General features: G+C 66.1%; 50 protein-coding genes, 1 pseudogene and 2 riboswitches (2 of these 53 cut by a window edge). Of the genes and pseudogenes, 11 read left to right on the top strand and 40 right to left on the bottom strand.

What is annotated here, in order from left to right; translation table 11 throughout:
* The 8 genes in view from MRBLMU1_RS01805 to MRBLMU1_RS01840 are tightly spaced (at most 28 nt apart) and all read right to left on the bottom strand, a layout consistent with a single transcriptional unit that may run on beyond the window.
* Positions 1-1,034 carry the 5' portion of an FAD-dependent oxidoreductase gene (locus tag MRBLMU1_RS01805; RefSeq protein WP_363496105.1) on the bottom strand. The gene continues 94 nt to the left of window position 1, outside the view, so the window shows 1,034 of its 1,128 coding nt (coding positions 1-1,034); the start codon lies at positions 1,032-1,034; its stop codon lies beyond the left edge, outside the window.
* A gap of 17 nt (positions 1,035-1,051) precedes the next feature.
* Positions 1,052-1,381, bottom strand: a complete 330-nt coding sequence (locus MRBLMU1_RS01810) for a Rieske (2Fe-2S) protein (RefSeq protein ID WP_363496108.1) — start codon at positions 1,379-1,381, stop codon at positions 1,052-1,054.
* Positions 1,378-2,301, bottom strand: a complete 924-nt coding sequence (locus MRBLMU1_RS01815) for a VOC family protein (RefSeq protein WP_363496111.1) — start codon at positions 2,299-2,301, stop codon at positions 1,378-1,380. The genes MRBLMU1_RS01810 and MRBLMU1_RS01815 overlap by 4 nt, the downstream gene beginning before the upstream one ends.
* Before the next feature lie 13 nt (positions 2,302-2,314).
* A complete protein-coding gene (locus tag MRBLMU1_RS01820) occupies positions 2,315-3,481 on the bottom strand; it encodes an alpha/beta hydrolase family protein (protein ID WP_363496114.1) in 1,167 nt (388 codons plus the stop codon).
* A gap of 11 nt (positions 3,482-3,492) precedes the next feature.
* Entirely contained in the window at positions 3,493-5,931 is a 2,439-nt protein-coding gene (locus MRBLMU1_RS01825) for an efflux RND transporter permease subunit (RefSeq protein WP_363496117.1), read from the bottom strand.
* Positions 5,928-7,049 (bottom strand): WD40/YVTN/BNR-like repeat-containing protein, encoded by a 1,122-nt coding sequence (locus tag MRBLMU1_RS01830; RefSeq protein ID WP_363496120.1) that lies wholly within the window; start codon positions 7,047-7,049, stop codon positions 5,928-5,930. Before MRBLMU1_RS01830 ends, MRBLMU1_RS01825 begins: the two co-directional genes overlap by 4 nt.
* The gene (locus MRBLMU1_RS01835; protein ID WP_363496123.1) at positions 7,046-8,404 is read right to left on the bottom strand and encodes a DUF1329 domain-containing protein; all 1,359 of its coding nucleotides are present in this window, start codon (positions 8,402-8,404) and stop codon (positions 7,046-7,048) included. The genes MRBLMU1_RS01830 and MRBLMU1_RS01835 overlap by 4 nt, the downstream gene beginning before the upstream one ends.
* Positions 8,405-8,432: 28 nt before the next feature.
* Positions 8,433-10,097, bottom strand: a complete 1,665-nt coding sequence (locus MRBLMU1_RS01840; RefSeq protein ID WP_363496126.1) for a DUF1302 domain-containing protein — start codon at positions 10,095-10,097, stop codon at positions 8,433-8,435.
* Positions 10,098-10,268: 171 nt separating this feature from the next.
* Here MRBLMU1_RS01840 and MRBLMU1_RS01845 point away from each other — a divergent pair, with 171 nt between their 5' ends.
* Positions 10,269-11,213: a LysR family transcriptional regulator gene (locus MRBLMU1_RS01845; protein ID WP_363496128.1), complete on the top strand. Its 945-nt coding sequence runs from the start codon at positions 10,269-10,271 to the stop codon at positions 11,211-11,213.
* A 15-nt stretch (positions 11,214-11,228) separates the two neighbouring features.
* Here MRBLMU1_RS01845 and MRBLMU1_RS01850 read toward each other — a convergent pair whose 3' ends face one another.
* From MRBLMU1_RS01850 to MRBLMU1_RS01880, 7 genes and pseudogenes are all read right to left on the bottom strand, one after another.
* Positions 11,229-12,146: a purine-nucleoside phosphorylase gene (locus tag MRBLMU1_RS01850; RefSeq protein WP_363496464.1), complete on the bottom strand. Its 918-nt coding sequence runs from the start codon at positions 12,144-12,146 to the stop codon at positions 11,229-11,231.
* A 33-nt stretch (positions 12,147-12,179) separates the two neighbouring features.
* Positions 12,180-13,220, bottom strand: a pseudogene (locus MRBLMU1_RS01855) (purine-nucleoside phosphorylase); the annotation flags it as partial.
* A 163-nt stretch (positions 13,221-13,383) separates the two neighbouring features.
* Entirely contained in the window at positions 13,384-14,739 is a 1,356-nt protein-coding gene (locus tag MRBLMU1_RS01860) for an MFS transporter (RefSeq protein WP_363496131.1), read from the bottom strand.
* Positions 14,740-14,775: 36 nt separating this feature from the next.
* Positions 14,776-15,903: a porin gene (locus MRBLMU1_RS01865; protein ID WP_363496134.1), complete on the bottom strand. Its 1,128-nt coding sequence runs from the start codon at positions 15,901-15,903 to the stop codon at positions 14,776-14,778.
* A 69-nt stretch (positions 15,904-15,972) separates the two neighbouring features.
* A complete protein-coding gene (locus MRBLMU1_RS01870; protein ID WP_363496137.1) occupies positions 15,973-16,860 on the bottom strand; it encodes a sugar phosphate isomerase/epimerase family protein in 888 nt (295 codons plus the stop codon).
* Positions 16,857-17,702: a shikimate dehydrogenase family protein gene (locus MRBLMU1_RS01875; protein ID WP_363496140.1), complete on the bottom strand. Its 846-nt coding sequence runs from the start codon at positions 17,700-17,702 to the stop codon at positions 16,857-16,859. The genes MRBLMU1_RS01870 and MRBLMU1_RS01875 overlap by 4 nt, the downstream gene beginning before the upstream one ends.
* Complete coding sequence (locus tag MRBLMU1_RS01880) at positions 17,695-18,579, bottom strand: 4-hydroxyphenylpyruvate dioxygenase (RefSeq protein WP_363496143.1); 885 nt, start codon at positions 18,577-18,579, stop codon at positions 17,695-17,697. The genes MRBLMU1_RS01875 and MRBLMU1_RS01880 overlap by 8 nt, the downstream gene beginning before the upstream one ends.
* Positions 18,580-18,704: 125 nt before the next feature.
* Here MRBLMU1_RS01880 and MRBLMU1_RS01885 point away from each other — a divergent pair, with 125 nt between their 5' ends.
* The 3 genes from MRBLMU1_RS01885 (at position 18,705) to MRBLMU1_RS01895 (ending at position 21,441) form a co-directional block, all read left to right on the top strand.
* Positions 18,705-19,487 carry an IclR family transcriptional regulator domain-containing protein gene (locus tag MRBLMU1_RS01885; protein ID WP_363496146.1) on the top strand — a complete coding sequence of 261 codons (783 nt, stop codon included), beginning with the start codon at positions 18,705-18,707 and terminating at the stop codon, positions 19,485-19,487.
* A 137-nt stretch (positions 19,488-19,624) separates the two neighbouring features.
* Complete coding sequence (locus tag MRBLMU1_RS01890; protein WP_363496149.1) at positions 19,625-20,914, top strand: hypothetical protein; 1,290 nt, start codon at positions 19,625-19,627, stop codon at positions 20,912-20,914.
* Positions 20,915-20,970: 56 nt separating this feature from the next.
* Complete coding sequence (locus MRBLMU1_RS01895) at positions 20,971-21,441, top strand: DUF1801 domain-containing protein (protein WP_363496152.1); 471 nt, start codon at positions 20,971-20,973, stop codon at positions 21,439-21,441.
* Between the two features lie 15 nt (positions 21,442-21,456).
* Here the strand turns inward: MRBLMU1_RS01895 and MRBLMU1_RS01900 are convergent, their stop codons facing one another.
* The 8 genes from MRBLMU1_RS01900 to MRBLMU1_RS01935 all read right to left on the bottom strand — a co-directional run bounded on the left by MRBLMU1_RS01900 (position 21,457) and on the right by MRBLMU1_RS01935 (position 29,097).
* Positions 21,457-22,845, bottom strand: coding sequence for a sensor histidine kinase (locus MRBLMU1_RS01900; protein ID WP_363496155.1), 1,389 nt, complete (start codon positions 22,843-22,845; stop codon positions 21,457-21,459).
* The gene (locus tag MRBLMU1_RS01905) at positions 22,842-23,507 is read right to left on the bottom strand and encodes a response regulator transcription factor (RefSeq protein WP_363496158.1); all 666 of its coding nucleotides are present in this window, start codon (positions 23,505-23,507) and stop codon (positions 22,842-22,844) included. Before MRBLMU1_RS01905 ends, MRBLMU1_RS01900 begins: the two co-directional genes overlap by 4 nt.
* A gap of 22 nt (positions 23,508-23,529) precedes the next feature.
* Positions 23,530-24,192 (bottom strand): tetratricopeptide repeat protein, encoded by a 663-nt coding sequence (locus MRBLMU1_RS01910; protein ID WP_363496161.1) that lies wholly within the window; start codon positions 24,190-24,192, stop codon positions 23,530-23,532.
* Between the two features lie 12 nt (positions 24,193-24,204).
* Positions 24,205-24,999, bottom strand: a complete 795-nt coding sequence (locus tag MRBLMU1_RS01915; RefSeq protein WP_363496164.1) for an SDR family oxidoreductase — start codon at positions 24,997-24,999, stop codon at positions 24,205-24,207.
* A gap of 1 nt (position 25,000) precedes the next feature.
* Complete coding sequence (locus MRBLMU1_RS01920) at positions 25,001-25,675, bottom strand: TenA family transcriptional regulator (protein ID WP_363496167.1); 675 nt, start codon at positions 25,673-25,675, stop codon at positions 25,001-25,003.
* Complete coding sequence (locus MRBLMU1_RS01925; protein ID WP_363496170.1) at positions 25,672-27,186, bottom strand: AMP-binding protein; 1,515 nt, start codon at positions 27,184-27,186, stop codon at positions 25,672-25,674. The genes MRBLMU1_RS01920 and MRBLMU1_RS01925 overlap by 4 nt, the downstream gene beginning before the upstream one ends.
* Positions 27,170-27,802: a thermostable hemolysin gene (locus tag MRBLMU1_RS01930; protein ID WP_363496173.1), complete on the bottom strand. Its 633-nt coding sequence runs from the start codon at positions 27,800-27,802 to the stop codon at positions 27,170-27,172. Before MRBLMU1_RS01930 ends, MRBLMU1_RS01925 begins: the two co-directional genes overlap by 17 nt.
* Positions 27,803-27,876: 74 nt before the next feature.
* Positions 27,877-29,097, bottom strand: coding sequence for a D-amino acid dehydrogenase (locus tag MRBLMU1_RS01935; protein WP_363496176.1), 1,221 nt, complete (start codon positions 29,095-29,097; stop codon positions 27,877-27,879).
* Positions 29,098-29,146: 49 nt separating this feature from the next.
* A riboswitch (glycine riboswitch) is annotated at positions 29,147-29,259 on the bottom strand.
* Positions 29,260-29,359: riboswitch (glycine riboswitch) on the bottom strand.
* 210 nt (positions 29,360-29,569) lie between these two features.
* Between MRBLMU1_RS01935 and MRBLMU1_RS01940 the strand changes: the two genes are divergently transcribed.
* Positions 29,570-30,097 (top strand): flavodoxin family protein, encoded by a 528-nt coding sequence (locus MRBLMU1_RS01940; RefSeq protein WP_363496179.1) that lies wholly within the window; start codon positions 29,570-29,572, stop codon positions 30,095-30,097.
* A 34-nt stretch (positions 30,098-30,131) separates the two neighbouring features.
* Here the strand turns inward: MRBLMU1_RS01940 and MRBLMU1_RS01945 are convergent, their stop codons facing one another.
* Complete coding sequence (locus MRBLMU1_RS01945) at positions 30,132-30,986, bottom strand: lipid-binding SYLF domain-containing protein (protein ID WP_363496182.1); 855 nt, start codon at positions 30,984-30,986, stop codon at positions 30,132-30,134.
* Positions 30,987-31,247: 261 nt separating this feature from the next.
* On the opposite strand from MRBLMU1_RS01945, the gene MRBLMU1_RS01950 reads away from it, so the two are divergent.
* A complete protein-coding gene (locus tag MRBLMU1_RS01950) occupies positions 31,248-31,781 on the top strand; it encodes an ankyrin repeat domain-containing protein (RefSeq protein WP_363496185.1) in 534 nt (177 codons plus the stop codon).
* A gap of 28 nt (positions 31,782-31,809) precedes the next feature.
* Here the strand turns inward: MRBLMU1_RS01950 and MRBLMU1_RS01955 are convergent, their stop codons facing one another.
* Both MRBLMU1_RS01955 and MRBLMU1_RS01960 read right to left on the bottom strand, forming a co-directional pair.
* On the bottom strand, positions 31,810-33,165 hold the full coding sequence (locus tag MRBLMU1_RS01955) for a 3-oxoacyl-ACP reductase (RefSeq protein WP_363496188.1): 1,356 nt from the start codon (positions 33,163-33,165) through the stop codon (positions 31,810-31,812).
* 59 nt (positions 33,166-33,224) lie between these two features.
* Positions 33,225-34,433, bottom strand: a complete 1,209-nt coding sequence (locus MRBLMU1_RS01960; RefSeq protein WP_363496191.1) for an NnrS family protein — start codon at positions 34,431-34,433, stop codon at positions 33,225-33,227.
* 197 nt (positions 34,434-34,630) lie between these two features.
* Between MRBLMU1_RS01960 and MRBLMU1_RS01965 the strand changes: the two genes are divergently transcribed.
* On the top strand, positions 34,631-34,903 hold the full coding sequence (locus MRBLMU1_RS01965) for a heavy-metal-associated domain-containing protein (RefSeq protein ID WP_363496194.1): 273 nt from the start codon (positions 34,631-34,633) through the stop codon (positions 34,901-34,903).
* A 22-nt stretch (positions 34,904-34,925) separates the two neighbouring features.
* On the opposite strand, the gene MRBLMU1_RS01970 is transcribed toward MRBLMU1_RS01965, so the two are convergent.
* The 9 genes from MRBLMU1_RS01970 to MRBLMU1_RS02010 form a co-directional block, all read right to left on the bottom strand.
* Positions 34,926-35,597 carry a response regulator gene (locus MRBLMU1_RS01970; RefSeq protein ID WP_363496197.1) on the bottom strand — a complete coding sequence of 224 codons (672 nt, stop codon included), beginning with the start codon at positions 35,595-35,597 and terminating at the stop codon, positions 34,926-34,928.
* Between the two features lie 22 nt (positions 35,598-35,619).
* Positions 35,620-37,569, bottom strand: coding sequence for a type IV pili methyl-accepting chemotaxis transducer N-terminal domain-containing protein (locus MRBLMU1_RS01975; protein WP_363496200.1), 1,950 nt, complete (start codon positions 37,567-37,569; stop codon positions 35,620-35,622).
* Between the two features lie 92 nt (positions 37,570-37,661).
* On the bottom strand, positions 37,662-38,636 hold the full coding sequence (moaA, locus tag MRBLMU1_RS01980; protein ID WP_363496203.1) for a GTP 3',8-cyclase MoaA: 975 nt from the start codon (positions 38,634-38,636) through the stop codon (positions 37,662-37,664).
* A 110-nt stretch (positions 38,637-38,746) separates the two neighbouring features.
* Positions 38,747-39,493 carry a peptidylprolyl isomerase gene (locus tag MRBLMU1_RS01985; RefSeq protein WP_363496206.1) on the bottom strand — a complete coding sequence of 249 codons (747 nt, stop codon included), beginning with the start codon at positions 39,491-39,493 and terminating at the stop codon, positions 38,747-38,749.
* Positions 39,494-39,504: 11 nt separating this feature from the next.
* Positions 39,505-40,188, bottom strand: a complete 684-nt coding sequence (narI, locus tag MRBLMU1_RS01990; RefSeq protein WP_363496209.1) for a respiratory nitrate reductase subunit gamma — start codon at positions 40,186-40,188, stop codon at positions 39,505-39,507.
* Positions 40,189-40,199: 11 nt separating this feature from the next.
* Positions 40,200-40,883 carry a nitrate reductase molybdenum cofactor assembly chaperone gene (gene narJ, locus MRBLMU1_RS01995; protein WP_363496212.1) on the bottom strand — a complete coding sequence of 228 codons (684 nt, stop codon included), beginning with the start codon at positions 40,881-40,883 and terminating at the stop codon, positions 40,200-40,202.
* Positions 40,876-42,432, bottom strand: a complete 1,557-nt coding sequence (narH, locus tag MRBLMU1_RS02000) for a nitrate reductase subunit beta (RefSeq protein ID WP_363496215.1) — start codon at positions 42,430-42,432, stop codon at positions 40,876-40,878. The genes narJ and narH overlap by 8 nt, the downstream gene beginning before the upstream one ends.
* Positions 42,429-46,136: a nitrate reductase subunit alpha gene (locus tag MRBLMU1_RS02005; protein WP_363496218.1), complete on the bottom strand. Its 3,708-nt coding sequence runs from the start codon at positions 46,134-46,136 to the stop codon at positions 42,429-42,431. The genes narH and MRBLMU1_RS02005 overlap by 4 nt, the downstream gene beginning before the upstream one ends.
* Before the next feature lie 261 nt (positions 46,137-46,397).
* Complete coding sequence (locus MRBLMU1_RS02010; RefSeq protein WP_363496221.1) at positions 46,398-46,775, bottom strand: hypothetical protein; 378 nt, start codon at positions 46,773-46,775, stop codon at positions 46,398-46,400.
* A gap of 303 nt (positions 46,776-47,078) precedes the next feature.
* On the opposite strand from MRBLMU1_RS02010, the gene MRBLMU1_RS02015 reads away from it, so the two are divergent.
* The gene (locus tag MRBLMU1_RS02015) at positions 47,079-47,456 is read left to right on the top strand and encodes a hypothetical protein (protein ID WP_363496224.1); all 378 of its coding nucleotides are present in this window, start codon (positions 47,079-47,081) and stop codon (positions 47,454-47,456) included.
* Between the two features lie 10 nt (positions 47,457-47,466).
* The gene (locus MRBLMU1_RS02020; protein WP_363496227.1) at positions 47,467-47,676 is read left to right on the top strand and encodes a DUF3079 domain-containing protein; all 210 of its coding nucleotides are present in this window, start codon (positions 47,467-47,469) and stop codon (positions 47,674-47,676) included.
* Positions 47,677-47,783: 107 nt separating this feature from the next.
* Here MRBLMU1_RS02020 and MRBLMU1_RS02025 read toward each other — a convergent pair whose 3' ends face one another.
* From MRBLMU1_RS02025 to MRBLMU1_RS02045, 5 genes are all read right to left on the bottom strand, one after another.
* Complete coding sequence (locus tag MRBLMU1_RS02025; RefSeq protein WP_363496230.1) at positions 47,784-48,455, bottom strand: carbonic anhydrase; 672 nt, start codon at positions 48,453-48,455, stop codon at positions 47,784-47,786.
* Positions 48,456-48,464: 9 nt separating this feature from the next.
* Positions 48,465-49,145 carry a Crp/Fnr family transcriptional regulator gene (locus tag MRBLMU1_RS02030; protein WP_363496233.1) on the bottom strand — a complete coding sequence of 227 codons (681 nt, stop codon included), beginning with the start codon at positions 49,143-49,145 and terminating at the stop codon, positions 48,465-48,467.
* Positions 49,146-49,154: 9 nt separating this feature from the next.
* On the bottom strand, positions 49,155-50,609 hold the full coding sequence (gene hemN, locus MRBLMU1_RS02035) for an oxygen-independent coproporphyrinogen III oxidase (RefSeq protein ID WP_363496235.1): 1,455 nt from the start codon (positions 50,607-50,609) through the stop codon (positions 49,155-49,157).
* Positions 50,610-50,622: 13 nt separating this feature from the next.
* Positions 50,623-52,008 (bottom strand): NarK family nitrate/nitrite MFS transporter, encoded by a 1,386-nt coding sequence (locus tag MRBLMU1_RS02040; protein WP_363496238.1) that lies wholly within the window; start codon positions 52,006-52,008, stop codon positions 50,623-50,625.
* A gap of 171 nt (positions 52,009-52,179) precedes the next feature.
* The gene (locus MRBLMU1_RS02045) at positions 52,180-53,430 is read right to left on the bottom strand and encodes an MFS transporter (RefSeq protein WP_363496241.1); all 1,251 of its coding nucleotides are present in this window, start codon (positions 53,428-53,430) and stop codon (positions 52,180-52,182) included.
* 262 nt (positions 53,431-53,692) lie between these two features.
* Between MRBLMU1_RS02045 and MRBLMU1_RS02050 the strand changes: the two genes are divergently transcribed.
* Together MRBLMU1_RS02050 and nirK are read left to right on the top strand one after the other, a co-directional pair.
* Positions 53,693-55,957: a nitric-oxide reductase large subunit gene (locus MRBLMU1_RS02050; protein ID WP_363496244.1), complete on the top strand. Its 2,265-nt coding sequence runs from the start codon at positions 53,693-53,695 to the stop codon at positions 55,955-55,957.
* Positions 55,958-56,069: 112 nt separating this feature from the next.
* Positions 56,070-56,240, top strand: the start of a protein-coding gene (gene nirK / locus MRBLMU1_RS02055) for a copper-containing nitrite reductase (RefSeq protein WP_363496247.1). 1,305 nt of this gene lie beyond the right edge of the window; the window shows 171 of its 1,476 coding nt (coding positions 1-171); its start codon is at positions 56,070-56,072; its stop codon lies off the right edge, out of view.

Raw genomic sequence — 56,240 nt, forward strand, 5'->3', positions numbered from 1 at the left:
TCGGAATTGTCGACCACCATGCGGCACCGCTCATAACGGCGCTCCTGGAAGCGGCGCAGGGCCTCGTCGACGCTGGCGGCCCGGCCCAGTTCCTCTGCCACCACCAGTCCATCCTCGATACCGATGCAGGCGCCGGAAGCCAGGTGCGGGGTGGTGGCGTGCACCGCATCGCCGATCAGCACCACGCGGCCGCGATACCATGGATGCGGCAACAGAAGGCTCTCCAGCGGACGGTAGATCACCTGCGAATGTGGGCCTATCTGATCGCGAAGCTGCTGCATCAGCGGCGCCGGGAATGGCGCCAGCAGCGCGCGCAGCATCTCCGGCTGCTGATCAAGCGGGATGTGGCAATTGGTTTCGCGGTCCTCGGTGACGAACAGATACAGCTCGGTCTCGGACACCGGATTGACACCGGTCTTGATTTTTGGTCCCAGCCACATCGCCGGCCGCACCAGATCGGCGGGACGCGGCAGCACCGCGCGCCACACGCCCTGCCCCGAATAGCGTGGCTTCGGCGCCTCCGGGAACAGCAGTGCGCGCATTCTGGAATACAGGCCGTCGGCCCCGATCACCACGTCGTAGCGGTGCTTGCCGCCATCGGTCAGTTCGACATCGACACCGTCGTCGTCCTGTGTCAGCGATGTGAAGCTGCAGCCCAGGCGCACATTCACGCCCGCCTCCAGCGTCGCCTCCGCCATCAGCTTGGCCAGCACCGGCCGCATGATGGCGGCGCCGCCGGGGACCTTGTCCCCGGCGATGCGCGGCGTCGGCAGTTGCGCAAGGTGTGCTCCATGCGGCGCGTACAGGTCGACGCCATCGGCGGCGTAACCGCGTTGCAGGAAGCGCTCCAGGATGCCCAGCACGCCGAAAGCCCGCAAGGTCGCTCCGCCCAGGCTGATGCCGGCGCCGTAGGAACGCCACTGCGGATCGATCTCGACCAGGTCCACTTCGACGCCGCGCTTGCGCAGTTCGATCGCCGCCGCCATGCCGGAAAATCCGCCCCCGACGATCAGGGCCTTGTTCAATGCACTCATGTTTTTATCTCCTAGTTTTATGTATGTTCCAACCACAGGTCGCCGTTGGGCGCGACCGTCACCGGCGCCGGCGTCAAACCCTGTCCCAGGCACGGTCCCAGCGTGCACAAACCGGTCGATGGCTCGAATTGGGCGCCGTGCGCGGCGCACACGATGCGGGTGCCATCGGCGTTCAGGTAGGCGTCGCTGCGCCACGCCAGCGGCGTGTCGCCGTAGTGCGGACAGGCGTCGCGGTACGCATGCACGCCGCCCTGCACGCGCAACACGAACACGCCCCAGCGCGCGAAACCTTTGCTCGCGCCGTCCGGCAATTCGTCGGCGCGGCACAGCAGCGTGCGGGCGGTCATGCCTTCGGCGGCGGGCCGCTCGGCGCCCACTTCTCGCGGTGCTGGAACAGGAACAGCTGCGAGGCGTCGGCACCCATCGGCGCCACGCGCGCGGTCCACTCATCGTCGTGCAGGTCCATGTCGGCGTCGTACTCCACGTGGCAGCCCAATGGGCTGTTGAAGTACCAGAACCAGTTGGAGCCGAACAGGTGGCGCCCCGGTCCCCAGAACGACTGGTAACCCTTCTCGACGAAGCGCGTCCCGGCCAGCATCACTTCGGTCGGCCCGCCCATGTGGAAGGTGAAGTGCTCGCAGCCCTTCATGAATGGCGGGGTCTGGATCATGAACAGCGTATGGTGGTCTTCGCTGCCGCCGGGACGCAGGAACGGTCCGACGCCGGTGAAGCGGTCGGTGCAGACGAAGCCCAGTCGGGTATAGAAAGCCTCCGCCGCGTCGGCGTCCGGCACGAAATACACCACATGCGAGAGAGAACGCGGACGCGGCTGGGCGGTGATATCGAAGGCGATTCGGTTGGCGCCGCGCTGCGCCGGCGCGCCGGGCGCGTTGACGGTTTCCGCCGCCAGCGCGATGGGACGGCGCACTGTGATCTGGAAGCCCAGTGTGAAGCCGGCGTCGTCCTCTGTCTCCAGCGAGCCATCGGCGAGCTTGCGCACTTCGCGGTCGCGGCCCACCTCCTGGGCGATTTGATCCAGTGTGGCCTGGTCGGCGACGCCGTAGATGGTCTTGCGCAGCATGGTCGCGGTGGGCATTGGCGCCGGCAGGCCGGGGTCGTCCTTGTGGGCCAGCACCACCGCGGTGCCGTCCAGCGCCTCGAAGCGGTTGCCTCCGACCGGCTCCAGGCCATAGTCGGTCAGGTATTGCGTACATGCGGCCATGTCGTCGACGCCGAACAACAGCGCATCGGGTCCGATGATCTTCATCGTGGTTTCCTTGTTAGTTGGTTGGGGCGGTGCGGCCGCCCAGTGTTTCGGCCACCCAGTCGGCGATGTACGCGCCGGCGTTGGCGGAGTTGTCAAAGCTGGAGTGCTGCACGCCGCCTTCGCGGTCGGTGAAGATCTTCAGTTCCCGGCGCGGGCTGTTGACCAGCTGCTCATAGGTGCGCTCGGCCCAATGCAGCGGAATCTGGCTGTCCTTCTCGCCGTGCGTGACCAGGAACGGCACCTTGATGCGGTCAAGGATGCCGTCCAGATGCACGTCCTCGGCGATCCGCATGAATTCGTCGTTGTCCCTGGCGCCCCACACCCAGCGCACGTGCGCCCAGTAGTGCGGCACCGGCAGGTTGCCCTCTTTCGCCATGCGGCGCTTTTGCACATCGCGCCAGTCGTGATTGGCGCCCCAGACCACGCCGCAGGCGAAGCGCGGCTCGAAAGCGACCGCGCGCGGGCAGTAATAACCGCCCAGCGACACCCCCTCCATGCCGATGCGCTTCGGATCGACGTCGGCGCGCTGTTCCAGCCAGTCGACCACCGGACTGGCCCAATGCTCGCTGTCGTAGCGCGCGGTCAGCCCGCGCAGGCGTAGCGCGTCGCCGGTGCCCGGCTGGTCCACCAGCAGCGAGGCGACACCGCGTTTGGCCAGCCATGCCGGCAGTCCGACCAGGTACTTCATCTCCTTGGTCGAATCGAGGCCGTTGACCTGCACCAGCAACGGCGCCGGGCCGTCGACGCCTTCGGCCGGCACATACAGGCCGCTGAGAAAAGTGTCGCCATAGGGGATGCGCACCTGTTCGCAGGGCGCGCCGGCCAGGCGCGCGCCGCGCCCGAAGACATCGAGGAAGCGCTGGTACAACTCGACGCGTCCGGGCGCGCCGTGCGCCTGCAGCCGCTCGCACGTCAGCAGGTAATTGGCCGCGCGCAGATACTTGTCGCCGGCCGAGATCTTGCGGCCGCGTGCCTCGTCGTCTTCGGCCAGGCCGCAAAGCTTGTCGGCCATGCGCTGCCAGGTTTCGCGGAAGGCGGCGGTGCCGGCGGCGTCGGGCTGGTTGGCCGCCTGCTGCAACGGCGCGCACATCTCCTCGATCTCGCCGATCTTCGCGCCCATTTCGATCGATAGATCGACGGACAGGTTCCAGACGTAGTTGGTGGGGAAGTAACGGAACATGGGGATCAACTTTATGTCAGGGTGGATGAAATATCCGCCTCGGCCTTGGCCGGACGGGTGGACGACGTCGCGGCCTGCGCGGACACGGACCGCGAAGGACGCAACAGGAAGTGCGCCAGCGCCGGCAACAGGATCAGTGCGCCGAGCATATTCCAGAGGAACATGAAGGCCAGCAGCAGCCCCATATCGGCCTGGAACTTGATCGGGCTGGCGACCCAGGTGATCACGCCGGCGGCCAGCGTTATCCCGGTCAGCATGACGACCTTGCCGGTGAAGAGCAGCGCCTGGTGATAGGCCTGCGACAGCGTGGCGCCGGCACGCATGCGCGCCAGCGTCACGCTGAGGATATACAGCGCGTAATCGACGCCGATGCCCACGCCGAGCGCGATCACCGGCAAGGTGGCGACCTTGACACCCATGCCCAGGGCGACCATCAAGGCTTCCGCCAACACGGAAGTGAGCATCAACGGCAGCACAGCCACCAGCACCGCGCGCCAGGAGCGGAACGTGACGAAGCACAGCACCGCGACCGCGCCGTAGACCAGTGCCAGCATCTTGCGCCAGGCGTCGCGCACTACTATGTTGGTCGCGGCCTCGATGCCGGCCGAGCCGGCGGCCAGCAGGAACTTGGTGTCGGCGGTGTCGTTGGCGCGGGCGAATTCCTCGACGCTGGCGACCACCGTGGCCAGTGTCTCGGCCTTGTGGTCGCGCAGGTAGGCGTACACCGTCAGCAGGCTGCAAGAGTCGTTGTACAGTCCGCGCGGCGCGCCGGCGGTGACGGTGTTGAGCATGTCCTGGTTGGACAACAGCTCGTACCATTTCGGATTGCCCTCGTTCAGGCCGACCAGCACGCGGCGGTTCAACAGGGCCAGCGTATTGGTGTTGTCCACGCCGGGCAGCTGGCGCAGGCGCCATTCGAGCGCGTCGACCTTGTTGAGGGTGTCGTAGCGCGAACAGCCTCCGTCCGGCGTGGTGACCATCACCGCCAGCACGTCGCCCGCAGCGCCGTAGCTGCTGTTCATGAAGGCGGCGTCGCGGTTGTAACGGCTGCCGGCGCGCAGCTCCGGCGCGCCCGGATCGAGGTCGCCGATCGCCAGGTGCTGGCTGGCGACGAAGCCGCCCGTGCCCAATATCACCGCGCCGATCACCGCCGCCGTGGCCCAGCGCCGCTGCGTGAAGCGGTCCAGAATGCCGGCGATACCCATTGGCCGGGCCTGCGGATTGTGTCCGCTGGATGCCGCTTCCGCCTGGCGGTCGGCTTGCAGGCTACGCTGCGCCGCCTTGGCGCTAACGCCCGTGTAGCTCAGGAGGATCGGTAACAGGATCAGATTCGTCACGATCAGCACCGCGACGCCCAGGCTGGCGGCGGCGGCCAGTTCACGGATGGCCTGGATGTCGATGATCAGCAGCACCGCGAAACCGACGGCATCCGCCAGCAGCGCGGTCAGGCCGGCCAGGAACAGGCGGCGGAAGGTCAGGCGCGCGGCGCCGAGCGGCGTGACACCGCGCCCGATATCCTGCATGATGCCGTTCATCTTCTGGGCGCCGTGGCTCATGCCGATGGCGAACACCAGGAACGGCACCAGGATCGAGTAGGGATCGAGCGAGTAGCCCAGCAACGGCAGCATGCCGAGTTGCCACAGCACCGCGACCAGCGAGGCGCCCACCACCAGCAGCGTCGAACGCACGCAGCGGGTGCTCCAGTAGACGGCCGCCATGGCGATCAGCACCGCCGCGACGAAGAAGCCCAGCATGGCGCGCACGCCGGCGATCAGGTCCCCCGATATCTTGGCGAAGCCGGTGATGTGGACCTTGACGCCTCGCGCCTCGTACTTCCGGCGCAGCGATTCGAGGCGCTCCGACAGCACGCCATAGTCCAGCGGCTTGCCGTCGGCCTGCAGCAGCAGCGGCAGATAGATGACGCTGGACCGGCCGTCGGCGGCGACCAATTGGCCGATCTCGCCGGAGCGGGCGACATTCATTTGCAGCTGTGCGAGGCTGGCGGTGCCGCCGTCGTAACCTTCGGGGATCACCGGACCACCTTCGAGGCCCTCCTCGGTCACGCCGACCCAGCGCGTCGACGGCGTCCACAGGGACTTCATCTGGACCCGGTTGATGCCGGGGACCAGGAATACCTCGTCGCTCAACTGGCGCAAGGTGTCGAGGTACTTGGCCTGGTAGATGCCGCCGTCCGGATTGGCGACGGCGATACGCACCGCGTTGCCAAGCCCGGTCAGTTCGCCCTGCCACGCGAGGTAGTTGCGCACATAGGGATGCTGCGCCGGGATGGTTTTCTCGAAACTGGCGTTCAACTGCAAACGCGTGGTTTGCCAACCAAGCAAGGCGGTGATGACGGCGCAGACCAGCAGCACCCATAGGCGATGCGTGAAGAGCACGCGTTCCAGCAGGCCGGCCTTGTCGTCGGTATTCGGGCGGTTGGAGGCGATCATTTGGCGCCTCCGTTGGCGGCGATGCGCACCGGGCCGGCGAAGCTCAATGCCAGCATTCCGCCATCTTTCAGCGGCAGCACTCCGGCCAGCGGCCCCAGCGGCGCGCCGGGCCGCAGTTTGAATGTGCCGCCGTCGCTGCGCAGGATCTGGCCGGCCTGGTTGACCAGCACGAGCGCCGGCGTGGCGGAACCCGTCGCGGAACCCGCCATGAGCGCCGAGCCGGTGATCGACACCGGCAGCGGCGTGGCCCATTGGGTCCAACTGCCACCGCCGTCGCGGCTGCGCCAGACATTGCCCCGCAGACCGGCGAGCATCATGTCGCGGCCTTCGAGATCAAGGAATTCGGCGGTGAAAAAGCTGCCGTTGTAAGGCGTCGCGAGCTTGCGGAAGCTGCGGCCACGGTCATCCGAGCGCAGCGCCAGTCCCTGTTCGCCGGCCACCAGCAAGGTGTCGCCATGGGCGCGCAGCGCGTACAGATGCATCGCCTTCGGATTGGCCGTGCCGGCCATCAGGCTTTGCCAGGTGCGGCCGCCGTCGGCAGTGCTGAAGGCCAGGTTGTATGCGCCCACCACGATGCCGTGATCGGCATCGTAAAAATGCAGGTCGAACAAAGGTTTGTCGGCGCCGTCGGCCTTGAGCCGCTGCGCCTCGGCCAGGGCTCGGGCGTCGCCGCCCGCTTCGGCCGCGGCCAACGCGATGCCTGCGGCCATGTGGCCGTCCAGGCATTTGTTCCAGGTCTGGCCGCCATCGACGGTGCGCAGCACCACGCCGCTGTGGCCTACGGCGTAGCCGCGCCGCGCATCGACCAGCCGCACCGCCGTCAGCGTCACGGCGACCGGCACGGCGGCCTGGCGCCAGTGGACACCGGCGTCGTCGGACCACAGCGCGATCCCGCGCTCGCCCACCGCCACCAGGCGTTGGCCGGACTGCGCCGCGCCCAGCATCAACGCCCGTTCGGGTGCCACCGACACCGGCGCCGCGCGTTCCAGCGCGCCCCGCACCGGCGCTGGGCCGGCTGTGGCCGAACCACCGGCCACATTGGCGGCGGCGCAATAATCGGAGCAGACCGCAGACAGCGCGACGGCTCCCGCCAGCTTGATGGAACGTCGGAACTTCATCGCACACTGTCCCCGGCCATCGATTCCGGCGTGAAGACGCTGTCCGGGTAACGAGGTTTGAGCACGTAGTGGGCGCTCTTGCTGTTATACAGATCGCCGACATAGGCGGTTCCCGACAGCAGATCGTTGAAGCCGAAAGAGCCGATCACGGTGCCCGGCAGGTCCGGGGCGACAAAGGTGGCCGACCACAACGTCTTCCACAGCTGGCCGTTGGCGTCCCAGCGGTCCCCCAACACGCACGCCCAGGTATCTTCGTCGCAGTAGTAGCGGCTCTTCGCGGCCGGGTGCCGCTGGCCGCTGCGCAGCGTCGCGTCCACCACCCAGGTGCGGTGCAGCTCCCAGCGCTGGAAGGCGGGATTGACGCCGGTCTTGGTGATCACTTCCGCGTCGGTCTTCGGCTGCAGCAGCTTGTTGCCGTTGTAAGGTATCAGCATCTCCTTCTTGCCGACGATCTTGAAGTCGAAGCGGTCGAGCCGTCCGGACCAGGTCTGGATCTCGTCAAAGCTCATCAAACCGCCGGTGACGGGAGACGGCGTATCGCAGCAGGGGTTGGGCAGCTTGCGCACGCGGCGCTGGCCGGTCAGGTACACCCACGACTGCGTCTTGGCCAGATCGATCTGATCGCGGCCCATGATCGCCTCGCCGGCGCGGATCGGCGGCCCGCTGTTGATCAGACGGATCAGGTAAGTCTCCGGCGCCTTGGCGAAGCTCTCCACCGTCGCCTCGGGGTAGTAATAAGGGATCTGCGCGTCGATCACCCCTTCCGAGACCACCACGTCCTTGCCGGCGGCGGTGATCTGATGTTGCGCGTAGTGCGTCTGGAAGGCGCTGCCGCGCCAGCGCAGCATGTGGTTCCACATCACCTCTTCGCCGCTCCTCGGCAGCGGAAACGGAATGCCGCCCACCACGTCGGCCGGCACCTCGTTGACGATCTTCCCGCGCGTGGCGTTCTTGAAGGTGTTGTCGTAGACGTACTGCGGCGCGGCGGCGGTGCGGTGCGTCGGGTAGACGTCGAGCCGGTATTCCGGATACTTTTTCAGCAGCGCCTTGACGCCGTCGGTCAACTGCTCCGCGTATTTGTCCATGTTCTGCGCGGTGACGGAGTACAGCGGCTTCTCATCCTTGAACGGATCGCCACGGCGGCCGCCGGCCTTGTCGCCGGGGATGGCGGTGGTATAGCCGCCGGTCCAGGCGGGAATGGTGCCCTCCTTGTTGCCTGCCTTTTCAGCGCCGAGGGGCGTCAGTTCGGACTTCAGCTTGGCCGCCTCGGCGGGGGTGGCGGCCGCCGAAGCGGCTCCCGCCTGAAGCGCCAGCGCCAGGCCTGCCAACGCGGTGGAAATAAGGTGCTTGTTCATCGTCTGGTCTCCGTAATTATTCGTATTTTTAGAATGTGCGACGCACGCTGAGCGAGATGTAATCGCGGTCGCCGAGCGCGTTGCCATCGCCGAAGGCGCTGGTGCGGTAGTCGGTGGATGGCACGCTGGCGCCGATGTAGTGGTTGTAGTTCAGCGATATCTGCCACACGTTGAGATAATTGCCATCGAGGCCGATGCTGGCGTTGCCTGTATGGCGCGGTCCCCAGGAAGTCACGCTGGAACGGCCGGCCAGGGTGTAGCGCGCGCCGACCGGCACGCTCAGGTCCAGTCCCGGCAAGGCCTGGCGATAAGTCGGCGTATAGGTGAATTGCACGATGCTGGCGTCGCGCGTGCGGCCCTTGTCGAGCTCATTGTTTGGATCGTCCATGCTCAGGCGGCGGTTCCACGCCACCTCCGCCACGAAAGCGCTCTCGCTGGCGATGAAGTTCGGGCCGAAGTTCGCCAGCGTCGACAGGTTCAGGTGCGCGGTGCGTCCCACCGGTATCGCCGGACGCGGGGTGCCGGCAGGACCGAAGTAAATGGCGTTGTTGACCACCAGCGGCATGTTGTCGCGCACCGAGGCTTCGGCCGAGAGGTTGAAGTCGCCCACCGAGCGCGAGGCGCTGATGGCCGCGACCTTGATATCGTCGCCGAACACGAAGTACCAGCGGCTGTCGGTGGCCGGCGCGCCCGGATTGAGTCGTCCGAACAGCTGGCCGAACTTGTCGTGATACCGGGCGAAGTAAAAGCCCAGGTCGGTCTCGTCGAGGCGCCATTTGAGCTGGAGTCCGAACTGGCCGCTGTCACGCGGGTGCTCGTCGCCGCCCGGCGTAAGCACGTAGTTGCCGGCCACGGGACCGGCTGGAATGCCGATATATTCCGGACCGGTGGAGTTCCACGGGATGTTCGCGCTGGAGAAGTAGCTGCCGGCCGGCGGCACCCTGCTCTCCTCCCAGCGGAACTGCAGATAGCCGCCGACGCTGACGTTCGGCGTCACCTGCCATTGCGCCGACAACTGCGGCACCGGGCGCACGATCTCCTTGAATTGCGCGTTCGGCGACGCCATCAGCTTGGCGATGTCGCTCGGCCCCTGTGCGGCGGCGATGGCGTTATCGCCGAAGAACAGGCTCTCGCCATACACCAGCGCATGGCGCCCGAGACGCGCGCTGACTTTGCCGCCGCCATCGAGCGTGACGCCACCGAAGACGAAGGCGTCGAGCAGTTCGGCCTTCTCGCCCGCCATCTTGCGGGTGTAGGACTGGAAGCGGTTGTAGGGCCGCTGGCCGAGGGTCGGATCGCTGGCGGCGTCGGTGTCGCGGTGATACGCCCGGTCGTACCAGGCGGCGCCGCTGACGCGCAGGCCGAAATCGCGTTTGTACACCAGATCGAACTCCGACAGCAGGTCGACCCGCTGCGACACCGCGCCGGCATTGCGGAAGTTCTGGTCGCCTGCGTTGAAATTGAGCGCCTGCGGGCCGCCATTGGCGTTAAATGAATTTAACAGCGTTGGATCGGCGTCGTGAAGTCGGTAGATGGTGCTGGCTTTGACGGTGTTATCGAAGCGCAGTGCCACATCTGGATTGCCGGTGTCGAGATCGACCGCCTGCCCCGGAGCCGCCGCCATCGCCGCCCCCGCGAACGCGTACCTCCCCACCGCCAGTCGTAACCGGCCCTGCCTGGAACTCTTTTGCATCGCTGTCTCCGTTGTTGTAGGTATTTTTATTGGCGATATTCCTGATCGCCTGGAGCCAGCTTACGAACCCTGATCCATTTGGTAAAATGGTTTGTATCAATGCAATGTATTGACGCGCTAAATACATCGGCTCAATACATCGTTACATAACAATAAAACAAGAGGACGACAATGCGGCTGAATAAGCTCGATCTGAATCTGCTGGTGGCCCTAGACGCGATGCTGACCGAGACCAGCATCACCGTCGCCGCGCAGCGCCTGCATATGAGCCAGTCGGCGATGAGCAATGCGCTGGGCCGGCTGCGCGACCACTTCCAGGACAAGCTGCTGGTACAGGTGGGACGGCGCATGGAGGTCACGCCACGCGGCCTGGTACTGCGCGAGGCGGTGCGCGATGTCCTGATGCGCATCGATACGACCATCGCCGCGCAGCCCGAGTTCACCCCGGCGACGTCGGAGCGCGAATTCACATTGCTGGTGTCGGACTACACGTTGATGACGCTGATCCCGCGCGTGATCGAGCTGGCCAACCAGGAATCGGAGACCATCCGTTTTCGCATGATGGCGCAGGTGGATTCGCCCCAGCGGGCGCTGGAACGGGGCGAGGCCGACATGCTGGTGTTCCCCTCGGTATACTGTCCGCCCGAGCATCCCACCGAGGTTTTATGGCAGGAGCAGTTTGTCTGCCTGGTGTGGAACCGGGGCCGCCTGGCCGGCAAGCCGCTGACCTTGGACGACTATCTGGAGGCGGGCCACGTGGTGATGCAACCGCCGATTGGAGTGTCAAGCTTCGAATCGGCATATTTGGAGCGCGTCGGTATCAAGCGGCGCGTCGACGTGATCACGCACAGCTTCCTGTCGGTGCCGGTGCTGTTGACGGGAACGGAGCGCATCGCCACCGTGCACCGGCGGCTGGCCTACAGCGTGGCGCGCGTGCTGCCGGTCAGCATACTGCCGATGCCGATGGAGATGCCGATCATGGAACAATCGCTGCAATGGCACAAATACCGCACGCTCGATCCAGGGTTGACGTGGCTGCGCGGGTTGATACACCGCGCGGTGCTGCGCATGGACGCCTCGCTGCTGCCGGAGGGGGCAACGCCCGCCCGTTCATAATCCGCCCCGCGCGTCTTATCTGTACCGCTTCTGCCACTGGGTGACGATATCCTCGATTACCGGACGCGCCGTGATCATCAGATTCTCCGCCGCCGGAACGAATCCCCCCTGCCGCTTGTAGTTGACCAGCACGTCGCTGTCGCTCTGCCCCGGATGCGGACGGTCGGTGTCTGAACCCGCTCGCAGGATCAGCACACGCTTGAAGTCCACCTTGCCGGCCGCCCCGCCGCGCCGCAATGCTTCGAGCGTCGAGTTGTCCTCCTGTTGAACGGTGCAGTACCTCGCCTTGCCGTCGGTGAGCAGCGCCGACCAGTCCTGCGCCCTGCGCGCCAGTGTCGCGCCGCCAAACCACGTATCGGACGACGCGGTATCGCAGCGCAGCACCGCCGGCGGCTGATTGGCGGGCGCCGACGGGAACCCGGCACGATACGCCACCGCCGCCGGCGAATCACTGAGCGCCACATCCTTTGAAAGCGCGTAGGCCCGCGCCACCAGAGCTGGATCGAGTTGAAAGACCTCGGTCCGGTAGCTCAATTTCGGCTTCTTGTCCGGCGAGTCGGTGAATATCCCAAAATACCCGGAAGGCCAACCAGAAGGCATCTCGCGCGCGTCGATTTCATGCGCCAGCGAGTAGTCGACGGCATAGTCGGCCCATGCCGTGGAACCGACCGTGCCGAGGCCAGGATTGATGCCGGCGATGCCGGCCACGATAAAATAGGTCTGGCGCAGATCGAAGCCGCTGGCGTACATCAGCGCCGTCATGCTGGCGGCGGCGTTGCTGTAACCCATATCGGTGGTCATCTGGCAGACATCCTCCCCATTGCAATGCACCTCGGGATAGCGCGCCGACAGGCCGCGCACCTTGTAAGCGGTGGTCAGCTTAAGGCCGCGAATAAAAGGCGCCGCCTCGCCGCCGAACATATTGACGATCATAACCTTCGGCGCCACGCGCCTGGCGCTGTCGTCCCGCTGCGGCACGCCGTCCTTCCACAACGGCCATCGCTTGACGATGTCCGCCACCAGCGGGGAGCCGGCCAGGTAGAGATTTGTCACCGCAGGAGCGAAGCCGCCGGAATCGGCCTTCACCGAATCCAGCGCCGTCTGCCCCGGATACTGCCGGTCGAAATTCGACGCCGTGCGCAGCACCGCCACCCGCCGCAAGTCGAGCAAGCCCTCCTCCGCGCCGCGTTTGAGCGCGGTGTAGGTCGCGTTGTCTTCCTGGGAACTCATGCAATAGGTACCGTGATCGTCGGTCAGCAGCTTGAACCACTCGCGTGCGCGCTGGCCCAGCAGCTCGCCATGGAACCAGTTATTCCCGGTCATCGAGTCGCATTGCGTCACCTGCGGGAGCTGGTTCGCGGGCGCCTCCGGATAATGCGCGCGGTAGGCCCGGGCGCCGGGGGAATCGGACAACACGACACCACGCGACAACGACAACGCCATATCCGCCAGCCGGTCGTCCAACTTGTACACCTCGGTGCCGTAGCCCAGGTCTGGCTTGACACCCGGCGCGCCGGTATTGATGCCCAGGTAGCCGGTCGACCAGCCGGCCGGACGTTCGCGCGCATCGACCTCCCACGCCAGTTCCGAGTCGACCAGGTAGCGGGACCACGCGGCGGTCCCGATGGTCCCCCGGGCCGGATCGACGCCGGCGATTCCGGCGACGAGAAAGTAGGTTCGCTTAAGGTCGAACAGGCCGCTGAACACCAGCGCCGAGATCGAGGCGGCGGCGTTGGCCTTGCCCATGTCGGTGGTCAGGTGGCAGACGTCGTCCTTGTTGCAGCGCACCGCCGGGTACAGCGGCGACAGGCCAGGGACCGGGATCGCGCGATCGAGTTTGAGCTTGCCGGTCCATTCCGCCTCCTCCAGGGCGAACATGCTGATCACCATGACCTTGACGGGTATGGGCTTGTCAGCCGCCGCATGCGCGGCGGCCACACCGCAGGCGAGGATCGCGGCCAGCGCCATGTCGAGCAAGCGACGGAAATGGAGGGAGGAAGATGGCATCGGTCTGAAACCTTTAGAGTGGCGTTGCAGGCGACCATGCAAGCCACGTGCCATCCGCCATCGGTCATTCCGCGACAAAATCCGCACCCGCAAGGTGCAACGCCGGCGTCAAGGCCGGCGTTGAATTCAATCTGGTGCAAAGGGGCCCGGCCCCGCGCATATCCTACAACTCGTTCATCGGCGTGCGATAGGTCTCCTTGGCCGACGCCGCCGCAATGGCGGATATCGCGCTGGTGATGCTGACGAAAACCGCCACCGGCACCCAGCCCCACTCCCCCGGCTGCAAAATCGCCGCGCTGATGGTCGGGGCGAAGCCGCCCAGCGCGAAGCCGATCTGCGTGCCGATCGCCATGCCGGACAGCCGCACGCGGGTGCCGAACATCTCGCCGTACATCGCCGGCCACACGCCGTTGGCCGCGCTGTACACGACTCCCGACAGCAGCAGGCCGAAGACGAAGATCAGCGGCACGTTCATCGTGGCGATGGCCCACAGGTAGGGCCATGCCAGCGCCGCGGCCCCCAGCGCGCCGAAGATGAACACCGGCTTGCGTCCGACCCGGTCGGACAAGGCCGCGAACATCGGAATGGCGATCAGCGCGACGACGTTGGCCAGCACCAGCACCGTCAACATCGTGGAGCGCGGCAGGTGCATGGTGTTGACCGCGTACGACAAGGTGAACACGCTGAAGATGGTGCTGACGACCGACACCAGCGCGGCGAAGATCACGCGCACCAGGTTGGACTTGTGGTTGGTGATCAGTTCCACCAGCGGCATGCGGTCGTCCTTGTTCGCGGCTTCCTCCTCCTTGAAGGCCGGGGTTTCGGGCAGCGTGCGGCGTACCCAGAAGCCCACCGCCACCACCACGGCGCTGAGGAGGAACGGAATGCGCCAGCCCCACGACAGCATGTCCTCCTCCGGCAGCGCGGACACCGGCAGGAACACCAGCGTCGCCAGGATCAGCCCCGCCTGCGTGCCGCTCAGCGTGAAACTGGTGAAGAAGGCGCGGCGATGCGCCGGCGCGTGTTCCAGCGTCATGGAGTTGGCGCCGGCCTGTTCACCGGCCGCCGACACGCCCTGCAGCATGCGCAGGATCACCAGCATCACCGGCGCGGCGATGCCGATTTGCTCGTAGGTGGGCAGCAGGCCGACGGCGAACGTCGTCACGCCCATCAGCAGCAGGGTGAAGGTCAGCACCTTCTTGCGGCCGTATTTGTCGCCGATGTGGCCCAGCATGATGGCGCCCAGCGGGCGCGTGATGTAGGCCACGCCGAATGTGGCGAAAGCCGCCACCGCGCCGACGGCCGGATCGAACGACGGGAAGAAGATTTTCCCGAACACCAGCGCGGCGGCCGTGCCGTAGATGAAAAAGTCGTAGTACTCGACGGCGCTGCCGATCCAGCTGGCGAAAGCGGCCTTGCGCGGCGAGCGTTTCGGCTCGGGTTGGGTTTCCCGCGCCGCCTGCGCGGCGGGTTTGCGCGTCTCTGCGGACGCTTGCCTCGAAATCGTTGTGATAGCCATGTCTTCCTCCAGGTTGTAAGTGTAGTCTCAGTCGCGTTAAAACCGGTGCAGGATGCCCAGCTGAACCCCGCTCAACCGCCGGCCGTTGATGTCGTCCCCAGCCAGATTGGCCGATGGCGCGGCCGAACTGCTAAAGCGAAAACCTGCGGCATCGTCGTTTTTCATCACGCTGGCAAAACCATATAACTGCGTGCGTTTCGATAGGTCGTAATACGCCCCGACGTTGGCCGAGCGCACACTTGCCCCGCCACCGCTGGTGTCGTGCGCGCCGCCCGCCATGGCGCCGACACGAAACACGGGGCTGACGCGATAATCGGCCGAGAGCTCCCACAGGTTGTAATAGCGCCGCGCGTTGGCGTCGGTTCCGGCGAAGAAGTTGTTCGGACTACCGACCAGGCTCAATATCCCGCCGGCATTGGCGCCGTTGGCATTGGAAGTGGAGTTATTGCTGCGTCCCGCCGCGAGATAGATCTTGCCGCTGCCGTACTGGTAGTTGACATAGAGGTTGTGGTACTCGATACGCTCCCGGACCGTGGCGGTGGCGCGGTTGGGCGTCGCCAGCACACCGGCGTAGCCGGCGCGCCATGGTCCGTTCTGGTAGTCAAGCGCCAGCTGCCACACACCCTTGTTGTTCGTGGCGGCGGTGTTCTCCGGCAGCGCGTAGTGCACGTCCAGCTGAAAACCGGCCATGCGCGGCGACTTGTAGGAGAGGTCGTTGTCGTAGCGCGAAGGCACGCCGAAGGTATTGAACATGGAGCCGAACGTGGTCCGTTCCGTATAATCGATGGCGCCGCCGATGTAGAACACCTGGGTGTTCTGGCGCCCGGCGCGAAACTCGCCCAGCGGCGTCACGATGCCGAGCCACGCCTGGCGGTCGAACAGGCGGGTGGCGTCGGCGGCGCTGCCGCTGTCGGCGCCAATGCCCTGCTCCAGTGTGTACGTGATGCGGTAGCCGCCGCCGATGTCCTCGACGCCCTTGAACCCGAGGCGGCTGCGCAGGATGGCGCCGTCGTTCAGGCCCGTAACCTGGGCGCCGCTGCTGCTGCGGATGATACCCAGATACTCGTCGAAGGTACCGTAGATGGTGGTGCCGGATTGGGCGTAAGCGTTGGCGCAGGCGGCCGCCATCGCCAGCAGGCCGGCTGCTGTCAAATGTTGTCTCATGATTGTCTCGTTGTTGTTATGGGCGCGCTTATAAGTGTCGCGCCTCGGTTTTTGGTTTGCTTGCGGCTCTTAAGCCATCGCCGCGTGGCCGGCGGTGGCTTGCAGTACGGTCAGGCTGCGCCGCAAGACCTGGTCGGTCACCCACTTGGCCGAGCGGTAGGCGCGCTGCGCCACCACCTCCGGCGAGAACTGCAGGTAGTCGTCGTTGAAGACCTCGAAGCTGAAATCGCCCCGGTAGCCGTTGCGGTTCAGCTGGCGCAGCATCACGGACAGCTCCTTCGCGTGGCTGCCCTCGCCTGGGAACACGCGCAGGTGGCGCGCCGTTTCCAGCCGCTCCTCGGCGCTGCGCAGATCGCGCCACATGTAATCGGACAGCTGCACCAGCGCGATCTTGTGCGCCGGGATGTCGTCCAGTTCCGTCAGGTCGGCGCCGTTGGCCAGCATGTGGAACGAGTCCAGCACCACACCGAGGTTGGCGTGCCCCGCCCGCTCCACCGCTTCCCACGATTGCTGGTACTGGTTCACATGCCGGCCCCACGACAGCGCCTCGTAGCCGACCTTGACGCCCAGCGGCACAGCCAGGTTGGCCAGCTTGGCCAGGTCGCGCACGATCCTGTCCATGTCGCCGACGGCGTGGCTGGAAGTGCTGGAACACACCATCAGCAAAGGCGCTCCGACCGCTTTGCAGACCAGTAGCATCTGCTTGGCGATATCGAGCTTATAACCGTGCAGCGCGCCGTCCAGGCCCTCGTAGTCGCGCATGACCTGGATGCCGGTGACCCGCACGCCGCTGGCGCGCACCACCCGCGCCGCCTCCTCGATGCCGCCCGGATGGCCGGCCAGGTCTTTCGCCCACAACATCAGCTGCGAGAAGCCGGCCGCCTTCGAGGCGCGCAGTTTGGATTCGAGCGGGCCGGCCAGGGTGATGCTGTCCATGCCGAAGTTAGCGAGATTCATAGCGCCCCCAATTCACGGAATTCATCGGACGACACACCCGGCCAGCCAAACAGCTCCAGGTACAGGGGCGCCTGCTCGATCAGCATCTCCTTGCCCTTCTGGATGCGGCAGCCGAGCCGCTCGGCCTCGACCAAAAGCCTGGTCATTTCGATCTTCATGCCGCAGTCGGCGACGACGCAGTCGCCCGACACGCCGCGCAGGTCGATGGGCATGGCGTCATCGGCATGCATCCCAAGCGGCGTGCAGTTGACGACCAGATCGAAGCCCTCGGCCTCCGGCCTGCCCTCGACCACGCGGCAGGCCGGAAACGCCGCCTGCAACCGGCCACGCAAGGCGGCCGCCAGTTCGAGCCTGGTATCGCAGATCGCCACCTCGGCGATGCCGCGCACCGCCAGCGCCTCCGCCACGGCGCAACCGACGCCGCCGCTGCCGACCACCAGCGCCCGCGCACCGCCCCAGTTAAAGGGCGCGCCTGCCAACGTGCGGTCGAAGGCCCGCACAAACCCTTCACCGTCGATCAGATCGCCCCTGACGCGGCCGTCCGCGTCCTTGTAGATGGCGTTGCAGGAGCCGGCCAGCAGCGCGCGGCTGCTCGGTTCATCGACGGCTTCGACGCTCATCGGCTTGTGCGGAATCGAGACGAAGATGCCGCCCACGTTCTCGATGCCCATCAGCAGGCGGACGGCGGCGACGTAGCCGTCCGGCGCCACCTTGAGCGGGATCACGCGGGCATCGATGCGGTGGCGCTGGAAGTAGGCGTTGAACAGCGTCGGCGCCTTGACCTGTTCGACCGGCCAGCCGATCACCGGAAAAATACGCGTGGTGCCGGTAATTTCAAGCATGTCCTTCTCCCGGGCCGCTGGCGACCAGTTCGAAACTGACACCGCCGCGATACAGTTGGGTGACGGCGCCACGTTCGGTCGGCGCTTGCGGCGCGCGGTCGATGAAGACGATGCCGCGCCGCTGCAACTCGCGTACGGCGCCCATCACGTCCGGCACCCCCAGTCCCACGCGGATCAGCTGTTCCTCCCATTGCAGGCCGCCGGCGCCTTGCGGCGGCTCCACCAGCTGCAGGTAGAAGCTATGACAAGGGCTTTCCAGCAGCACGCCCTTGGGCACGACGCCGAAGTAGCGGCCCTCCGGCAGCGGACGGAAATCCATCAACTGCTGGTAAAAGTCCACCCACTCCGCGCTTCGGCCTTCGCCGATGGCTTGCACCACGCCGAAGAAGTGCAGTCCGGCGACCGCCTCCGGCGGCGCGGCCACATTGGGGATGGCCTTGAAATCGACGTCGTAAATCGAGAAGTCCGCGTAGCGGTCGACGAAATAGAGGATGGAGTCGCCGGCGCCGTGCACGCCGGGGATATTGAGCTCCATCGCGCCGGCGCGGGTCTGGATGGCCCAGGCGCCCATGTCGATGGCGTGGCGGTAGGCGGCGTCGGCGTCGCGCACCCGCAGCGCGATGGCGCTGATCACGGTCGCTTGCGGCCCCTCCTCGCCCTGCGGCAACGCACGCGGATCGGCGTTGACGATCACGTTCATGCCGCCCTGGCGGTACAGCGTCACTTCGCGCGAACGATGGCGGGCGGTCGCGCTGAAGCCCATCTGCTCCAGCAGCGCCCCCAGCGCCAGCGGTTGCGAGGTGGCGTATTCGATGAATTCGGTGCCGGCGATACCGAGCGGATTATTCGGTTCCGGCAGCTGCTCTTTGATGATCATGTGTGGTCTCCCGCGTCTTTCTGCTTAAAGTCAGGCCAGTATAGAAAGCCCGGACGTGCAAAAAAACCCACGAAAACCAGCTATACTGCGCCAATCGCCCCACTTGCGCGATTAGCGCACAAATCATGAAAAAGCCGCAGCTACTGGATGTGCAGGTCGCCGAGCGAGACCTGATCGACGGCCTGATCACGGGCCTCAACGTCATCACCGCCTTCAACGACGACACCGCACGCCTGACCGCCACCGAGCTGGCGGAGAAGGTGGCGATCAGCCGCAGCGCCGCGCGGCGTTATTTGCTCACGCTGGTCCACACCGGCATGGCCGCCACGGACGGCAAAACCTTCTGGCTCACGCCCAAGGTGCTGACTTTGGGCCGCTCCTATCTGGATTCAGCGCGCCTGCCGCGCGCCATCGTGCCCTATCTGCAAAAGCTCACGTCGGAGCTGCAGGAGTCGACCAATTATTCGGTGCTTGAGGGGGATGATGTGGTGTACGTGAGCCGCGTGAACGCGCCGCGCCAGCTCACCAGCGGCTTCGAACCGGGCACGCGCCTGCCTGCCTATGCGTCGACGGCCGGACGCGTGCTGCTGTCGGCCATGCCGGACGAAGCGCTGCACGCCTATCTGGCGCGGGTGGAGCCGATCGCCTACACGCACCTGACCGTGACGGACAAGCGGCAGCTGTTCGAGGAACTGGTGGCGATCCGCGAGAGCGGCTTCGCCGTCACCGAAAACCAGTACGAGATCGGTTTTCGCGGTATCTCCGTGCCGGTCAAGAGCCGGCGCGGAAATCTGATCGGAGCGCTCAGCGTGTCGATGATGACGGCCAGTTCATCGCGGGCCGAGGCCAGCGCGCGCTGCGTGCCGGCGCTGCAGGCCACGGCCAACACGCTAATGCTATGGGTGTGATCACCGGCCGTGGCAATCCGGCCACAGAGACAAATAATAAATTCGCAACAAATAATTGGTGAGTTAAGATTGCGCCACGAAGCTAATACGGCGGGAAGGTTCGACATGCGCCGGATACCGCGCGCAGGACCGAAACCATGAACGAGCCCGTTGCTGAATACGAAAGCATCATTCGCCGCACCGAGAACAACTCCCGGGTACCTACGTCCGAACGAGAGCGTGACGAATTCCTGCGAAATTTGATCACAACAAAGAAGTCCACGTTTTCGTCGATATGGCCGACCGAAGGCAAAGGCAGAGCGTATGAGATTAGCGGCTTTTTGCATTCCAGACATACGTTGAAGCTTGAGGTCATCGGCATATTACTTGCCATCCTGCTGATCGCTATCATGACCAGCACTTATTTTTTGCTCACGGCCCCCGTGCGGCAGCGGTTGATCACGGCGCTTCCGCCTCCATCGCGGGCATCGGGCCCGAACGAGCCCCCGCTTCCAAAGCTGCATGTACAACCGTCTTTTGCGACAGCCACAGGCACGGCTTCCGGCGGACATGTCCCGGCTGCGCCTAACAGCGCGAACGCACAAGACGCGGGCGAGTCGACCGCCGCGCGGGCCGCAGGGACCGCCTCGACGCAGCAAAGCCAATTGGCGCCACCCACTCATGACGAACCAGGAAGTGCCGAGTCCAGCCCTCTAAAATTGCTCGCCCTGTTCATCGGACCGCCGGTTTGGATAGCGCTCTTTCAGTTGCTTTACACCACGGGGAGCAAACGGCGCGGTGCGGCAACCATGATCATCGCCGAAATGACCAGCATCATCAGGGTGTATGCCGCGGCAAACATTATTGGTGCGTTTGTCCAAAAGTACGCACACGCCTCCCAGGCCATCAATACCGAGATTGGCGGCTTCGTCGATGTGGCTCGAAAGGAAGACTATCTCACCATTTTCGACCGAAATATCGAACACCTGGGAGCATTTCCAAATCCCCTGATCTTTCACGTAACCTCCTTCTTCACCTTCCTCAAAGCGGCTCGCGACGCGACCGGCGCGCTTTCCCTCTGGAGCGCACCGCACTACCCTGTCGCACAGAAAAAAGCCGACATCGTCGATATCGTCTATCTTTGTTTTATGCAGATGGATCATGGCTACCTCGCGCTGCGCGATCTCATGGAGAAACGCGACCGTGAAGCGCTGGCGCTGATCGGCAACGTCACAATCGGCGTGAGCTTACAGAGCTATCTGTTTCTGCTGCACGTGATTAACGTAGAGGATTTCCGATACACGGCGTTGATCAGCCGGCTGGGGACTTACCGAACTCATGCCTCGGATTGTGGTTACAGCGATCTGTGGAATATGGCATGCCCACCGGAACTATTGTTGTTGGGCGGACCGGCAATCGATCAGAACAATTGCCCAGTCCGGAAATGAAACTCCAGAAATATGACAGCCCGCTGCCCCGGCCGTCACACCGTCGAGTCCAGGCCATGACCACCAGTCCAATCAACAAGTCCACCAGGCATCCGCCACAAGCCCTTTGCGCGCCAGCCGATCCGAAACCGCCCCTGCTCTCGGGCGGCAATCCCCAGATCCCGAAGGCCTACGGCGACGCGCCGGTGCAGGCCTACATCGCCGCCATGCCGGGCTGGAAAAGCGCCCTCGGACGCCGCCTCGACGAGATCGTCGTCCGCACCGTACCGGGCGTGAACAAGGCGGTCAAATGGAACACGCCGCTATACGGGATCGCCGGCCAAGGCTGGTTCCTGGGCTTTCACTGTTTTACCAAGTACGTCAAAGTCACCTTCTTCAACGGCGGCTTCCTCGATCCGCTGCCGCCGGGCGCGTCCAAAACCGCCGGCGTGCGCCATCTGGACCTGCGCGAGGACGACCCGCTCGACGAAGCGCAGGTCGCCGAATGGGTGCGGCAGGCCAGCCTGCTGCCCGGCGAGAAGATGTGAACGGCGACAGGCACCCTACGCCAGAGGCAAACTCACCAGCACCACCGTGCCGCGGCCGTCTTCCCTGGCCTGCACGACGATGCGGCCGTGGTGCTGGTCGACGATCTCCTTGACGATGGCCAGCCCCAGCCCGTGGCCGCCGACGGCGGCGCCGGGCAGGCGGTAATACGGCGTAAACAGGTTGGCCAGCTCTTTTTCCGGGATCGGCACGCCGTCGTTCGACACCCCCAGCAGGGCCATGCCGTCGACGGCGTCGAGCGTGACCAGGATGTCGCCGTGCGCGGCGCCATGGACCGACGCGTTGTCGATCAGGTTCTGCAGCATGCGCTGCAGCTGCGACGGTTCGCCCCGCACCGGGCAGTCGTGCTGGGCGTCCAGGCCGACGCTCTGGCCGCGGCGGTCGATCAGCGGTTCGACCGCGCCGATCACCTCGCAGCACAGCGCCCGCAGCGACAGCCGCTGCATCTGGCAGGCGTCCCCGCCGGCGGTGATGCGGCTCAGGGCCAGCAACTGCTCGGCCAGCTTGCTGGTGCGGCGCGCCCCGGCCATCGCCGATTCGAGCGAACTTTGCCGCTGCTCCGGCGTGCTCGCGCGCAGCGCGTTTTCCATGTGCAGCTGCACCGCCGCGATCGGCGTGCGGATCTCGTGCGCGGCAGCGTTCAGGAAGCGCTGTTCGCGCTCGAAGGCGGCGCGGATCCGGTCCAACAGGTGATTGAGCTCGGTGATGATGGGCGCCAGTTCCAGCGGCGTGGCCGGCAGCTCGACGATGTCGAGCGACTCGGGCGCGCGCGCGGCGATCAGCGCCGCCAGCGACGACAGCGGCCGCATATTGCGCAGCAACAGGAAGTTCACGGCGATCAGCATCAGCAGGCCGCCGACGGCGAGCGGGGTCAGGATCGACATGCCGACGTCGTGCGACATCTCCTGGCGCACCTCGTCCTTCTCGGCCGTCAACACCCAGACATTGCCCGAACGCAGCCCGAACACCTGCCACGGCTCGCCGCCGATCGGATGCTCGGAAAAGCCGGCCCGCAGCGGCGCCAGCGCCACCGTCGGCGCCGAGGCCGACTTGGCCAGCAAGGCGCCGTCGTCGCGCCACACCTGGAACGCGATCTTGGTCTCGTAGCGGTGGCCGTACACCTTGGGCTCGTTGCTGGTGCTGGTCTCGAGCTCGCGCGGCAGCGCGATCACCAGCGGCTTGTTGATCGTGGCCGAGGTCAGTTGGTGCGCCACCAGCGCCTCGAGCACCCGCGCCGACGTCGCCAGGCGCGCGCTGAACAACTCGTCGGACTCGCGCCGCGCCACGTGGTGCGCGCCCAGGCCGATGCCGCCGAAGATGGCCAGCATGCACAGCAACGTGGCCGCCACCAGCCGGCGCCGCCCGGAATACAGTTTGGTGCTCATGGCGCCAGGTCGCCGATGCGGTAGCCGACGCCGCGCACGGTCTTGATGATGGCCGGGGAGATCTTCTTGCGCAGGTGGTGCACGTGGACGTCGATGGTGTTGCTCTCGGCGCCCTCGCCCCAGCCGTACAGCGACTCCTCGAGCTGGGCGCGGTTGAACACGCGCCGCGGATTTTCCGCCAGTTGTTGCAGCAGCATGAATTCAAGCCGCTGCAGTTCGACCGGGCGCCCCTGCCAGCTGGCGGCCAGGTTTTCCGGCTGCAGCACCAGATCGCCCAGCACCAGCTGGTTGACGTGGCGCCCGCCGCGGCGCCGCGCCAGCACGCGCAGGCGCGCCAGCAGCTCGTCGAGCTCGAACGGTTTGACCAGGTAGTCGTCGGCGCCCAGATCGAGTCCGGCGATGCGGTCGCGCGTGGCGTCGCGCGCCGACAGGATCAGCACCGGGATCGGATCGCCGCCGGCGCGCACCGCGCGCAGCACCTCGGTGCCGTCGAGCGTGGGCAGGCCCAGATCGAGCACCGCCAGGTCGAAGTTGTTGTGGCCGAGCGCGGCGAGCGCCGCCGGGCAGTCGTCCACGTGCTCGACGGTGTAATGGGCACGCCGCAGCGCCACCAGCAAGCCGCTCGCGATCAGCGGATCGTCCTCTACCAGCAAAATTCTCAAGTGGCTCGCCTCCCCTGTCCGATTATTTACGCTTGGCGGCGATTTTGTCCAGCAATTGTTGAATCTCGGCACGGCGGCCCTCGTCGGCCACCTTGCGACCCGGACGCGGCGGCGCCTGCAATGCCTTGTTCAGCGCGCGGGTAGCCTCTGCGTAGTCGCCCTTGCGGAACAGGTAGTCGCCGTAGAAAAAGTTCGGATCGATGCCGTCCGGATTGACCGCCAACCCTTTTTTAAGCAGCTCGAGCGCCTTCTTGTCGTCGCCGAAGCCGATCGGCCAGCCCGGCACCTGGTAGTACAGCGAGCCCAGGCTGGTGTAGGCCGAGCCGGCCAGCGCGTCCGGATCGATGGCCAGCGCCTGCTCCAGCGTCTGGCGCGCGTTCTTGGCGTTCGACAACGCGCCCAGGCCGCCCTTGGCGCCGGCGTAGGTCGATTCGATGATGGCTTGCCAGATCAGCACGTCGGCGCTGCCCGGATGCTGGGCGGCGGTGGCGCGCGCCTCGCCGAGCAGGCGCTCGAACTGTGGCTCCTGCGCGTCGGCCGGCGTCGTGTAACGGATTTGCTCCCATTGTTGTTGCAGTTTGGCGACGTCCTCCGGCACCCCGGCCAGCGCGGCCCACGGCAGGCAGGCGGCGGCCAGCAGCGCCAGCGCGCGGCGGCGGAATTGTTTGATGGTGGTGGCTTGCATGATGGATTTCCTTTATTTGGGCAGGTGTTTGCGGATCACCGGCAATTGCTTGCGGATCGCGCCGTCGGGCAGGCCCGGCAGCAGTTTGTTGAGCAGCACGAAAAAGCGCTCGCCGGCGCCCAGCGTGCGCTGCCAGGCGGTGCCCTCGAGGAAGGCGATGAACTCGGCGGCGACCGCCTCCGGCGTGTCCTCGGCCGTCTTCAGTTCGCCGTTCATGGCGCTGACGGCGTCGCTGTTGATGCCGGTGCGGGTGGCGCGCGGCGCGAAGTGGCGCACCTCGACGCCGGTGTCGGACAATTCGCGCCGCAGCGCCTGCGAAAATCCGGCCAGGCCGGCCTTGCTGGCGCCATAGGCGGCGAAGCCGGGAAAACCAAGCGAACCGAGCACCGACCCGATGTTGACGATCTGCGCCGACGGCGCCTGCCGCAGCAGCGGCAGCAACTGGCGCGTGAGCAGCATCGGCGCCAGCAGATTGGTGTCGAGCATGGCGCGGATGGCGTCGGCCGGCTGCGTCTCGAAGCTGTGGAAGCCGCTCACGCCGGCATTGTTGACCAGCAGGTTGACGCCGCCGGCGGACCGCGCGGCCGACTCGATCGCCGCCAGCGTGGCCGCCTCGGTCAGGTCACCGCACACCAGTTGCACCGGCACCCGCAGCTCGGCGCGCAGCGCCTGCAACGGCGCGGCGCGGCGGCCGACCAGGATCAGCATGTCGGCACCCGGCGCCAGACGGCGCGCGATGGCCGCGCCGATGCCGCCGCCGGCGCCGGTGATGACCGCGCGGTGGCGCCCGGGAATGCGCGCGCGCACGTCAGGCCCCGCCTTCGAACAGCGCCGTACCGTGCGGCAGGCTGCGGAACACGTCGCCGTACAATCCGTACATCATGCGCGCCACATGCAGCACCGCGCGCTGGTCGTCGGCCGCATCGAGCCGGTTCATGAGCTTTTCGAAGAAGGCCACGTGCTCGAGATCGAGGCTGCCGTGCGAGCTCAGGTAGCTGAACGCCTGCGGCGGCAGTCCGAGCGCGTCGCGCATGGTGTCGGCCGCGTGGGTGGCCAGCGCCGTGCTGGTGCCCTCGAGCACGTGGACCATGCCGAAGAAGCCGACCGGGTTGCCGCGGTCGATCTGGTGGTAGGCGTAGGCCACCATCAACTCGGTGCTGGCATGCGGCCGGCCGTGGCGCACGGCGTCGGCGTCGCCGCCGCAGGCGGCAATGTCGGACAGGATCCACTCCTGGTGCCCGACCTCCTCGGCGATGTATTCGGCGATGGCCTCGCGCAGCCACTCGCGGCCGGCGTCGAGGCGGCTGCCGCAGGCCATCAGCAGGGGCACCGTGTGCCGGACGTGGTGGTAGGCCTGTCCGAGGAAGGCCACATACTGGGCGGTGGTGACGTGGCCGCGCAGCGCGTCCTGGATGATGGGGATGGCGAACAGGCGCTGGCGCTCCGGCTCCGAGCCGGCCTTGAGTGTGTCGAAGAAATTCATGCGGTGGTCTCCGTGGTGTCGTACAGCGCCGCGATCCGCGGCGCATAGTGTTGATGGATGACGGCGCGGCGCGGGCGGCCGTTGGCGGTGGCCTGGCCGTTGGCCGGCGTGAACGGCGCGGCCAGCGCCCAGCGCCGCACCTGGGCGTAGTCGGGCAGGTCGAGGTTGGCGCGCGCCACCGCCTCGGCGATCTGTTCGGCGCCGATGTGGGCGGCCAGCGGCACGATCAGCGCGGCCAGATACGGCTGGCCGTCGCCGACCACCACCGCCTGGCCGATGGCGCCGGTGCCCAGCAGCGCCGTCTCCGGCCATTCGGGCGAGACGTTGCGGCCGAAGCCGGTGATCAGGATGTCCTTTTTGCGGCCGTCGATGTGCAGGAAGCCGTCGGCGTCGAGGTGGCCGAGGTCGCCCGTGGCCAGCCAGTCGCCCGGCCGGCCCGGCGCCTGGCCCAGATAATGGGCGGCGTCGCCGCCGACCTCGATCTCGCCGTCGGCGGCGATGCGCACCGGGCGGTGCGCCAGCGGCTTGCCGACGCTGCCCTCGCGCGCCGCGCCGGGCAGGTTGAGCGCCACCACCGAGGCGCATTCGGACAGGCCGTAGCCCTCGAACACCGGCAGCCCGCGCGCGCGCGCCGCCGCCAGCAGCCGGGGCGGCGTCCTGGCGCCGCCGACGGCCACGAAGCGCAGGCTGGCCAGGCGCGGATCGCCGGCCGTCGTCACCGCCACCAGCGCCTGCAGCATCTGCGGCAGCACGATGATGCTATGCGGGCGGTGGCGTTCGATGGCGGCCAGGCACACCAGCGGATCGAAGCGGCTGGCGCCGGCCATCCCGGTCTCGGCCAGCGGCGGGCAGATGGTGGTGGCGCCGCTGAGCAGCGCCGTGTACGGGCCGGCGATATTTTCCAGCAGCACCGCGAACGGCAGCAGGCACAGATGGCGCTCGAGCGCCAGGCCGGCGACACCGTCGCGCAGCGCGCGCGCCACCTGCCATTGCTGGCCGGCGCTCAGGCACACGCCCTTCGGCGTCGACGTGGTGCCGGAGGTGAAGGTGATCTTCTGGGTGCCGGCCAACGCGTCCGGGAAGCCCGCCGCCGGGGTGGCGGCCGAGGCCCCGGCGGCCGCCTCGCACAGCACCAGCGGGCCGCCGCAGGCGATGGCGGCGCCGAAGCCGAGCGCGGCACCCTGCCCGGCGCTGGCGCAAAACAGCGCCGTGGCGCCGCTGTCGGCCAGCACATGCCCCCATTGCGCGGGAGTGAAAAACAGCGGCAGCGGCACCAGGGTCAGTCCCAGCTGCTGGGTGGCCAGGTCGACCGCCAGCCATTCGGGACTGTTGTCGGCCAGGATCGCCACCGGCGCGCGCGGCATCCGGCGCGCCAGCAGCGCTGCAGCGAGCTCGCCCACGCGCCGGCGCAACGCGCCACCGTCCAGGGTGTGCGCGCCGTCGCTCAGCACCGGCACGCCGGCGCCGAAGCGGCCGGAAATATGATCGAAAAGGTCAGGTAAGTTGTGCATAGCCGTAGCGGATGTCGCCAAACATCACTTTAGGTTGGGTGTCGTAATAGCTGCCCCAGCGCCGGCCGGCATCGGCCAGGCGCGCCGGATCGGCAACCGCGAGCACCTGCGGCTGCAGCCGCAGGCGGGTGAAGGAGTTGAGCAGGCTGACGGTGGCCGTGAACGCGACCCAGCGCAAGCCCTGCGCGTGCAGGTGGCGCGTGGTGCTGACGATCAGCGCGCGCGCCGCGCCCGGGTGGCTGGACGCCAGGTTGCCCACCTCGACGATGTCGGCGCGCGCCACCGGCGCGCCGGCGCGCCCGCCCAGCGCCGCTTCGATCGGCGCGTCCAGGTACTGTTCGAGGAAGACGGGGCCGTCGGCGGCCAGCGTGTAGCCGAGCGCGGCGACCCAGCGGCCGTCGCCGTCGCGGCACCCGAGCAGCACGTCGCAAAAGTGGCTGACCTCCGCGCCATAGGAGTCGAGGAAGGAAGCGGCGATGAACGCTTCGAGTTCGCGCCGGCCGTCCTGGCCCGGCCCGTAGCGTTCGACGACGAACTGTGTCTCGCGCCGCGCCCGCCCCGGCGGCGGCACCCGCCCGGCGGCGGCGCCGGCCGGCAAAGCTATGGTATCGATCATGAGCACCCCAAAAATTCGTTGCATTGGGGTGACTTTAAGCAACCAACATTACGCCCAGATTAACCGAGATTTAATTAACGGCCGGCCGCGCCCATCGTTTCGGCCAGAATCTCGGCCGTGGCCGCCGACAGCGTCCAGCCCAGGTGTCCGTGGCCGGTGTTATAGAACACCGACGGCGCCCTGCCCCGGCCAACGCGCGGCATCAGGTTGGGCATCATCGGCCGCAGCCCGGCCCAAGGCGTGACGCTGCGCGTGCTCACGCCGGGGAAGCATCGCCCCACCCAGTCCACCAGCGGCGCGATGCGGTCGGCGCGGATATCGCGGTTAAAACCGTTGAACTCAGCCGTGCCGGCCACGCGGAAGCGGTCGTCCCCGAGGCGGCTGGTCACCAGCTTGGTCTCGTCGTCGAGCAGGCTGACCGTCGGCGCGGCGGCCTGGCTGGCGGCGTCGTTCAGATGAACCGTGATCGAATAACCCTTGACCGGATAGACGTTGACGCGGTCGCCCAGCATGGCCGCCATGGCGCGGCTGGCGGTGCCGGCGCAAACGACCACCGCGTCGTGGCGGCGGGTTTCGCCGAAACCATCCTCTTCGACGGTGATATCGACGCCGTCCGCGTCCGCCCGCATGGCCGTCACCTGCTGGCCGAAGCGCAGATCGGCGCCGAGCCGTTGCGCCGCCAACGCCAGGCCGGTGGTGAATTTGTGGATATCGCCGGTGCTGTCGCTGACGGTGTAGTGGCCGCCGTAGTACTCGCCGCGCAGCGTGGGCTCGATGGCGCGCATCTCCTCCGGGGTGACGGCGCGGCGCGAGAGCCCGCCCTGCAACAACAGCTTCGACACGCCGGCGGCGTGCTCGAATCCCGCGCGGTCGCGGTAGATGTGCAGGATGCCCTCCCGTTTGAGGTCAAAGGCGATGTCCTCGTCCCTGGCCCACTGGAACAGATACTCGCGCGCGGCCAGCGCCAGCTGCGCGGTGGCGACGGTGTTGTCGCGGTAGTGCGGCATGGCGGCGATGAATTCGGCGAACCACGACAGCTTGTGCCAGCCCGGCTTTGGATTGACCAGCAGCGGCGCGTCGTTCCTCAGCATCCACTTCAGGCCCTTGGCGATGGTGGACCGGTGGTTCCACACCTCGGCGTTGGAGGCGGACAGCTGTCCGCCGTTGGCGAACGAGGTTTCCATCGCCGCGTAGCGGTGGCGTTCCAGCAGGGTGACGGAGAAGCCGCGTTTGGCGAGGGCGTAGGCGGTGGTGACGCCGGTGATGCCGCCGCCAATGATTGCTATGGTTTTCATGAAGGACTCCGAACCGTCAAAGGGGATGGTCTCGGCGCACATGCGCAAAGACACCCCCTCTGTTCTGGACCTGAGAGATTCACGCCGGGCCGCGATGGCGGCAGCGCTTGCTCCTTCGGTGCGGGGGACGACGTCCGAGTCCTGCCGCTCTTCAGAGTTTAAAGTGCTGTATCGGTCCTTTGGCCTGAGAGTTTCCGGGGCGGTTGCTCCTTCGGCGCCGTTCGTCAGCCTATGCTGGAACAGTCTCTCCCGATACGGCGATGGCTTTTGGCCACAACGCGCCTAGCTTACCCGAAAAATTGCGGCTTTACTATCCCCGTTGGATTTGCAACCGGCCATAAGCTTGACCCGGCACAGCACCGGCGGCGGTGGACGGCAGACAATCGTCGCGGCGGGGAACCGCGACGTCCCTTGTCGGTCAAACCAGCAAAGACCCGGCACGCCGGCCGCCTTGCGCCGAAAAGGAGCTGCCATGAAACTTTGCCTCATCGTGTACTACTCTCGCACCGGCGTGACGGCCAAAGTCGCCAACACGCTGGCCCAGGCCTGCGGCGCCGACATCGAGCGACCGCAGGATCTACGCCCGCGCGACGGCGCCGCCGGCTTCCTGCGTTCGGCGTGGCAAGGCTGGCGCAAGCTGCCGGGCGAGATCGCCCCGCCGCAACGCCGCCCTGCCGACTATCCGTTCATTTTGCTCGGCACGCCGGTCTGGGCCGGACAAATGAGCGCGCCGATGCGCAGCTACATCCTGCGGCAGCGCGAGCATTTCCGCCGCATCGGCCTGTTCTGCACGGCCGGCGGCGGCGACGGCCAGGACGTGCTGACGTCGATGGCGGAAATGTGCAACAAACTGCCCATCGCCAGCCTGTGCCTGCGCCAGAGCGACGTGCTGTCGGACCACTACCAGCAAGCGCTGGCCGATTTCGCCGGCGAACTCGCGATCGTCCAGCGGGACCATGAAGAGTCGGCGCCGTCCGCCCCGCTGATACACCCCGTGTAGACCGTGGCGCGGCGGAGGGGCGGCGCCCCTGGCATCAACGGGCGATGGTCGCCGCCTGGCCCAGCGCCTGCTGCAACGGCTCGGCCTGCGGGTTGCTGACGGTGCCCGCCGCGATCTCCCTTGGCGACAGCGTCCGGCCGTAATAGGCATTGGTCAGGCTTTGGTTGAAGCGGATATCATTGACGCCCACCGCCGCCACGTCGCCGAACAAGCCCTTGGTCCCGCTCCAGGCCACGACATCGCCGGTGCCCGCCGTTCCCTGCGCCAGCCTGCTCCAGTTCAACACGGTAAGGCCGGCATCGGCGCTCAGGGCAAGATTGTTTTTCTTCATGAACTCGTTGACCGCCTTCTCATTGTTGAGAACCAGCGCGACCGGCCCGCCTTCCACGCCGGCCTGAAGACCGACCGTCAAGCCGCCGAGGTCGTAGAACGCCGGCCCGCTCCAACTGCCGTCGGACCGTTTCAGCAGTAGCAAGCCGGCACCGCCATGGGCGCCCACGCCCAGCGCCGCCCGTCCATACGATGGAACAATCAGCACGCCTTTTGCCTGTTGCAACAATTGTTTCATGCGCGGTTCCGCCTCCAGCTGGCGCACCACCGACAGCGCGTCGCTGACGCGTTGCGATGCCCGCTGAGCGGGCTTGGCGCCGAGACTGCCCGTGTCGCTACGCCCGCTCCGGGCGCTCTCACCGGTCTGGCTTGCCGAGCCACCCTGTCCGCTCGATCCGGTTTGTCCGCTTTGTCCGCTTTGTCCGCTTTGTCCGCTGGTGCCGCTTTGGCCGCTTTGGCCGCTCTGCCCGCTTCCAGACTGGGCCACCGCCGCGCCGGACAGCAACGTCGCGGCCACCCATGCTAGCGCTCCCGCCTGCTTTTTACGCTCGATCATCATAGTTTCCCCCTTTGTGCGCTCCATACAATGTCGTACGCAGGTGCGTACCCAAATCATGCTAGCGCCGGAGGTCCGGCAACGCCTTTGATCTCACACAAAGTGTGCGAAAAAACCGACCCGCACCTGCGCCGGCGCAAGAACATCAGGTCTCGAGCCTGCTATGCGTGCGACCCTGCCTTGCACGTGCGACAGCGTACATCGCTTAAAATTGAACTCAGGCATACTTATCGTTACCCCGAAATAACTTGATGAAGGCTAGACATGGCAGAGAATGAAAAGGCGGCAACGCCCGCCCCGGCGATGGACGCCGAAACCCTGGAATTCATACGCGGTGTATTCACGCTGGTGCGAGCCGGCGAAGCGGAGCGCCTGGCCGGGATGGTGGCCAAGGGCCTGCCCGTCGGCTTCCGCAATGAAAAGGGCGACAGCCTGATCATGCTGGCGTGCTACCACGGCCACCTGGACACGGCGCGCGTGCTGCTCGAAGCCGGCGCCGATCCGAACGTCGCCAACGATCAGGGACAGACGCCGCTGGCCGGCGTCGCCTACAAAGGCTACCTGGACATCGCCGAACTGCTGCTGGCCCATGGCGCGGACATCGAGGGCGCCAGTCCGGACGGCAAGACGCCGCTGATGATGGCGGCCATGTTCAACCGCACCGATATCCTCAATCTATTGATCGAGCGCGGCGCGGCCGTCGACGCGGTCGACAGCCGGGGCATGACGGCGATCTCGCTGGCGCAGACGATGGGGGCGAAGGATACGGCCGCCCTGCTGGCTGCAAAAAACCCGTAAGCCACGCCGCGATTGCCGCGCTCCAGCGTCACGCCCCGATCAAGCCCTGCCCGCAAACGCGCAGGGTCGCGCCACTGATGCCGAACGCGCCCGGGGTGGCAAGGAAGGTAATCGGTTCGGCGACGTCGCGCGGTTGACCGCTCTGCTTGACGGAATTCAGGCGCCGGCCGATCTCCCGCACGACCATGGGCATGGCGTCGGTCATCGGCGTGTCGATAAAGCCCGGCGCCACGGCGTTGATGCAGATGCCGCGCGGCGCCAGCAGCGGCGCCTGGGCCGCCACATAACCGATCAGCGCGGCCTTCGACGCCGCGTAGTTGGTCTGCCCGAAGTTTCCCGCCACGCCGCTGACCGACGACAGGCAGACTATGCGGCCCTCGTCCCGCAGCACGCCGCGCTCAAGGAATTGCTGGTCGATCGCCATCACGGCGGCCAGGTTGACCTGCACCACCAGATCCCAGAAATGTTCCTGCATATTGGCCAGCGTGCGGTCGCGCGTGATGCCCGCGTTGTGGACCACGATGTCGACGCCACCGAAGCGTTCGAGCAGGAAGCCGGCCAGGCGCTCCGCGGTGTCCGGCGCCGCGATATCGGCCAGGAAGGGAACGGCGGCGTAGCGGCCGCAGGCCTTGTGCAACTCCTCCGCCGCGCCCGGCACGTCGAGCGCGACCACGGTGGCGCCCTCCTGCGCCAGCCGCTCCACCACGGCCAGTCCGATGCCCCTGGCGGCACCCGTCACCAGCGCGACCTTACCGGACAAGACCTGCGTCGAGGGCATGCCGGCGGGTGCGGCGACGCTGCCGGCGAGGTGAAAAGCCTGACCGGTCACATAGGTGGCGCGGGCGCCGCAGAAGAACCGCAACGGGCCGTCGAGCCGGTCGAGCGCGTCGCGGGCCACATAGCCGAGATTGACGGTGATGCCCTTCGCGCCGATCTCCTTCGCCAGCGACCGCACGAATCCCTCGACACCACGCGCAACGGCGGCGGCGACGGGCGTGGCCGCCGCGCCGGGATCGGCCGCCAGCACCAGTACCCGGCCATTGCGGACCAGCCGCCGCACGACGGGATGCAAGCCGTCGTACAACGCCCGATAATCCTGCGGCGTCACGCAGCCGGTCGCGTCCATCGCCACGATATCGAGCGGCCCGGCGTCGGCGGGCGGTGCGTCCAGCGTTGCCGCGCCGGCGCGCGCCAAGGCCGCCGCCATGGCGTCGGCCGCATAGCCGCCGGCGGTTCGGCACAACAGCACGCGCTTGCCATCGAACGGCCGCTCCACATAAGGACCCGCCTCGCGCGACAGCGGCACGGGGTTCGGCAGGCCGATCGCCTTGGCGATGGCGCCGGTGAGCGGGTTGCCATTCAAGCGCATTAACAAATCCGACATGTGTTTTTCTTCGAGACGGGAAACACAGTATTATGCCCGCATCGCCGGCGGGCTCCGTGCTAACCCGGTTTGCCGTCCACCCGCGCGTTAGCCAGGTACGGACGGTAGACCAGCGCATACAGGCCGAACGCGACCGCCCAACAGGCGGCGCTGGCCAGCAGCAGCGAGCCGCCCGCATTGTCCCAGCCCAGCGCCGACAGCACGCGCGACAGGGCGCTGAGCTGGATCAGCACGAACATGGCGCGCTCGGCCCGGCCCGCCTTGAGCGGACGTCCGGTGTGGCCCAAGGTCGTACGCGTCATCATGCCCAGGATCAGTCCCGCCATCGATCCAACGGCCAGCGCGTGGAATCCGGCACTGGCGCTCACCAACTTCCAGCTCGACAGCGCGAGCAGCACGAAGCCGACCGCGATCCACGCATACGACAGGTGCATGATCCACAACAGCGGCACCGACAGCGTGCGCAACGCCTGCCAGCGCCACAAGCGCAGCAGCACCAGCGCCGCCGCGGCCAGCGCCAGCGGCCCGAACAGCCAAGCCGGCGCGGCCGCCACCCACGCCAGGGCTGACGCCGTCAACAGGCCGAGCGACACACGGTCGAGCATCGGCTGCACCAGCGGCGTGGTGCCCGGCGCGCCGTTGCGCGTGAACATGGGGATGATGCGGGTTCCGATGGCCGTCTCCATGATGACGATCACCAGGATGGCGGCCTGTATCGGCGCCAACGGCGCCTGCGCTAGCCAGCCCAGGGTGATTGCGTGGAACACGCCGTTGGCCAGCGCCATCAGGCCCAGCAGGACGACCAGGAAGTAGTTGCGTTTGTTGCCGGACTGGCGCATCACGCGCCACAACGGCCAGGCGGCCAGCGGCAGGAACGTCCAGTCGACAATGGCGGCGGCCAGTGGCGGCGCCAGCAGCATCGCCACCCGGCCCAGCAACCACAGCATCACCAGCGCGGCCAGCTTGCCGCGCACAGGCGTCCACAGGCCGGTCCAGTTGAACGCCGCCGTGTAAAGAAATCCCACCACCACGGCGGCCGCCATGCCGAACACCATTTCGTGCATGTGCCAGGCGAAGCCGACATGCAGCAGGCTGGCGAGGCCACCCCGTATCCAGCCGAAATACTGCGCCATCCACAGCGGGATGGACAGCGCCGCGAACAGCGCCGCGCCCAGGTAGAAGGGGCGGAACCCCAGCCGCCACAAAGGGTGGCCGGTGTGCCAGGCGCCCGCTCGGGCCGCGGGTTCTTCGATATGCAGCAAGGTCATGATCGTCATTCCTTTAGAGTTCCGGCATATTGTCTGCGCGGTGTCAGTACCTGTGAAGACCAGCGCCCAATCGGCTTAACCTGCATCAAGGAAATCGAAAATACCGGCCGCGAGCGGCCCACAGGCATCGACCGCCGCGCCGCTTTCGCTTAGCCTGTAGGGGTTGATTCAGCCGATACACCAAACGAGGAAATGCGATGCACACCACAGTACTGAAAATTGACGCCATGGATGGCGAAGCCTGCGCCGACAAGGTCGCCCAAATTCTCAATGAAACAAACGGCGTGAGCGAAGTGAGCGTCTCGCTGCGCGACGGCATTGCGATCATGCGCGTCGACGAAACGCTGACGTCGCCGCACCTGCTCACGCGCGCCCTCGCGCTGGCCGGTTATCCGTCCTATCCGAACGACGGCGCGCCAGAGCCAAAAGCCAACGCCGGCGGTTGCTGCGGTGGCTGCTGCGGCGGTTGACCGCAGTCCAGGCGGCGGCGCATCAGCCGCCGCCCTGCATGCGGTGCTCGACGGCATACACCGCCGCCTGCACCCGGCTGCTGAGCTTGAGCTTTTTCAGCACGTTCTGGACATGGATCTTGACCGTGCTTTCCGCCAGTTCCAGATTGCGGGCGATGCTCTTGTTGCTCTCGCCGCGCGCCAGGCAATCGAGGATTTCGCGCTCGCGCGGCGTCAACTTGTCTAGCTCGGAGGCCACCGGCGCCGCCGCACCGCTTTGCAGCTGCGCCACCAGCTTGGCCGTCATCGCCTCGGCCACCACGGTCTCGCCGGCGGCGGCGCGGCGGATCGCACGCGTCAGGTAGTCGGTGTCGATGTTCTTGAGCAGATAGCCGCTGGCGCCGGCCTTGAGCGCCGTGCTCAGATCCTCGGCGTCCTCGGACACGGTCAGCATGACGATGGCGGTGTCGGGGCAATCCTGGCGCATCAGCTGCAGCGTTTCCACGCCCGACATGCCCGGCATGTTCAGGTCCAGCAGCACCACCTGCGGCTGTAGTTGCAGCGCGCGCTTGATGCCCTCGAAGCCGTCGGCGGCCTCGCCCACCACGTTGAACTCCGGATGGCGCTGCAGCAGCGAGCGTATGCCGCTGCGGAACAAGGTGTGGTCGTCGACCAGCAGCACGCTGATGGCGTTGGAATCCGGATTGGTTTGCATGGGTGTAGCCTCTCTTGAATGATTACGCCGCGCGCCGCTGGGCGCGGCCAAGGTGCACGCGCACGACGGTGCCGGCGCCGGGCGCGGACTCGACGTCCAGCCGGGCATCGATGCGTTGCGCGCGTTCGCGCATGATGGTGATGCCGACATGGGCGCCGCCCTTGGCGTCGAGTCCCTTGGGATCGAAGCCATGGCCGTCGTCGCCGATGCTCAGGTCGAAATCCTCGCCGTCTGTGAGCTTGATGCGCACCTGGCGCGCCGAAGCGTGCTTGCGCACGTTCGACAGCGCCTCCTGCACGATGAACAACAGTTGCAGCTGGTGCTCGCGCGGGAACGGCGCGCCGTCGCTGTCGGCGGCGAAATCGACGGCGATGCCGCTCTGCCGGCGGAACTTGTCGACCACCGTTTCCAGCGACGTCACCAGGTTGCCTTCCTGAAGACGGGTGCGGAAGTTGTGCAGCAGCTCGCGCACGTCCTGGTAGCTCTCCTCGACGCCGGCGCGCAGGGCCGGGACGATGCTCTCGATCTCGTCGACGCGGCCGACCTTGAGCGACTGTTCCAGCATCTGCACTTGCAGGTTCAGGAAGTTCAGGCCCTGGGCGATGCTGTCGTGCAGACCCTGCGCGACCAGATTGCGCTCCTCGGAAATGGCCAGTTCACGGTCGCGTCCCTGCAGGCGCTGGTTCTCGATGGCGGTGCCCAGCAGTTGGCCCAGCGTCTCCAGCAAGGCCGTCTGCGCCGCGGTGAACACGGTCGTCTTTCGGAAATGCAGGTTGAAGAAGCCCAGGTGCTGGCGCTGTGCGAAGATATGGAAGATCGAGATTGTGGCGAAGCCCTCGCGGTGGCACTGCAGGGTGTGGCCGCGATCCATGCGCCGCAGGTCATGGATCACCGCCAGCTTGCTGACCACGGCCTCGCCGCACAGGCATTCGCCCACCTTGAGGCAGCGCTCGGTCTCGACCAGTTTTTCGGAAATGCCGTGATGCACCAGCATGTGCAGGTTGCCCCGGTTCGGGTCGAGGATACGCACCGAACCGCCGTCGGCCTTGAAATAGTCGCTGATGCGCTTCAGGAAGCCTTCGCACATCGCCTCGGCCGATTGCGGCTGTTGCAGGAAGGCGGCGCTGTCGTACAACAGCGCAAGTTCGCGGTTCTGCTGCTCCAGTTCGGCGGTCTTGGTACGGACCCGCTCCTCGAGGTGGGCGTAGGAATCCTGGAGCTTGTCGGCCATCTGGTTGAAGCCGTTCGCCAGCGCGCCGAATTCGTCGCTGCTGTCGACCGGCAGGCGCACGCTGAAGTCCTGCTCGCGCATGCGCTCCAGGCCGCCCTGCAAGCGTGTCACCGGCGCCACGATCATGTCGAACAGCAGGTAGATGATGCTCACCGTACCCACCAGCGCCAACGCCAGCAGCAACAGTTGCGAGGCGCGCAGCCAGAATGTGCGTCCCTCGCTGTCGCGTTCGATGTGCTGGACCAACTGGTCGACACGGTGCACGAAGCGCTCGCCGAGCTGTTGTTGCAGCGCGCGCACCTCGGCCGGCGGCGTCGGATAGCGCGCCAACAAGGCGCCGGTGCGCGGGGCCAGCTCGGTGCGCCACTGTTGGCGCACCTCGGCGAACACGCCCCGGATGACGGCGGTCGGCGGCAGGAACAGCGGGCGCTGCGGGTCGCCGTGCTCGAGCAGCGCGAGCGTGGCGTCGATGCGCGTCATCTGCGCGCCAACCAGGCTGGCGGCGGTGGGGTCGGCGCGGCCGGCTGGCGTGTCCAGCTGGCCGGCCAGCATCGCCAGCCGGTAGCTGTCCATGCGCAGGCTGCCGGCGACGTTGATCGCGGCGGCGCTGCCCTCGAGCTGCCAGGAGAGCAACAGTGTCGAGCCGATCACCAGCAGCGCCACCGCCAGGAAACTCAGCAGCAAGCCGACGATGCGGGTCGACAGTTTTTGCCAACCGGCGAACAGCTGGGGCTTCAGCATGGCGGAGCACGCCGATAGGATGGGGCGGGATGCGGCATCGACGACTCCGTTAATCTAAGACAAGGGGCAAGTATAACCGGCGGCAGAGGCCGTCAGCCACCGGTTTGCGACATGAAGCGCACGATCTTCCCGGGCTGGCGGCCGAAGTCGTGCTCTTGCGGCTTGAGCTCGATGGCCTCGCGGATCGCCTGCTCCAGTTCGGCGTCGGTGGCGCCGCCGCGCAGCAGCGGCCGCAGCGGGAACTGCCGCTCCTGCCCGAGGCACAGGTACAAGGTGCCGTCGACCGACAGGCGGACCCGGTTGCAGGTGGCGCAGAAGTGCTGGGACAGCGGCGTGATGTAGCCGATGCTGGCGCTGCCGTCGGCCGTCGACCAGTAGCGCGCCGGTCCGCCGCCCAGCTCCAGCGCCTGCGGCCGCAGGCCGAACTTCTCGGCCAGCCGGGCCTGCACCGGCGCCAGGTTCAGGTAGGCCGTGTTCCGGCCGGTCTCGCCCATGGGCATGACCTCGATCAGGCGCAGCATGAAGCTTTGTTCTATACAAAAGGCGGCCATGGCGTCGATCTCGGCGTCGTTGACGCCGCGCATCGCGACCATGTTGATCTTGACGGGCGCCAGGCCGGCCGCCTTGGCCGCCTGCAGGCCTTCCAGTACGGCCGGCAGGCAATCGCGGCCGGTGATGCCGGCCATACAGTCGCGGTCCAGCGTGTCCAGGCTGACGTTGACGCGCGTAACGCCAGCCGCCTTCAACGCCGCCGCGTGGCGCGCCAGCCGGGTGCCGTTGGTCGACAGCGACAGGTCGCGCACGCCCGGCAAGGCCGACAGGCGCGCGGCCAACTGGGGAATATGGCGCCTGGTCAGCGGCTCGCCGCCGGTCAGGCGCACGCGCGAGGTGCCCAGGCGGGCGAAGGCGGCGACGACCCGTTCGATCTCGTCAAAGCTGAGCCAGTCCGGCGGGTCTTCGTAGCCTTTGAAATCCTTGGGCATGCAATACGTGCAGCGCAAGTCGCAGCGGTCGGTGACCGATACCCGCAGATAGTCGATCGATCGACCAAACCGGTCGCTTAACATCGTCGCTCTCCTGTTGTATGGTGTGAGGCCATTGTAGTGGCGGCAGCTGCGCTTGGCACTGGGCATGAGGGGCTAGGCGGGATAGTTCTTTGTGACTATCCCGCCTGTTATCACTGTACCAACGGCGAACTGGCGCCTTCCAGATCGATACCCTCGATGCCGGCCTTGCCTACCAGGATATGCATGTACTGGTGCAGCGCCCGCTGCCAAGCATGCCGCTGCAACTCGTCGCCGATCTGCGCCCGCACCGTCTCGTACGGGATCGGCTTGCCGTCGATGCGGCGCTGCGCCTGCACGATATGCAAGCCGAAGCGCGTCTCCAGCAGACGACCCGCCAGCTCGCCCTGCCGCAGACGGAACAACAACTCGTCGAACTCCGGCACGCATTGGCCGCGCGCCAGCTGCCCCAGGCTGCCGCCGACGGCGCCAGAAGGACAGTTCGAATACTGCCGCGCCAGCTCCTCGAAACGCTCCGGCCGCGCCTGCAGCTCGGCCAGGATCAGCTCGGCCGTCTGACGCAGCAGTTCCAGCGGCGCGGCCGGCGTCACCTGGAACAGGATGTGGCGCGCCTCGACCAGGTCGCCGCTACGGAAACGCTCCGGCCGGCTCTGGTAAAAGCGCAGGCAGGCCGCCTCATCCGCCTGCGGCACCGTCACCTCGCGCACGAACAGCGCCTCGATGCGGTCGTCGTCGCTGCCGCCTTCGATCCCCAGCCGGCGCGCCTCCTGCAACAGCACCTGGCGCAGCACCACTTCATGCACCGCCTCGCGCAGCGGGTTGTCCGCCCCCTTGTGATGGCCGATCTCCGCCTCGATGGCGCTGTCGTCGATGTCGATGCCGTTGACTGCGATACCCATATCGTTCTCCTTTAGCGCGAACGCACCAGTTGATAGGCGCGGCCCAGGTAGCCGAGCGCGCCGAAGCCGCTCCATACGTGCACCAGGCGGGTGAACGGGAAGATCACGAACAGCGACATGCCCATGAACAGGTGCAGCTTGAACACCAGCGGCGCGTCGACGATGAAGGCGGCGGCGTCGCCCCGGAAGGTGACGATGTGCTGCGCCCAGCTCATCAACAAGACCATCATGTGGCCGTCCATGTGGCCGGCCGAGGCGAAGATCGACGACAGCCCCAGCAACAAGGTCGCCAGCAGCCACAGCAGCACCAGCTTGTCCTTGAACGTGGTGCGGGCGCGCACGCGGTCATTGCTGAACCGGCGCGCCAGCAACATCAGCAGGCCGACCAGGCACAGCGTGCCCATCACGCCGCCGGCCACCATCGCCACCAGTTGCTTGGCGCCGTGGGTCACGCCCAAGGTGTCCCATACCCATACCGGCGTTAGCAGGCCGGCGGCGTGGCCGAAGAACAGACCCAGCACGCCGACGTGGAACAGCGGGCTGCCCAGCCGCAGCATGCCGGTGTTGAGCGTCTGGCTGGATTCGGACTTCCAGCTGTACTGCTCGCGGTCGAAGCGGATCAGGCTGCCCAGAAAGAAGATCGCCAGCGCGAGGTAGGGGTAGATTCCAAACAAAAATTGATGCAGATAGTTCATGGCGCTCTCCTTCAGTGACGCTGCGGCGCTACCGCCTTGGGATAGAAATTGACCGGATGGCCGCCGCCCGGCAGCGGCACGTGCGGCTTGAGCAGCGGTTCGATGCCGTCGGCGCCGGGGCCGAAGGTTTCCAGCGCCTCGTCCATGTCGCGTACCGGCGGCTCGGCCAGTTCCTCTGCCTGCACCGGCGTCAGCGTCTGCAACAGCTCGAACACGCAGGCGTACGGGCTGCCATTGGCGCGCAGCTTGCGGCCGATGTAGGCCAGCACGTGGATGGCGTCGCCCAGCAGGCGCTCGGTTTCGTCCTTGTCCTGCTGCGACAGGAACTCCAGGAACAACGGCACGTAGTCCGGCAGGTCATCGCCGACCATTTGCAGGCCGTGCTTGCTGTACTCGGCCAGCAGGTCTACCATGGCCTGGCCGCGGTCGCGCGATTCGCCGTGGATATGCTCGAACAAATGCAGCGAATGCGACGGGTTGCGGTCGAACGTCATCACGTATTGCTGTTGCAGGTCGATCAGCGTGGTGCAGCCCAGGTGGGCGAACAGCGGCGCCAGTTGGGCGTGCCACCGTGGCAGCGTTTCCCGCAGCAACAGGTTCAGCTGCGCCTGCTCGGCCAACAATTCAGGCTCCGGATACTGCAGTAATGCCGACAGCACCTGGTAACCGTGCGCGTGGAGTTGGATATCAGACATCGACGTTCTCCTTTTTCTTGCGTGATTTGGGCATCGACATGAAGATCTCCGAGCCATGCTTGCGCTTGCCGAACAGGCTGGCGTCGCTGACGCCGTCGGAGCAGCCGTTGCCGAAGCTGAAGCCGCAGCTGCCCTTCTCGTTGAAGCTGTCCTCGGCCATTTCCTTGTGGCTGCTAGGGATGACGAAGCGGTCCTCGTAGTTGGCGATGGCCATGATGTGGTACATGTCCTCGACCACCTCCGGCGTCAGGCCGACCTGTTTGATGACCTCGAGGTCCGGCACGCCGAGAACGCTCTTGCTGCGCATGTAGGCGCGCATGGCCAGCATGCGGTCGAGCGCGCTGATGATCGGCGGCTGGTCGCCGGCAGTCAAAAGGTTGGCCAGGTACTGCACCGGAATGCGCAGGCTGGCGGTGTCCGGCAGGATGCCGTTCTTGCCCATGCGGCCAGACTCGGCGGCGGCCTGGATCGGCGACAGCGGCGGGATGTACCACACCATCGGCAAGGTGCGGTATTCCGGATGCAGCGGGAACGCCACCTTCCATTCGACCGCCATCTTGTAGACCGGCGAACGCTTGGCCGATTCCAGCCAGGAGTCGGGAATGCCCTGGCGGCGCGCCTCCTCGATGATGGCCGGATCGTGCGGATCGAGGAACAGGCCCAGCTGCGACGGATACAGGTCGCGCGGATCGGCCACCGAGGCCGCCGCTTCGATCTTGTCGGCGTCGTACAGCAGAACGCCGAGGTAGCGGATGCGGCCCACGCAGGTTTCCGAGCACACGGTCGGCTGGCCCGCCTCGATGCGCGGATAGCAGAAGGTGCACTTCTCGGCCTTGCCGGACGACCAGTTATAGTAGATCTTCTTGTACGGGCAACCGGAGATGCACATGCGCCAGCCACGGCACTTGTCCTGGTCGATCAGCACGATGCCGTCGTCCTCGCGCTTGTACACCGAACCGGACGGGCAAGAAGCCACGCAGGTCGGGTTCAGGCAATGCTCGCACAGGCGCGGCAGGTACATCATGAAGGTGTTCTCGAAGGTGCCGTACATCTCCTTCTGCATGTTGTTGAACAGCGTGTCCTGGCTGCGCTGGGCGAACTCGCCGCCCAGGTCGTCCTCCCAATTCGGTCCCCACTCGATCTTGTCCATCTTCTTGCCGGTGATGACGGAGATCGGACGCGCGGTCGGCGGCGTCTCCGACAGCGGCGCGTTCTGCAGGCGCTCGTAGTCGTAGGTGAACGGCTCGTAATACTCGTCGATCTGCGGCAGGTTCGGGTTGGCGAAGATCTGCGCCAGGATCTTCAGCCGGCTGCCCTGGCGCGGTTCGATCTTGCCGGCGTCGGTGCGGCGCCAGCCGCCGTTCCACTTGTCCTGGTTTTCCCAGTGCTTCGGATAGCCGATGCCGGGCTTGGTCTCGACGTTGTTGAACCACGCGTACTCGACGCCGTCGCGGCTGGTCCAGACGTTTTTACACGTGACCGAGCAGGTGTGGCAGCCGATGCACTTGTCCAGGTTCAGCACCATGCCGATTTGCGCTCTGATTTTCATACCATGCTCCCTTGTTCTTCTTTCAGCGGGCCTTCCAGCCAGTCGATCTTGTTCATCTTGCGCACCAATACGAATTCATCGCGGTTCGAACCGACGGTGCCGTAGTAGTTGAAGCCCCACGACAGTTGCGCGTAGCCGCCGATCATGTGGGTCGGCTTGGTCACCGCCCGCGTGACCGAGTTGTGGATGCCGCCGCGCTTGCCCGACTGCTCAGAACCCGGCACGTTGATGATCTTTTCCTGTGCGTGGTACATCAGGGTCATCCCCTCCGGCACGCGCTGGCTGACGATGGCGCGGGCGGTCAGGGTGCCGTTGACGTTGAACACCTCGATCCAGTCGTTGTCGACGATGCCGGCCTCCCTGGCGTCGGTCTCCGACAGCCACACGTGCGGACCGCCACGGGACAGGGTCAACATGCGCAGGTTGTCCGAGTAGGTCGAGTGGATGCCCCATTTCTGGTGCGGCGTGATGAAGTTCAGCGCGATCTCCTTGTTCCCGTTCGGCACCGCGCCCAGCATCGCCGTCGTGGTCTTGGTGTTGATGGCCGGCTTGTACACGCACAGCCCCTCGCCAAAATCACGCATCCAGCGGTGATCCTGGTAAAACTGCTGGCGGCCGGTCAGAGTGCGCCACGGGATCAGTTCGTGCACGTTGGTGTAGCAGGCGTTGTAGCTGACCTCTTCCGACTCCAGCCCCGACCAGGTCGGCGAGGAGATGATCTTGCGCGGCTGCGCCTGCACGTCGCGGAAGCGGATCGTGTCGTGCTCGCGCGGCAGCGCCAGGTGCGTGTGGTCGCGGCCGGTGATCTTCGACAGCGCGTCCCAGGCCTTGACCGCCACGTGGCCGTTGGTTTCCGGCGCCAGCGACAGGATCATCTCGGCGGCGTCGATGGCCGTGTCCAGGCGCGGCTGGCCGTGCGCGACGCCCGGCGTCTGCACCGTGCGGTTGATGCCGCGCAGCACGTCGACCTCGTGGCCGGTCTTCCAGCCGATGCCCTTGCCGCCGTTGCCCAGCTTCTCGAGCAAGGGGCCGATCGAGGTGAACTTCTGGTAAATCTGGGTGTAGTCGCGCTCTACCACGGTGAAGTTCGGCATCGTCTTGCCGGGGATCGGCTCGCACTCGCCGGCGCGCCAGTCCTTCGGATCGAACGGTTGCCCCAGTTCGCCGGGGGTGTCGTGCATCAGCGGGGTCAGCACGAGATCCTGCTGGGTGCCGAGGTAGGCGCCGCCGATTTCCTCGAATTTCTTGGCGATGCCCTTGTAAATCTCCCAGTCCGACTTCGACTGCCACAGCGGCTGCACGGCCTCCGACAGCGGATGGATGAATGGGTGCATGTCGGACGTGTTCAGGTCGTCCTTTTCGTACCAGGTGGCGGTCGGCAGCACGATGTCGCCGTACAGGCAGGTGGTCGACATGCGGAAGTCCAGCACCACCAGCAGATCGAGCTTGCCTTCGGCGGCGGGACGCACCTTGACGTCGCGCGGCTTGATGCAGTTGTTCTCGTCGCTCATCAAGGCGTTCTGCGTGCCCAGCAGGTACTTCAGGAAGTACTCGTGGCCCTTGCCCGAGCTGCCCAGGATATTCGAGCGCCAGACGAACATATTGCGCGGGAAGTTGGCCGGATTGTCCGGGTCGTCGCAGGAGAACTCGAGCTGCTTGTTCTTGATCTGGTCGACCGCGTAGTCGATCGGGCTCACGCCGGCGGCGGCGGCCGCGCGGGTCACGTCCAGCGGATTGGTTTGCAGCTGCGGCGCCGACGGCAGCCAGCCCATGCGCTCGGCCTTGGCGTTGTAGTCCAACAAGGTCATCGGCGCGACGTCCGGACCGGCCGTTGGCGAGGCGATCTCCTCTGTGTGCAGCTTTTCGTGGCGCCACTGGCTAGTGTGGGCGTAGAAGAACGAGGTGCCGTTCATCTGGCGCATCGGACGGTTCCAGTCCTGGGCGAACGCCAGCGGGGTCCAGCCGGTTTGCGGACGCAGCTTTTCCTGGCCCACGTAGTGCGCCCAGCCGCCGCCCGACTGGCCGACGCAGCCGCACATCATCAGCATATTGATGATGCCGCGATAGGTCATGTCCATGTGATACCAGTGGTTCAGCGCGGCGCCGACGATGACCATGCTCTTGCCACGGGTCTGGTCGGCGTTCTCGGCGAACTGGCGCGCCACGGTGATTACATCCGCCGCCTTGACGCCAGTGTGCTTGACTTGCCAGGCCGGGGTGTACGGGACGTCGTCGTCGTAGCTGGTGGCGACGTTGCCGCCGCCCAGGCCACGATCGATGCCGTAGTTGGCCAGGGTCAGGTCGAACACGGTGGCGACCAGCACGCTGCTGCCGTCGGCCAAGGTCAGGCGCTTGGCCGGCACGTTACGCATCAGCATGTCGGTGGAGTCCTTGCCGCCGAAGTAAGGGAAGCCGACGGCCACCACCTCGTCGCTGTTGCCGAGCAGGGACAGTTGCGGATCGACGGGCGCATTGTTGCCGCCCTCCTTCATCTCAAGGTTCCACTTGCCGGCCTCGCCCCAGCGGAAGCCGATCGAACCGGCCGGCGCCACGATGCGGCCGCTGGCCTCGTCGATGACAAGGGTTTTCCAGTCGGGATTGTTGGTCTCGTCGAGGTTGTTGGCCAGGTGGGAGGCACGCAGGAAGTATTCGGGCGCCAGGATGCCGTTCTGCTCTTTCAGCAGCACCAGCATCGGAAAGTCGGTGTATTGCTTGGCGTACTCCTTGAAGTACTGCGACTGCTGCGCAGTGTGGTATTCGTTCAGGATCACGTGGCCCATGGCCATCGCCAGCGCGGCGTCGGTGCCCTGCTTCGGCGCCAGCCAGATGTCGCCGAACTTGGCCATCTCGCCGAAGTCGGACGACACGGCCACCGTCTTGGTGCCCTTGTAGCGCACTTCGGTGTAGAAGTGGGCGTCGGGGGTGCGCGTCATCGGCACGTTCGAGCCCCACACCATCAGGTAGGTCGAGTTGTACCAGTCGGCCGATTCAGGCACGTCGGTCTGTTCGCCCCACACCTGCGGGCTGGCCGGCGGCAAATCGCAGTACCAGTCGTAGAAACTCAGCGCCACGCCACCGATCAGCGACAGGTAGCGCGTACCGGCCGCGTAGCTGACCATCGACATCGCTGGGATCGGCGAAAAGCCGACGATGCGGTCCGGGCCGTGCTTTTTGATCGTCAGCGCGTTGGCGGCGGCGATCATCTCGTTGCTCTCATCCCAGGTGGCGCGCACGAAACCGCCCAGGCCGCGAATCGACTTGTAGCGGGCCGCGCGTTCGGGGTTCTGGCTGATGTAGTCCCAGGCGGTGACCGGGTCCATGGTCTTGCGCGCTTCGCGCCACATCTCCATCAGGCGGCCGCGCACCATCGGGTATTTGACGCGCTGGGCCGAATAGACGTACCAGGAATAGCTGGCGCCGCGCGGGCAGCCGCGAGGCTCGTGGTTGGGCAGGTCCGGGCGGGTGCGCGGGTAATCGGTTTGCTGGGTTTCCCAAGTGATCAGGCCGTTCTTCACGTAGACCTTCCAGCTGCACGAGCCGGTGCAGTTGACGCCGTGGGTGGAGCGCACGATTTTGTCGTGCTGCCAGCGTTGGCGGTAGGCGTTTTCCCAGGTACGGTCCTCGTGCACGACGGCGCCGTGGCCGTTGGAAAAGGTCGACGTGGTTTTATTGAAGAACTTCAGGCGATCCAGAAAGTGACTCATGCTGCCTCCTAACTTGCACCCGGCGATTGCCAGGTATGCGGTCGCATGCGACATGCACGGACTCGACTATGGGACACAGTCTACGGAGCGCAATACGTGGTGTGAATCGGCAAGAAGGTGGCTGCGCGGTGGGAGAAGGAGTAGACGGTCTAGGCAAAAGTGACTAGTAGGCGGAATGAAAAAGGCAACGGAGACACGTAGGGAGGATTAGGCGGCACGCCGTAATCGGCCATCTATGAGCCACCGACGGCGCCGGCCCGATCACGCGCCGCAATCCCCGCGCGCGCAGGCCCTCAACAACTGGGCATAACTAAACACCGCCGCCCCGTCCAACGCATACGCCAACGCGACCCCACCCTGCCCGCGCACATAACGCACATCGCGCGCGTCGACCCACTCCCCTTCACCGGTCAGCACATGCACCGCCCGCACCAGACCCGGCTGCTCCAACGCACCGAGCTGCGCGAACATCGATTGCAAACCGCAATACCGGAGCACCAGCCCGCTGTCATACCGGATCTGGGCCAGAACGGTGGTCTGCCCGGCCGACGGCAGCACCTGCGGCGCATCGCAGCGCGCTTCCGGCGGCGGCGCCGGCGAGCCCACCTCCCCCTTTCCATATCCCTGAAATACTGCCATTGTGGCCAGCGCCACCGCCGCCGCAACCACCCCGGCGGCGCGTCGACTCAATTGTCTCGATATCATGCTTCCTCTCATTCCCGCCACAGGCTGTGGCGCGCGAGCACATTGTCGGATGGCGCCACACCCACGATCCATGATGTGCATCAAGCATTTACCGCCGCTCCGCGCGCCAAACGAACTAGGCGAACTAGTCATTCATGGCGATAGGCCGCGACACGGCGCCCCTGTATAACGAAGGCTGAGGACCATCGGACCGGGCCGCCATGTCGCGCGCGCCCTCCCCAACCCACGAGGAACCCCATGAATATCGCCACTTTTGAAGAGTTACTGATCGCCGCCGCCGTGCAGTCCCAACCACAACGCCTGCTGATGACGTTCGCGGTCGCCGAGGCGGAGGAAGGCGCGGCCATGGGCCGCACGACGCTGGTGCCCGTGATGTGCGTCGACAAGCAAGTCGGCGAGCTCGACACCTTCGACAACCTGGCCGAGGAAGCCGGTCGCATGGGCCGGCCTTGGGATGTGGTGCTGGTGACCACGCTGTCCGGCCAGGGCGGCGTGCTGCCCGACCACAAGCAGACCGACGCGGCATTGAACAAGATGCTCGCGGCGATCCAGAATGGCCAGATGGACCGGCTGCTGGCGTTCGACCGCAGCGGCGACCTGCTGCGCCACGCGTAAGGCAGCCGCCATGGCCAAAATCTTTCCGCTGCATCCGGCCAAGCCGGAGTTGATTTGCTGGGGTTGCGACAAATATTGCGCCGCCGGCGACATGGTCTGCGGCAACGGCTCGGACCGCACGCAGCATCCGGTGGAGCTGTTCGGCGACGATTGGGATACGTTCGGGCTGAACGCCAAGGACAACCAAGCGGAGCCGAAAAAGCCCGATTCCTCGGAGTGACACGTAGGGTGGATTAGGCGGAACGCCGTAATCCGCCAATGCGTGAGCCATCGAAACGCATGCATGGCGGATTACGCTTCGCTAATCCGCCCTACGTGTCTCCATTGTTAAGCAGGCACCTCGTCCAGCGCGGGTCGCGCGGGCAGCGGGCAGACCAGCGGCAGGAACTGCTGTTGCCTGGCCGAGTACGCCATCAACGCCCCGCTCTCCAGGTCGAAGTACCAGCCATGCAGCTTGAGCTTGCCTTCGTCGACCCGCCGCTTGAGCCAGGGATACGTCAGCAAGTTATCCAGCGACAGCAGGATGCTGGCCAGCTCGCACGCGCGGTGCTGCTCGGCGCTGTCGCGGTGGCCCAGGTCGCGCCGCACGCGCGCGGCCACCGGCTCGGCGATGCGCATCCATTGCCCGACGAAGTCCGTTTCACGCTCGGCTTTTCGCGGCGCCATCAGCGCGCGGATGCCCCCGCAGCGGGCGTGGCCCAACACGATCACGCGCTCCACCTCCAGGTCGCAGACGGCGAATTCGATCGCCGAACTGACCCCGGCAGATGCCGTCGGCGTGCACGGCGGCACCAGGTTGGCGATGTTGCGCACGACGAACATATCGCCCGGGTCGCTGCCGGTCATGAGCACAGGATCGACCCGCGAGTCGCAGCAGCCGATCAGCAACGTGCCGGGCCGTTGTCCAGCGCGCAGGTTGTCATACAGGGATTGGCTGTCGTTGAAATAGTGCTGTTGAAAACGGCTAAAACCGCTGATGAATTTTTCGATGTCCTGCATGATGTTCCTTCAACCGGCGCAGCGGCGCAGCGCGCTGGCGTCGGCAATGTTGATCTTGCGCCCTTTGACGGCGATCAGCTGTTGCGCGGAAAGCTCGGTCAGGATGCGGGAAAAATGCTCGGGCGTGAGGTTCAGCCGCGATGCCAGCACGGCCTTGGTCACCGGCAGGGTCAGTTCGACCGGTCCCTCCTCGGCCAGCTCCTTGAGCAGGTAGCCGACCACCCGCTGCGTGCCCGAGCGCAGCGAGTACGATTCCATGTCGCACATCAGGCTGTGCATGCGCTGGCTCAGGCCGGCCAGCATCTTGCAGGCGAATTCCGGGTCGTTGTGGACCTCGCGGTAGATCGCCGCCTTCGACACATGCAGCAGCAGCGTGTCCTCGGTGGCCTGGGCCGAGACGATGTACGGACTGCCCATGAACATCAGCGCCTGCCCGAAGCTGTGGCCCGGGCCGATCAGCTCGATCACCTTCTCGCCGCCGGACACCGACGTGAACGACAGCTTGACCTGGCCGTACAGGACTTGGTGGAAGCCGAGGCACGGCTCGCCGCGCTGGAACACGATCTCGCCGCGCTCGACATGCCGCTCGGTGGTGCCGAGGGCGATTCTGTCCAGCTCCTCCGGTCCCATCGAATTAAACAGCGGCATCCGCGCGAGGAAGGTCTGTACCTTGATGTGTTTCTTGTCCATGCCACTACCTCATATGGTTCGCGAATAACGCGCCAGCGCCGGCCCTTCCGGCAATGGCGCGTGCAGATAACTGTCGAACGCCATGCAGATATTGCGAATCAGCAGGCGACCGCGCATCTTCACCTTCAAGCCCTTGCTGCCGATGCACAGCAGGCCCTCGTCCTCCAGCGGCTTGAGGCGTTCGATCTCGGCGGCGAAGTAGACGCGCGCGTCGGCGCCGCCGGGGATCGACAACCGCGCGTAATCCAGTTCGAAATCGCACATCAGCTGGCCGATCACCGCGCGCCGCAACAGGTCGTCCCCGCTCAGGCCGATGCCGCGCGCGATCGGCAGCTCGCCCCGGTCGAGCCGCTCGTAGTAGGCCGACAGGGTCTTTTCGTTCTGGCTGTAGCTGGCGCCGACCGCGCTGATGGCCGACACGCCCAGCGCCACCATCGGCGCGTCCGCGTGCGTGGAGTAGCCCTGGAAGTTGCGCTGCAAGCCGCCCTCGCGCTGGCTGCGCGCCAGATCGTCCTCGGGCAGCGCGAAGTGGTCCATGCCGATGTAGACGTAGCCGGCGGCCGTCAGGCGTTCGATGCACAGGCCGAGCATGGCCAGCTTGGTCTCGGCGTCGGGCAGCTCTTCCTCGACGATCAGGCGCTGCGCCTTGAACAGACGCGGCATGTGCGCGTAGTTGTAAACGGCGACGCGGTCGGGCCGCGCGGCGACGATCTTGTCGAGCGTCGGGCCGAAGCTGGCCACGCTTTGCCGTGGCAGGCCGTAAATCAGATCGACGCTGATCGAACGGAAGCCGCAGGCGCGGGCCGCTTCCAGCACGGCGATGGTCTCTTCGTACGATTGCACGCGGTTGACGGCGCGCTGCACGGCCGGATCGAAATCCTGGATGCCCAGGCTGATGCGGTTGAAGCCCTGGCGGCGCAAGGTGGCGATGCGCTCCGGCGTGACCGTGCGCGGATCGACCTCGATCGAGAACTCGCCCTCGGCATCGGCGGCGAAGTCGAAGTGCGAACGCAAGGTTGCCAGCAGCCCGTCCATCTGCCCGTCCGTCAGATAGGTCGGCGTGCCGCCGCCGAAGTGCAACTGGTCGACCCGCTTGTGTCCTGCCAGCAGCGCGCCCTGCATAGCGATCTCCCGGTAAAGATAGTCGAGGTATTCGACCGCCTTGGTATGGTCCTGCGTGATGATCTTGTTGCAGCCGCAGTAGTAGCACAGCGACGCGCAGAACGGGATGTGCACATACAGCGACAACGACGACCGGTTGCCCGCCGCGTCCAGGCTGGCGACGGCGTCCCGGTATTGTCCTGGGCCGAAGCCGCCGCTGAAACGGTCGGCGGTCGGATACGAGGTGTAGCGCGGTCCGGTCTGGTTGAGCTTGCGCACCTGCGCGGCGTCGAATTCCACCGACGGGGTCAACGGAATCACCCTGGCGGCTGGCTTGGTGCCTGGTTTGGCGTCGGCTGGCATGGTCGGGCTCCCCTTAGCAAGGCATGTCCGCGTTCTTGCGGGCGTAGCACCACCAGGTGATGGCGATGCAGCTGACGTAGAACGCGATGAAGCCCCACAGCGCCGCGTCCGGCCCGCCGGTCATGGCGATCGAGGTGCCATAGCTCTTCGGAATGAAGAAGGCGCCGTAGGCGGCCACGGCCGAGGTGAAGCCCAGCACGGCGGCGCCCTCCTTGTTGGCGGCGACGATGGCTTGCTGTTGCGCGGCGGCGGGCTGGCCGGCGGCGGCCCGTTGCCGCTCGGTCAGGAAGATGATCGGGATCATGCGGAAGGTCGAGGCGTTGCCGACGCCGGTGCCGGCGAACAGCAGCATGAACATCCAGAAGAAGCCGTTGAAGTTGCCGCCCGTGCCGCCCTGCGGCAGGAAGGTGATCACGCCGTAGACGGCGGCGATCATGGCGGCGAAGGTCCAGACGGTGACGCGGGCGCCCCCCAGCTTGTCGGAGATGATGCCGCCGATGACGCGCGCCAGCGCGCCGACCAGCGGGCCGAGGAAGGCGTATTGCAGCGGATTGACATCCGGGAACTGGGTCTTGATCAGCAGCGGGAAGCCGGCCGAGTAGCCGATGAACGAGCCGAAGGTGCCGGTGTAGAGCCAGCACATGAGCCAGTTATGCTTGCGCTTGAAGATCACCGCCTGGTCGGCGAACGAGGCCTTCGCCGAGGCCAGGTCGTTCATGCCGAACCATGCGAACAGGCTGCTGACGACGATGAACGGCACCCAGATGAAGCCGGCGTTCTGCAGCCACATGGTGGTGGTGACGCCGGCCTTGACCGCCGTTTGCGCCTCGCCGCCGATGGCGCCGAAGACGCCGGCGGTGATGACCAGCGGCACGACGAACTGCACCGCCGACACGCCCAGATTGCCCAGGCCGGCGTTCATGCCGAGCGCGTAGCCTTTTTGGGCCTTCGGATAGAAAAAGCTGATGTTGGCCATCGACGAGGCGAAGTTGCCGCCGCCGAAGCCGCACAGCAGCGCCAGGATCAGCATGGTCGGGTAGCCGGTGGTGACGTCCTGCACCGCGAAGCCGATGCCGATGGCCGGGATCAGTAGCGAGGCGGTGGAGATGGTGGTCCATTTGCGGCCGCCGAAGATCGGCACCATGAAGGAGTAGAAGATGCGCAAGGTGGCGCCGGACAGGCCGGGCAAGGCCGTCAGCCAGAATAGCTGGTTGGTGCTGTACTGGAAGCCGATGGCCGGCAGGTTGACCACCACTACGCTCCAGACCATCCATACGGCAAAGGCCAGCGCCAGCGCGGGGATCGAGATCCACAAGTTGCGGTTGGCGGTGCTGCTGCCGCCGCTGGTCCAGAACTTGGCGCTTTCGGGCTCCCAGGTGTTGATCATGTATTTGCTCATTTTGTTCTCCTTGAAATCGTTATTCCGTTATGCATGGGCCGTCGGCGGCTCGTGGCGGATTACGGCGTGCCGCCTCTTAAGGCCTACCGGCCAGGTAGGCCGCCTCTTCGATGGGCCCCCGGGGCGGATTGGCGGGCCTCGCCCGCTAATCCGCCCTACCTGGTTGTGTGGTTAGGCGGCGGCTGTGGCCGCAATTGGCGTGGCGGCTGCTGGCTGCGGACGGAACGAGTAGTGCATCCAGACCAGCGAGACGCACACGGTGCCGTAGAGCAGCATGAAGGCGCTGGAGCGCACGCCGGTCATGTCGAGCAGCGCGCCGAACATGATCGGCAGCACGAAGCCACCGAGGCCGCCGGCCAGGCCGACCACGCCCGAGACGGCGCCGATGTTGTCGCTGAAGTCGTCGGCGATGAACTTGAAGACCGAGGCTTTGCCGACCGCCATCGCGGTGCCGACCACAAACAGCAGCGCGGTGAAGATCCATGGCGACAACGCCAGGTTCATGTGCAGGTCGCCCTGCGTGGTCTTGACGATCATCGCGGTGGGCGGATACGACAGCAGGAAGAAGCAAACCCAGCACACCCACATCACCCACCAGGTGACCTTGTAGGCGCCGTAGCGGTCCGAGATCCAGCCGCCCAAGGCGCGCAGCACGCCGCCCGGCAGCGAGAAGCAGGCCGCCAGCAGGGCCGCCAGGCCGAGGTCGAAGCCGTATTCGCCGACGTAGTATTTGGTCATCCACAAGGCCAGCCCGACGTAGCCGCCGAACACCACCGAGTAGTACTGGCAATAGCGCCATACGCGGCGGTCCCTGAGCACCTTGATCTGCTCGGAAAACGGCACGCTGGCGCCGCTCTGGTGCGACGGATCGGTGGCCGAGAACATCCAGAACAGCAGCGCCGTGACCAGCATGGCGATGGCATACACGGTCGGCAGCGTTTGCCAGCCCCAGGCGGCGATGATGGCCGGCGCGACGAACTTGGTCAGCGCCGAGCCGGAGTTGCCGGCGCCGAAGATGCCCATCGCCAGCCCGCGCCGCTCGCGCGGGAACCAGCGCGCCACGTAGGGCGTGCCGACCGAGAACGAGCCGCCGGCCAGGCCGATGAACAGCCCCAGCACGAGGAACTGCCAGTACTCGGTGGCCATGCCGATCAGGTAGATCGCCGGCACGGTGGCCAGCATCAGCAGGAAGAAGACGATGCGCCCGCCGAACTTGTCGCACCAGATGCCCAGCGGCACCCGCACCAGCGAGCCGCTCAGCACCGGCATCGCGGCCAGCAGGCCGAACTCGGTTTCGTTCAGCCCGAGCATCTTTTTAATGGGAATGCCGAGCACGGCGAACATCATCCAGATCGCGAAGCAGATCGTGAACGACACCGTGCTGCTGGCCAGCACCTGGATTGCCTTATTGTTATTTGACACCTTGATTCTCCTGATACACGTAGGGATGGCATCAGGTTACGTGGCACCGCCCGGGCCGCCAATCGGCAGGACGGCTATGCGCGCCAAGGCAAGCAGACTAGCCGGCTACGCCGAAATGACTAGATCGAATGGGCGGGATTGACGAGGCCGCCATTTGTTCATAACCTGGATCAAGTAAAACATTCATAAGATATACATGTTTATGCGCGACGCCTAGAATTGCGGCGTGTCCATCCGTCACACCACCATAAGGAACCATGTCATGCACGCCACACGCAAGCTCTGGACCTGGCTCGCCGTCATCTGCGTCCTCTCCTTCGCCGTCCTCGGCTGGGTCGGCGCGGAAATCTACCTGACCGCGCCGCCGATCCCCAAACAAGTCGTCAGCGCCGACGGCGATGTCCTGTTCGACGAAGGCCAGGTCGACCGCGGCCAGCAAGCCTGGCTGTCGGCTGGCGGCCAGCAGCTCGGCACCGTCTGGGGCCACGGCAGCTACGTCGCCCCCGACTGGTCGGCCGACTGGCTGCACCGCGAAGCGCTGGCCTTGCGCCAGATCTGGGCCCGGCGCGACCACGGCGGCGACTTCGACCGGCTCGACAAACCGCAACAGGCCGCGCTCAACGCCCGCCTGAAGGATGAAATGCGGCGCAACACCTACGACGCCGCGCGCGGCGCCATCGTGCTGTCGGCCGACCGCGCCGCCGCCGTGCGCAGCGTCGCCCGCCACTACACCGACCTGTTCGGCGACGCCCGCGAACTCGACGCCCTGCGCGAGCAATACGCGATGACCGCCAACTCGGTGCCCGACGCCGACGACCTGCGCGCGCTGCCGGCCTTCGTGTTCTGGTCGTCGTGGGCCGCCTCCACCGACCGTCCCGGCGAGACCGACCTCAGTTACACCAGCAACTGGCCGCACGAGCCGCTGATCGACAACCGTCCCGGCGCCGGCGCCGGCATGTGGTCGATCGCCAGCATCATCCTGATGATCGCCGCCATCGCCGGCATGGTGATGTACCACTCGACCGCCAAGGAGGAAGCCGATCCGGTGCCGCCCAAGGACGATCCGCTGTTCCACCTGAAGCCGACGCCGTCGATGCGGGCGACGAAGAAGTACTTCTTCGTCGTCATCGGCCTGATCCTCGCGCAGGTCGGCATGGGTGTCATCACCGCCCACTACGCGGTCGAGGGCAACAGCTTCTTCGGCTACCCGCTGGCCGAGATCCTGCCGTTCGTGGTCAGCCGCACCATCCACACCCAGTTCGCCGTGCTGTGGATCGCCACCGCCTGGCTGGCCACCGGCCTGTACATCGCGCCGGCCATCTCCGGCCACGAGCCGCGCTTCCAGAAGCTGGGCGTGAACGTGCTGTTCTACGCACTGCTGTTCATCGTCGTCGGCTCGACCGCCATGGGCTGGCTCGGTTCGCTGCACCACAAGGGCACCGGCTTCGCCTTCTGGCTCGGCAACCAGGGCCTCGAATTCACCAGCATGGGCCGCATCTGGCAAATCCTGCTGTTCGTCGGACTGCTGTTCTGGGTTCTGCTGCTGGGCCGCGCGCTGTGGCCTGCGCTGAAAAAGCCGTCGGAAAGCCGTGGCCTGATCGTCATGGTGTTCCTGGCCGCGCTGTGCATCGGCGGCTTCTACGCCACCTCGCTGACGTGGGGCCGCCACAGCCATTACTCGATGATCGAATACTGGCGCTGGTGGCTGGTGCACCTCTGGGTCGAGGGCTTCTTCGAAGTGTTCGCCACGGCCGTCATCGCGCTGCTGTTCACCCGCCTGGGCCTGATCCGCGCGGCCGCCGCCAACAGCGCCATCGTGCTCGAGACCATCGTCTTCCTGTTCGGCGGCATCCTCGGCACCCTGCACCACCTGTACTTCACCGGCACGCCGACCTTCGTCATCGCCATTGGCTCGATGTTTTCGGCGTTGGAAGTGGTGCCGCTGTCGCTGATCGGCGTCGAAGCCTGGCGCAACTACCAGCGCTCGAAGGCTGCGCCCTGGGTGCATAGCTACAAGTGGCCGATCCTGTGCTTCATCGCCGTCGGTTTCTGGAATACCATCGGCGCCGGCCTGCTGGGCTTCACCATCAATACGCCGATCGCGCTGTACTACATGCAAGGGCTGAACATGACGGCCGCCCACGGCCACGCCGCGCTGTTCGGCGTCTACGGCATGCTCGGCATCGGCCTGCTGCTGTTCTGCCTGCGCGGCATGAGCGACCGCCTGGCCTGGTCGGACCGGCTGCTGTCGCCGATGTTCTGGTGCCTGAACATCGGCCTGGCGATGATGGTGTTCATCTCGCTGGTACCGGCGGGTATCTACCAGGCATGGGCCAGCATCACCACCGGCATGTGGTTCGCCCGCTCGCCCGAGGTGGTCCATTCGAAGTTCATGGAAACGCTGGTGTGGATGCGGGTGCCCGGCGACGTCGTGTTCGCCGTCGGTACCTTGTTCCTGGCGCTGTTCGCCTGGCGCCTGCTGGCCGGCGCGCGGAAGGCCAAGATCAGCGTCGTCGTCGCCAACTGACGGCTTGCGATTTCCACAATCCACATCATGGATTCCCGCGTCCAGTCCACCTAGCATGAAGCTGCATCCTGTTCAAGGGATGCAGCCATTCAAACGCATAAGGTGAAATAAGATGAAGACGCAATTCAAACTCGCCACGGCCTGCCTGGCCACCGCCGGCGCCCTGCTGGCCATGGCCCCCGGCGCCGCCGTGCCTGCCCCGGTCGCCGAACCCGCCCTCCCCGTCATCACCCAGGAACTGCTGGCGCCGCCGCTGCTGCCACCGCGCATCACCCGCAAGAGC

The sequence above is a fragment of the Burkholderia sp. LMU1-1-1.1 genome (genome assembly GCF_040675865.1).
GTDB lineage: Bacteria > Pseudomonadota > Gammaproteobacteria > Burkholderiales > Burkholderiaceae_D > Rugamonas.

Bases quoted from the DNA above. Each gene is read 5' to 3' on its own strand.
- MRBLMU1_RS01885 (WP_363496146.1), top strand. From the start codon at position 18,705: ATGAAAAAGCCGCAGCTACTGGATGTGCAGGTCGCCGAGCGAGACCTG.
- MRBLMU1_RS02015 (WP_363496224.1), top strand. From the start codon at position 47,079: ATGAATATCGCCACTTTTGAAGAGTTACTGATCGCCGCCGCCGTGCAG.
- moaA (WP_363496203.1), bottom strand. From the start codon at position 38,636: ATGTTAAGCGACCGGTTTGGTCGATCGATCGACTATCTGCGGGTATCG.
- MRBLMU1_RS02020 (WP_363496227.1), top strand. From the start codon at position 47,467: ATGGCCAAAATCTTTCCGCTGCATCCGGCCAAGCCGGAGTTGATTTGC.
- MRBLMU1_RS01815 (WP_363496111.1), bottom strand. From the start codon at position 2,301: ATGAAGATCATCGGACCCGATGCGCTGTTGTTCGGCGTCGACGACATG.
- MRBLMU1_RS01875 (WP_363496140.1), bottom strand. From the start codon at position 17,702: ATGCTTGAAATTACCGGCACCACGCGTATTTTTCCGGTGATCGGCTGG.
- MRBLMU1_RS01880 (WP_363496143.1), bottom strand. From the start codon at position 18,579: ATGATCATCAAAGAGCAGCTGCCGGAACCGAATAATCCGCTCGGTATC.
- MRBLMU1_RS01845 (WP_363496128.1), top strand. From the start codon at position 10,269: ATGCGGCTGAATAAGCTCGATCTGAATCTGCTGGTGGCCCTAGACGCG.
- hemN (WP_363496235.1), bottom strand. From the start codon at position 50,609: ATGCCAGCCGACGCCAAACCAGGCACCAAGCCAGCCGCCAGGGTGATT.
- MRBLMU1_RS01840 (WP_363496126.1), bottom strand. From the start codon at position 10,097: ATGCAAAAGAGTTCCAGGCAGGGCCGGTTACGACTGGCGGTGGGGAGG.
- MRBLMU1_RS01970 (WP_363496197.1), bottom strand. From the start codon at position 35,597: ATGCAAACCAATCCGGATTCCAACGCCATCAGCGTGCTGCTGGTCGAC.
- MRBLMU1_RS01835 (WP_363496123.1), bottom strand. From the start codon at position 8,404: ATGAACAAGCACCTTATTTCCACCGCGTTGGCAGGCCTGGCGCTGGCG.
- MRBLMU1_RS02040 (WP_363496238.1), bottom strand. From the start codon at position 52,008: ATGAGCAAATACATGATCAACACCTGGGAGCCCGAAAGCGCCAAGTTC.
- MRBLMU1_RS01930 (WP_363496173.1), bottom strand. From the start codon at position 27,802: ATGATCGATACCATAGCTTTGCCGGCCGGCGCCGCCGCCGGGCGGGTG.
- MRBLMU1_RS01900 (WP_363496155.1), bottom strand. From the start codon at position 22,845: ATGAGCACCAAACTGTATTCCGGGCGGCGCCGGCTGGTGGCGGCCACG.
- MRBLMU1_RS01865 (WP_363496134.1), bottom strand. From the start codon at position 15,903: ATGAGACAACATTTGACAGCAGCCGGCCTGCTGGCGATGGCGGCCGCC.
- MRBLMU1_RS01945 (WP_363496182.1), bottom strand. From the start codon at position 30,986: ATGATGATCGAGCGTAAAAAGCAGGCGGGAGCGCTAGCATGGGTGGCC.
- MRBLMU1_RS01870 (WP_363496137.1), bottom strand. From the start codon at position 16,860: ATGAATCTCGCTAACTTCGGCATGGACAGCATCACCCTGGCCGGCCCG.
- MRBLMU1_RS01890 (WP_363496149.1), top strand. From the start codon at position 19,625: ATGAACGAGCCCGTTGCTGAATACGAAAGCATCATTCGCCGCACCGAG.
- MRBLMU1_RS01975 (WP_363496200.1), bottom strand. From the start codon at position 37,569: ATGCTGAAGCCCCAGCTGTTCGCCGGTTGGCAAAAACTGTCGACCCGC.
- MRBLMU1_RS01925 (WP_363496170.1), bottom strand. From the start codon at position 27,186: ATGCACAACTTACCTGACCTTTTCGATCATATTTCCGGCCGCTTCGGC.
- MRBLMU1_RS01950 (WP_363496185.1), top strand. From the start codon at position 31,248: ATGGCAGAGAATGAAAAGGCGGCAACGCCCGCCCCGGCGATGGACGCC.
- MRBLMU1_RS01940 (WP_363496179.1), top strand. From the start codon at position 29,570: ATGAAACTTTGCCTCATCGTGTACTACTCTCGCACCGGCGTGACGGCC.
- MRBLMU1_RS02005 (WP_363496218.1), bottom strand. From the start codon at position 46,136: ATGAGTCACTTTCTGGATCGCCTGAAGTTCTTCAATAAAACCACGTCG.
- MRBLMU1_RS02050 (WP_363496244.1), top strand. From the start codon at position 53,693: ATGCACGCCACACGCAAGCTCTGGACCTGGCTCGCCGTCATCTGCGTC.
- MRBLMU1_RS01860 (WP_363496131.1), bottom strand. From the start codon at position 14,739: ATGGCTATCACAACGATTTCGAGGCAAGCGTCCGCAGAGACGCGCAAA.
- MRBLMU1_RS01960 (WP_363496191.1), bottom strand. From the start codon at position 34,433: ATGACCTTGCTGCATATCGAAGAACCCGCGGCCCGAGCGGGCGCCTGG.
- MRBLMU1_RS01810 (WP_363496108.1), bottom strand. From the start codon at position 1,381: ATGACCGCCCGCACGCTGCTGTGCCGCGCCGACGAATTGCCGGACGGC.
- MRBLMU1_RS02010 (WP_363496221.1), bottom strand. From the start codon at position 46,775: ATGGCAGTATTTCAGGGATATGGAAAGGGGGAGGTGGGCTCGCCGGCG.
- MRBLMU1_RS01850 (WP_363496464.1), bottom strand. From the start codon at position 12,146: ATGATCGTCAATATGTTCGGCGGCGAGGCGGCGCCTTTTATTCGCGGC.
- MRBLMU1_RS02025 (WP_363496230.1), bottom strand. From the start codon at position 48,455: ATGCAGGACATCGAAAAATTCATCAGCGGTTTTAGCCGTTTTCAACAG.
- MRBLMU1_RS01935 (WP_363496176.1), bottom strand. From the start codon at position 29,097: ATGAAAACCATAGCAATCATTGGCGGCGGCATCACCGGCGTCACCACC.
- MRBLMU1_RS01920 (WP_363496167.1), bottom strand. From the start codon at position 25,675: ATGAATTTCTTCGACACACTCAAGGCCGGCTCGGAGCCGGAGCGCCAG.
- MRBLMU1_RS01825 (WP_363496117.1), bottom strand. From the start codon at position 5,931: ATGATCGCCTCCAACCGCCCGAATACCGACGACAAGGCCGGCCTGCTG.
- MRBLMU1_RS01985 (WP_363496206.1), bottom strand. From the start codon at position 39,493: ATGGGTATCGCAGTCAACGGCATCGACATCGACGACAGCGCCATCGAG.
- MRBLMU1_RS01830 (WP_363496120.1), bottom strand. From the start codon at position 7,049: ATGAAGTTCCGACGTTCCATCAAGCTGGCGGGAGCCGTCGCGCTGTCT.
- narI (WP_363496209.1), bottom strand. From the start codon at position 40,188: ATGAACTATCTGCATCAATTTTTGTTTGGAATCTACCCCTACCTCGCG.
- MRBLMU1_RS02030 (WP_363496233.1), bottom strand. From the start codon at position 49,145: ATGGACAAGAAACACATCAAGGTACAGACCTTCCTCGCGCGGATGCCG.
- MRBLMU1_RS01820 (WP_363496114.1), bottom strand. From the start codon at position 3,481: ATGTTCCGTTACTTCCCCACCAACTACGTCTGGAACCTGTCCGTCGAT.
- MRBLMU1_RS01910 (WP_363496161.1), bottom strand. From the start codon at position 24,192: ATGCAAGCCACCACCATCAAACAATTCCGCCGCCGCGCGCTGGCGCTG.
- MRBLMU1_RS01895 (WP_363496152.1), top strand. From the start codon at position 20,971: ATGACCACCAGTCCAATCAACAAGTCCACCAGGCATCCGCCACAAGCC.
- narH (WP_363496215.1), bottom strand. From the start codon at position 42,432: ATGAAAATCAGAGCGCAAATCGGCATGGTGCTGAACCTGGACAAGTGC.
- narJ (WP_363496212.1), bottom strand. From the start codon at position 40,883: ATGTCTGATATCCAACTCCACGCGCACGGTTACCAGGTGCTGTCGGCA.
- MRBLMU1_RS01955 (WP_363496188.1), bottom strand. From the start codon at position 33,165: ATGTCGGATTTGTTAATGCGCTTGAATGGCAACCCGCTCACCGGCGCC.
- MRBLMU1_RS01965 (WP_363496194.1), top strand. From the start codon at position 34,631: ATGCACACCACAGTACTGAAAATTGACGCCATGGATGGCGAAGCCTGC.